Origin of the sequence: Rhizobium sp. 10PS4, assembly GCF_032464805.1 — a bacterium.
Taxonomy (GTDB): Bacteria; Pseudomonadota; Alphaproteobacteria; order Rhizobiales; family Rhizobiaceae; genus Rhizobium; species Rhizobium laguerreae.
The window spans coordinates 286044-334046 of record NZ_JAWDIW010000009.1 but is presented as its reverse complement, the minus strand read 5'-3'; the positions used below and the strand labels follow the sequence as shown (position 1 = coordinate 334046).

The following is a 48003-nucleotide window of genomic DNA, read 5'->3' as shown; positions in this document are numbered from 1 at the left end:
GAGGTCAGCGACTTGTAGATGCATTCGCGTAAATGCGATGAGGCTTTCGATGTGTTGGGCGACAGCTCGGCGCGTTTCCTCGACGTCGCCCCGGTCGATCGCCTCGATGATAACGAGGTGCTCCGTGGAGTCCGGCTTCAGGCGATCTTTCAGGCGGTCGATTTCGAAGAGACGCGTGGTCGCCCGAAGCTCCCGCAGTACCTTTGCCATGACCGCGTTGCCGCAATGATCAATGATCATATTATGGAGATTGTCGTCCGAGAACCAGTGCGCGTCTGTGTGATACGCCGTCGCGCCCAGAAGGTCGTGGATTTCCTGCCGGACGCTGATCAAAAGCCGCCGCGGAATGGCGTTGATCGACAATACCGCCGCTTCAGGTTCGATCAACAACCTCAGTTTCAAGCTTTGAAGATACTCGCCGACATCCACCTGTCGCACGACGTAGTTTCGGCCATCGCCCTTGCGAACAAGCCCTTCGCCTTCTAGCCTCTGCAGCGCTTCGCGCAGCGGCGTCCTCGAAATCCCGAGCGTCGCTGCAAGCCTTGCCTCAACGATGACATGCCCGCCTTTCAGCCGGCGATGCCGGATCATGTCGGACACGGCCTTGTAGGTCAGCGATGCAAGATTGTGCTGCCCTTTCTCCGCAATTTTCCGACCCGGGGCCGCTAAGGCGTCTGTCACCGTTTGCTATTTCCTTGTTCTTCAGGGCGTTGGCCGCTCGGCGAGGCACCGCGCTTTCCTTACGCGATCACTTGTTACATATGATAGCCGATTTGGAAAAGGACTGGAACGAGTGCAGATGGACGATGGCCTGAATGAAGTTGGCGACTCCAGCCTTGCTGACGAAACCTACCGTTCCCTGCTTGCCGATATTCTATCAGCCAGGCTCGCGGGGGGATCGGTCGTCCAGCAACGCCGCCTGGCGACGAAACATGCTGTTTCGCGTTCTCCCATGCGCCACGCGCTGGGACGTCTTGAAGGAGAGGGACTACTTGTCAGAAACGAAAAAGGCGTTCTCTCGGTCAGGGTCATCAGTCTCAAGGACTACCTTGACAGTCTCACCATGAGGATGCTGCTCGAACCAACGGCAGCCGCGCTCGCCAGTCCCCATGTTTCGCGACTTGAACTGGACGCTTTGACAAGGATGCTGGACGAGATCGAGACCGACCCCGAACCTGACCCTGAGGTGGTCTGGGCGTTTGACGATGCGCTTCACAACTATATCGCAAGCGAAAGCCGCAACCCCTTTATGGCAACCACTATCGGGGAGATGCGGCGCTACACAACGATCTTCGAGCGGCAGCTGCCTGTGGTGCGGGCAAAGCCGGGCGTGCGGGAACATCGAGCGATCCTGCTTGCCTTAGCCGCCAACGATGCCGAGGCGGCTCGCCGAGCCATGACCGACCATCTCGAAGTCGTCCGTCAGGGCGTGCTTGCGAACTACTGAATCAATGAGTTGAGAATGCACTTGCATCTACGGTGAACTTTTGTATAAAAGTGGGATCCCACTTGAATGCACGGTCGGGATCCAACGATAAAGAACCGAACTCCAGAGGCTCTCCATGCTCCGTTCACACTTCTCTCGCAGCGTTTTTGCCGCGTCCTTCCTGTCGGTCACAGCGTCTTTTGCCTTCGCTCAATCCTGCGAACCCAAAGTGGCGGCAGGCGAGCTGATCAAGCCCGGCACGCTCGTCATGTCGACCAATCCAACACTTCCTCCGCTCCAGTTCATCGATTCCACGGGCGATCTGAAGGGCATGCGCATCGACCTCGGCAAAGAGATCGCCAAGCGCCTTTGCCTTGAGCCCGAATATGTCCGCATCGAATTCTCCGCGATGGTTCCGGGTCTGCAAGCTGGCCGCTGGGACATGATCAATACGGGCATTTTCTTCACCGAGGAACGTGCCAAGATCATGCAGATGATCCCCTATGAAGATCAGGCCATCAGCATCTCCGTGGCGCCGGATTCGAAGAAAAACGTCGCTGCAAAAGATGATCTGGCCGGCATGACGATCGGTGTCGAAATTGGTGGTTTCGAGGAAACAAAGACACGCCTTCTCGACAAGGAACTGCGTGACGCGGGCAAAGAAGGCCTGACCATCCAGACGTTCGATAATTTCGCCTTGGCCTTCCAGGCTCTGCGGGCGGGCCAGGTCCAGGGTGTCGTGTCGATCGACGCCGTCGCCAAGGAGTACGATTCTCGCGGCGACTTCAAACGGGCAATCAGCGGCCTCTACCCCGCTCCGGTTTCTGTCGCATTCAAAAGCCCGGCTTTGGCTGATGCCGTGTCTGCAACGTTGAAAGACATGAAGGCGGATGGATCTCTGAAGGCGCTCTTTGACAAATACGGCCTGCCGATGGTCGCGGGTGACTATTCGGTCAAAGGCCCCGGCCGCTGAACTGATTTCAAAGATCGTTTAGAGATGAGGCGGGGCGCGACCACGTCGCGCCAGCCCTCTTGCAGAAGGTCGTCTTCATGTCGCTTTGGAACTGGTCTGGCTTCTTCGGTTACCTGTTCAACCCCTTTATACTTGGCGGGGTGTTCACGACCGTCTGGCTCACCGTCGTCTCGTTGGTTGCGGGGCTAATTCTTGGTTTTGCCCTTGCATTGATGCGGCGATCGTCGCGGCGGGTGCCATACTCCCTTGCCAAGGCGTATATCTGGCTTTTTCGTGGCACGCCGCTTCTTGTACAGTTGATTGCGATCTACACGGCGCTTCCGCTGTTCGGCATCAAGTTCACCGTCATAGAGGCGGCGTTGCTCGGATTGGCTCTCAACGAGGCGGCTTATCTCGCGGAGATCATTCGCGCCGGTATCGAAGCCGTACCGGAAGGCCAGACAAGGGCGGCGCGCGCGCTCGGCATGACGGAGCGTCAGATCATGCGCTACATCGTGATGCCGCAAGCCTTCAAAGTTATCGTTCCGCCTCTCGGCAATTCGGTGAACGGTCTATTGAAAACGACCTCCGTCACCTCCGTCATCTCGGTCGAAGAACTCCTTCGCCGGACCCAGGTTCTCATCCAGGAGCGGTTCATGGTGCTCGAACTGTTTGCGGTCGCGGCGATTTATTACCTCCTCCTCACAACACTCTGGGACTTCTTCCAGAGCCTTATCGAAAAGCGTCTCGGTCAAGCCGGATCTCGGCTTTCCATTAACGAGAAGCGCTAGAACCAGGATTTTCAAATGCAGAAGACGTTCCGCGGTGTCTACACCGTGATGATTACTCCGTTGGATCCCAGCGGCGCGGTCGATCTGAAGGGGCTGGCTGCCTTTACCGACTGGCAGGTCAAGGAAGGTATACATGGCCTGATCCCTCTTGGATCGACGGGTGAATTTCTGTCGCTCAGCGAGGAAGAGCGCGATGGTGTGGCGAGGACCGTCATCGAAACCGTCGCGGGACGGGTGCCTGTTCTGATCGGCACGGGAGCGGAAGATACGCGGGAGTCCGTTCGCCTTAGCGTCAAGGCCGAGGCAATGGGAGCTGACGGCGTCATGATTATTCCGCCGTTCTATTCGACCCCAACGGATGACGAACTCGTTCACCACTACAAGAGCGTTGCGTCTGCCGTGGCCATCCCGATTATGGTCTACAACAATCCCGCGACCGCAAATGTCGACCTGACGCCGGAGTTGGTCAAGCGCATCGCCGAAATCGACGGCTGCGACTATATCAAGGAGTCCACCCTCGAAGTGACGCGCGTGCGCGATATCATCCGGCTGGCCGGCGACGATATGACTGTGTTCGGAGGTATTCTCGGGTTCGAGTCTTTCGTTATGGGTGCGCAGGGCTGGGTGGCAGTGGCTTCAAATATTGCGCCAGGACCGATGGCGCGGATCTTCGAACTTGTCGCAAATGAGAAAAAGTTCGATGAGGCAAGAGAGCTTTACCTCAAATGGCTGCCTGTCATTCAGGCGGTCGGGGGCCAGGCCTATGTCGCAGGAACGAAGTCACTGCTGACCCATATGGGATTTGGCGCAGGCCTGCCGCGTCCGCCGCGCCTGCCGTTGCCACCCGCGCAGGACGCCGCCATGAAGAGGCTGGTGGCCGATTTCGGTCTGACGTTCAGCGTCTGAGGAATTCCATGATGCCCGTCGCTTCCATAAACCAGAGTTTGAGGCCCGACGATGCGCGGGTCAGGCTCTCGGTCGACGGTCTGCAGATATTTGCCGAAAAAGGCATGTCTGTTGCCGCCGCCATCGAGGCGACGGGGCGGCATGAATTTTCCCGAGGCATCAAAGGCGACGGCCGTGGCCTCTTCTGCGGAATGGGTGTCTGTCACGACTGTCTCGTGACGATCGACGGAAAAGTCAGCCAGCGGGCCTGCATGACCACTGTCGACAATGACATGCAGGTCCTGCGCCCTGCTGCGCGGCCAGATCTTGCCACTGGTCAGATTGCCGATCTCTGCGGTGTGCCGCAGTCCTTGACGACAAGGACGATGGACGTTCTCATCGTAGGAGCGGGGCCTGCGGGGCTTGCCGCCGCGCAGATCCTTGCCGCGGCCGGCGCCAAGGTGACTGTCATTGATGAACGGCCGTCTGCCGGCGGGCAGTATTTCAAACAACCCTCGACACGGAGCGCCGCCGAGCGATTGAGTGGCGACGAGCAGGCTTTATCCGGCGCAGCGCTTATAGGGCAAGTGCGCGATCACGGCGTGATATTTCTAACCGCTACGGTGGTGTGGGGTGCCGCACGTGACGACGACGGTTCGCTTATTATCGCCTGCTATGGCCCCGGCCATGCGTTTTACTGCAAGCCGAAAATACTCATCATCGCGACGGGGGCCTACGAACGCCCAACGCCGGTGAGGGGTTGGACACTTCCTGGTGCGATGACAACAGGAGCCGCCCAGACGTTGCTGAGGAGCTACGGAACCGTGCCCGGCCGAAGGATCGTTATTGCCGGAAACGGTCCTTTGAATATGCAGGTCGCAAACGAACTTCGAAAGGCAGGAGCCTCCATAGTCGCTTTGCTGGAAGCAGCGCCGCCACCCTGGTCTCGCCCTGCAGCAGCCCTCGGCCTTCTGACAACGGATCCCGCTCTCGCCCGTCACGGATTGCACCAGATATCGTCGCTTGGATCCGCGGGCGTCAAGATAGGCTGGAATAGCGTACTCACCTCGATCGACGGTTCGCAGCGTGTGGAGAGCGTCACGTTCGCCGGACCAGGCGGCGAGACCAGTCTCGATGCTGACACGGTCCTTATCGGCGGCAATTTCACATCCTCCAATGAGCTGTCCCGGCTACTCGGATGCGGCCATGAGGTCACTGACGGCGATCTGCGGGCAATGCGGGATCTCGACGGTCAGACAACGCTTGCCAACGTGCATATTGTCGGTGAAGCGGCGCGTTTCGGCGGCGCGCATGTTGCAATGGCAGAAGGGCAGATCGCCGCCGCCGCGATTGCGCGAAGATTGGGCTTCCTTGTCCAAACCGACGAAAGCGTGGTGAAAAGACTTGCCCGCCATAGACGGTTTCAGAGGGCGCTTTGGCAGGTCTTTGCGCCGAAGGACGATGCAAAGACAAAGACGGCAATTCCGCCAGATGATGCATTGATCTGCCGTTGCGAAGGGGTGACTTACGGTGTCTTGAGGACGCTCAGCGCAAATAGTGCGCAGGACGTTTCGACATTAAAGCGCCTGTCGCGTGCAGGCATGGGGCGGTGTCAGAGCCGCTACTGCAGCAAAGCGATCGCTGACGTCGCGAAGGAACGGCACCTCACCGGCGAGACAAGCGGTTTTCTCGCGCCGCAAATGCCACTTCGCCCTATTCCGCTGGCGGCGCTTGCGGTCGAGAAGCCGGAATGGGGCGGCCACAAGCGCGCACTTTTGCCGGAAAAGCCCCCATTGGCGAGCCCTCAAGCTTTGCCGGTGAAAGAAACGTCCACGCTGGTAATCGGCGCAGGCATTGCAGGCCTTTCGACGGCGCTTTTCCTTGCCCGGGAAGGCGAGGACGTTGTGGTAGTGGAGCGTGCTTTTGCGAACTCGCTGGCATCAGGAGGGAATGCAGGAAGCCTTCATGCCCAGTTGCTTTCCTTCGACCATGGTGCCCGTGCCGAAGGTGGCGGCGGAGCGGCCGCACAAACACTTCCCCTCCAGCGCGATTCAATCGCTCTTTGGGCCGCGCTGCAAAGCGAGCTCGGACAGGATTTCGAGATGAAGGTCACGGGCGGCCTCATGGTGGCCGAAACCGATGACCACATGCGTTTTCTGGCAGAAAAGGTCGGGGTGGAGCGCGCGGCCGGGATCGATTGCCGCTTGATCGGGCAAGAGGAACTGCGCTCCCTGGAGCCTGCCCTGTCTTCTCACTTCGTCGGTGCTGCCTACTGCTCCCAGGAGGGCAAGATCAATCCTCTCGTCGCTACGCAATATATATCGGAGGCGGCACGGCGAGACGGCGCTCAAGTCTTCGAAAATTGCGAGGTCACCGGAATAAGGACCTCGGACGACGGGTTCGAGGTCAAGACATCGAGGGGCATATTACGGGCAAAACGGATCGTCAATGCAGCCGGAGCCTTCGCTTCAAGGATCGGCGCGATGCTCGGTATCGACGTGCCCGTATTCGGTGCTCCGCTGCAGATGGTGGTTACCGAGGCCGCCGCACCTTTGATTTCGTGTCTCGTCGCCCATGCCGACCGCCATTTGACCCTGAAGCAGGCGGCAAACGGGAACTTCATCATCGGCGGCGGCTGGACCGCAGGCCTCGATCCGGTCCATCAACATCCACGCCCGCTCCTGTCGAGCCTTGAGGGGAACCTTTGGGTTGCCCAGCACGTCGTTCCCGCTCTGCGCAAACTTCACGTCATCCGAAGCTGGGCGGCGATGAACATCAACATCGATGGTGCGCCGATCCTTGGCGAACATCCGTCAATGCCCGGGTTCTTCAACGCCGTCACTTCAAACGGCTATACGCTCGGCCCGATCGTCGGCCAGTTAACATCTCGGCTCGTTCTCGGTCGCGAGACCGATAGAGCCTTGCAACCCTTTTCCATCTCGCGTTTCCAGAAAGGCCGGGCATGATTGAGATCGCTGGCGTTACCAAATATTATGGTCAGTTCGCTGTCCTTAAGAACTGCTCGGTGAACGTCGAGCGCGGTGAGGTCGTGGTTGTCTGCGGTCCCTCGGGGTCGGGCAAATCGACGTTGATCAAATGCGTCAACGGGCTCGAGCAGTTTCAGGAAGGTTCGATCCGGGTGCACGGTATCGAAGTCGGCGACCCGAAGACCGACCTGCCGAACCTTCGCACACGGGTAGGCATGGTCTTCCAGAACTTCGAATTGTTTCCGCATCTGACGATCATCGGCAATATCATGCTGGCGCAGAAGATTGTCATCGGCCGCAGCGAAACCGCGGCCCACGCGAAGGCGATGGCGCTTCTTGATCGCGTCGGGCTGACGGACCACGCGCAAAAATATCCAAGCCAACTCTCCGGCGGGCAGCAGCAGCGCGTGGCGATCGCGCGGGCGCTGGCGATGGATCCGCTCGCCATGCTCTTCGACGAGCCGACATCCGCGCTTGATCCGGAAATGATTTCCGAAGTGCTCGACGTCATGACCGGATTGGCAAAGGACGGCATGACGATGATGGTCGTCACCCATGAGATGGGATTTGCCCGCCGAGTGGCGACGCGCGTTATTTTCATCGATCAGGGCGAGATCCTCGAGGATCGTCCGAGCGAGGAGTTTTTCGCGGGCAAACACAATCCGCGGACCGAAGCTTTCCTTGGCAAAATCCTGCAGCACTGAAGGTCAGGCTTGTGAGCAACTAGCGCAGACTATTCGCCCTACGAGGGGATCGAGATCACCGGCTGGCCGATAACGACAATTGTCGCCGGAAAGCCTGTCGTCGAAAACGGCGTCCTGGTGGGTACTAAGGGCCACGGGCAATATCGGAAAGCCGCGGCCAGACAAATCAACAAACAGTCAAATCTAACAAGAGCGACATCATGAAACTGAAAATTACAGCAGGGCCATTCATCTTCGACGCTGTCCTGGAAACTGCCAGAGCGCCCAAAACCTGTGAAGCATTCATCAAGCAGATGCCGTTCGATGGTAAAATCGTGCACGTTCGCTGGTCTGGCGAGGGCGTTTGGATCCCGCTTGGCGACCATGATTTCGGCGTCGGTTATGAGAACCATACAAGCCATCCGGCCCCCGGTCACATCATCCTTTACCCGGGAGGCATTAGCGAAACGGAAATCCTGCTTGCCTACGGAGGCGTCGATTTTTCATCGAAAATGGGCCAACTGGCTGGCAATCATTTCATCACAATCACATCCAATCTCGACCAACTCGCCGAGATAGGGCGCCTCACGCTGTGGGAAGGCGCGCAATCCATTCGATTTGAGGCCGTATCCTAACGCATAACCCCGAAAATCGGAATCGGTTTTCGGAAAATTATGCGCAAATTCAAAGTGCTATAGCGTCCTTTGCGCGTCTGAAAAGGCGCGCGGCGCTCTAGAGCATGATGCCGAAAAGTGTGGGCGGTTTTCGGATGCCATCATGCTCTAACTATTTAATTTAAAACAGGATTCAGATTTTAGGCCGACCCGGCCTAAAATCATCCAGCGCGAGGCGACAGGGCTGACGCCGCCGCGCCAGCAGCGGTTGGCACGTTTCCTGCGTTCTGGTTTTGGAGATTCTCTTCGAGATTTCCAAATGGTGGATGAGGCCCGAAATGTCTTTTGATTTTGACTTCGAACTTGCGAAAAGAGCGGCGCAAGAACTGCCTCCGTCGCAGAAGCAGCCAAAAGCGCGTAAGATGTCTCTTCTACAGAGGCTCATGGCTTCGCCGCCAATTCCTCCTCGTCCGTCTCTCAGTATTCTGCGCACATATAGAGATGGTGATGCGCAATGACGCTGTGATAGCCCTGTCGAACAGGTAAGGCGGTGCTGTGCCGACGGTTCCCGTCGAGGTGGCGTCATGTCTACAGATGCGGTGCGTGCGACACTTGACGAACTGTGTCGCCGGATAGTCCAGCGCGGACGTCCAACGATGAGATCACTCGCTACAAGGCGGTCGGAACGGCGTTGGCTGATCTTGCCGCCGCGACGCGCTTTAGGGAGCGAACCGCCACACTGTCGTCTTCTTGATTTCGCTGTCCTCCAGTGCCCGCGTCACCGGCACCTCATAAACCGCGCAGAATTCCAGCCGCTCTCTCGGCAGGTAACTGCGTCCGGGATCGCCGACCAGCACCCGCTTGCCGTCGGCTGCTAGCTTGGCGAACCAGGGAACGAGCGCGTCGGCAAAAGCGCGGTCGTAGAAGACGTCGCCGGCAAGCACGACATCCGCATCGACGCCCTGCCCGATCAGATCGGCGCCGGTAAATCCGAGCGAAACGCGGTTGGCCTCGGCATTCAGCCGGACTGCTGCTTCCGTCCAGGGATCGATATCGGCGGCCGTGACTTCCCGGGCACCGGCCATCATCGCCGCAATGCCGACAAGGCCGGAACCGCTGGCGAAATCGAGCACGCGCTTGCCGCGCACCGTTTCCGGATGATCGAGAACGTAGCGCGCCAGTCCCTGCCCGCCTGCCCAGGCGAAAGCCCAGAAGGGCGGCGGCAGGCCGATCGCCTCCAGCTCCTCCTCGGTCTTCAGCCAGAGCTCATGCGCCTCGCTCGCCAGATAGAGCGAAACCTCCGGCACATGCGGCGGCGACATCAGGCTGGTATTGGCGCGGATGAAGGCTTGCGGGTCGGTCTTCAACGCGGCGGATTGTCCAATCCGCCCATCCGGCAGACTTCGAGATATTCTTCCTCCGTCACCGGCTGCACCGAAAGCCGCATCGAGGTGACGAGCGCCATCTTGGCGAGCTTCTCGCTCGCCTTGACATCCTTCAGCGTCACCGGCTTCGGGACGTCCATGACGGCGCGGATATCGACGCAATCCCACTTCGGATCGCCCTTGGCGGAAGAATCGGGGTGCGACAGGGCGCAGACTTCGACGATGCCGACGATCTCCAACCCGTCATTGGAATGATAGAAGAAGCCTTTGTCGCCGATCTGCATCGCCCGCATGTTGTTGCGCGCCAGATAGTTGCGGACGCCGGTCCATTCCGTGCCCTTTTCGCCGGCAGCCTTCTGCTGCTCCCAGGACCAGGAGGCAGGTTCGGATTTATAGAGCCAGTGCGCCATGCTCACGCCTCCGGTTTGTTGAAGACCCAGTTGTAGGCCTTGACGTCGACGCTTTCGAATAGTCCGGCCTTGGCATAGGGATCGGCATCGGCAAGCGCACGCGCCGCCTCTTTCGATTCCGCTTCGACGATGATCAGGCTGCCGCAGGGCTTGCCGTCGTCATCGAGAAATGGGCCGGCGATCTTCAGCGTGCCCTCGGCATTCAGCTTGTTGAGATGCTCGATATGTGTCGGACGCGTATCCATGCGCACGTTCAGGTGTCCCGGTTTGTCCTTGCAGAGAAGGGCGAAAAGCATGTCTGTCTCCTATTCGGTGGTGATCGGACGCGTCATCAGCTGCTCTATCGCCTCTGATATATCGAGCCTGCCGTCGATGATGGCGGAAATGGCATCGGTGATCGGCATGCTGACCTTCAACTCCGCCGCAAGCCGCGAGGCGACGGAAGCGGCAAACGCGCCTTCCACCAGCGCACCCTGCAGGGGATCGGTCTTTTCGCCGCGCCCGAGCGCGATGCCGAAGCGCAGGTTTCGCGATTGATGGCTCGTTGCCGTCAGCACCAGATCGCCGAGGCCGGAAAGTCCGCGCACCGTATCCGCCTGCCCACCCTTGGCGACGACGAAACGCGACATTTCGGCAAGCCCGCGCGCAATCAGCGCCGCACGTGCGGAATCGCCGATGCCGCGGCCTTCGACGATGCCGCAGGCGATCGCCAGCACATTCTTCAGCGCGCCGCCGAGCTGCACGCCGATCCGGTCATTGGAAGCGTAGAGCCGGAAGGTCCGCCCGGAAATCGCCAGAGCGAGCCGCTCGGCGATTTCCATGTCGGCTGCAGCAATCGCCATCGCCGTCGGCAGGCCCTTGGCGATATCGGCGGCAAAACCCGGGCCGGAGAGCACGGCGATGGGATGGTCCGGAAGTTCCCGTTCCAGCATGTCGGTCAAAAGATTGCCGGTCGCCCGTTCGATACCCTTGGCACAGGTAACGACGACAGCATCCTTGGAAAGATAAGGTCCGTATTGCCGCGCCGCATCAGCCTGCGCCTGCGACGGCATCGCAAACAGCACGATGGAGGCACCAGTGATCGCATCCGCCTCGGCGGAGAATTCCAGCGTATCGGGCAGGAGAATGCCGGGCAGCACCGCATCATGCAGCCGTTCGGCCTTCAGATCGGCGATCAGGGACGGATCGCGCCCGACGAGTGTCACGGCGCTGCGGCCGGCAAGCGCGATGACGGCGGCAAGCGCCGTGCCGAAAGCCCCCGATCCGACGACGGCGATGTTTTCGCTCATGCCTTGGCCCCTCGTCTTCCGAAGCCGATCAGCGTCTCCGCATTGGAATCGAGCGGCCAGCGCGAACGCGGCTGCACGTCGAGCGGATCCGGCGCAGCGCCGGTCGCCATCCGCTCCAGTCCCGCCCAGGCGATCATCACCGCATTGTCGGTGCAGAGCCTGAGCGGCGGCGCGACGAAACGGAAGGCGTTCTTGTCGCACAACGCCTGCAGCGTGCCGCGCAGTTCGAGATTGGCGGCGACACCGCCGGCAACGACGAGCGCCGGCTTTTCACCGGTCGTCGGAAATTCGGTCTTGAACCGCTGCAGGCCGCGGCCGATACGGTCCTTCAGCGTCCGCGAAACCGCCTTCTGGAACGAGGCGCAGATATCCGCGACGTCCTGATCGCTAAGCGGCGCGATATCCTGCGCCGCCTGCCGCACCGCCGTCTTCAGGCCGGAAAAGGAAAAATCGAGCCTTGCTTCGCCGACCAGCGGCCGCGGAAAGTCGAAGCAATCGGGATTGCCGTCCCGCGCCATCCGCTCCACCGCCGGGCCGCCGGGATAGGGCAGACCGAGCAGCTTTGCCGTCTTGTCGAAGGCTTCGCCCAGCGCATCGTCGATCGTCGTGCCCCAGCGTTCGTACTGTCCGACACCACGCACCAGAATGAGCTGGGTATGGCCGCCGGAGACGAGCAGCATCAGATAGGGAAAGGAAAGCCCGTCCGTCAGCCGCGCCGTCAGCGCATGGCCTTCGAGATGGTTGATCGCATAGAGCGGCTTGCCGGCGGCTCTGGCGATCGCCTTGCCGGTCATCAACCCCACCAGCAGCCCGCCGATCAGCCCCGGCCCCGACGTGGCGGCGATGGCATCGACATCGTTGAGCGACACATTGGCGCGCGTTAGCGCTTCCTCGATCAGCTCGTCCAGCGCTTCGACATGGGCGCGTGCGGCGATCTCGGGCACCACGCCGCCATAGGCGCTATGTTCGTCGAGCTGGGAAAGCACCACGTCCGACAGCACATTGGAATGCCCCTCCTCATCGCGCTCGACGACCGCGGCGGCGGTCTCGTCGCAGCTCGTTTCGATGCCAAGGATGCGCAGAAAGGGAACCATGAAGCCTGTTCGTTCATTGCGATGGGATGGAAACCCGTTTACGAGAACTCCGGTAACAACGGAATAGAACGGATGCAAACAAAACCTTTCCGGATCGGCACGCGGGGCAGCCCGCTGGCGCTTGCCCAGGCGCATGAGGCCCGCGACAGGCTGATGGCGGCGCATCATCTGCCCGAGGACATGTTCGAGATCGTCGTGCTGACGACCAAGGGCGACCGCATCACCGACCGGTCGCTGGCCGAGATCGGCGGCAAGGGCCTGTTCACCGAGGAGCTCGAACAGAAGCTTGCAGCCGGCGAGCTCGATTTCGCCGTGCATTCCGCCAAGGACATGGCGACGAAGCTGCCCGAGGGGCTTTATCTCTCCGCCTACCTGCCGCGCGAGGATATCCGCGACGCCGTCATCGGCCGCACCGCCCGAAAGCTGATCGACCTGCCGCGTGGCGCCACCGTCGGTTCCTCGTCGCTCCGCCGCCAGGCGCTGATCCGCCGCATGCGGCCGGATATCAACGTCGTCACCTTCCGCGGCCTGGTCGAAACCCGCCTGCGCAAGCTCGAACAGGGCGAGGTGGACGCGACCCTGCTGGCGCTTGCCGGCCTGAAGCGTCTCGGCAAGGTCGACGTGCTGACCGACATCCTCGACCCCGACACCTTCCCGCCGGCGCCGGCGCAGGGAGCGATCTGCATCGAAAGCCGCATCGGCGATGCCAGGGTCGACGATCTGCTGGCACCTGTTAACGATGGCCCGACCTTCGACACCGTCTCCTGCGAACGCGCCTTCCTCGCCGCACTCGACGGCTCCTGCCGCACGCCGATCGGCGGTTACGCCGTCTGCGAAGGCGACCTGATCCGGTTCTCCGGCCTCATCATCACTCCCGACGGCCGCAGCCAGCATGCGGTGACGACCGACGGCCACCGCCGCGATGCGGCGGCACTCGGCACCCGCGCCGGCCAGGACGTGCGCGCCAGGGCCGGCAGCGCCTTTTTCGACGACTGGCACTGAAGCGGCCATGCGCGTGCTCGTCACCCGCCCCGCGCATTCGGCGACGAGAACTGCACAACGTCTGCGCGATATGGGCCACGAGCCGCTGCTGCTGCCGCTGCGTCAGCCGCTGCACGACAGCGATGCCGCCGCAGACGCGCTTGCAACCACCAGCGGCGCAATCGCGGTGACCAGCGCCGAAGCCATCAGGGTCCTCTCCGCGCTCGGCGAGCAACTTCACCCGCATCTTGCCCGCCCGCTTTTTGCGGTCGGCGAAACGACGGCCGAAGAAGCGCGCAACCTTGGTTTCCGATCCATCGCCTCATCCCAGGGCAACGGCCGCGATCTCGCCGATCTCGTCGCGGCGGAGAAACCGGTGACGCTGCTCTACCTCGCCGGCACCCCGCGCGCCGAGAATTTTGAAGGAAGATTGCGAGAACTCGGCATCCGTTTTTCCGTCGCCGAATGCTACCGCATGCAGCCCGCCGTCCCCGATCCCGCCGAGATCGACGCGATCTTCGCTAACGGTTACCCGGACGCCATTCTCTTCTATTCCCGGCAGACGGCCGAGGATTTCTTCCAAGTGCCCGCCCTGCCGGAACACTGTGCAGCCCGCCTTCTATGCCTCAGCGAAGCGGTGGCGCAAGCCATTCCGGCGGCTCTGAAAAAAAGCGTCGAGATTTCACCGATGGCGGATGAGAAAAGCCTTTTGTCGCTGCTTTGAAGGCTCTAGCTGCCCAAATTTGATCTAACCTCTTCCCTTAACTGGCATCACTGTCTAGTTTCGTTGCAATGCAGGATAAAGAGGACCTCATGGTATCGGGAAACCCGCCACGCCATTCGAAGAGCGCCGACGAACCGGTCACGATCGACCTCGATGCACAGGAATTCGCCGCTGCAGCCGATACCGAAAAACCGGTAGACAATGAAACCGGCGAGGCCGACAGCACTACCGCCGATGCCGGCCTGGCGCCCGAAACCGAGACTGCGTCGCATGCCGAAGATGAAGAGAAGCCCGTGATGGATGCGCCGGAGGAGGAACCGGCAGCTCCAGAACCTTCCTTCACCCCTCCTCCTGAACAGCCCGCGCCGAAGAGCGCCGGCACCTCCGGCCTGATTGCCGCCGGCATCTTCGGCGGCCTCGTGGCGCTGCTTGGCGCCGGCGCCATCCAGTATGCGGGTTACCTCCCGGGCTCCTCCACGCCGCAGACGACATCGCCGGAGACGGCCGATCTTGCCGGCGAGATCGACGGCCTGAAACAGACCGTTGCCAACCTTGCCGCCAATCCGGTGAGCACAGATGACGGCGAGCTTGCGAAACGTGTCGCTGCGCTGGAAGCGGCTGCCAAGGCCCCCGCGGCCGGCGCGCCGGCCGATTCTGGTAACGTCGAGGCACTCAACCAGAAGATTGCGGAACTGACCGGTCAGGTCGACCAGTTGCGCTCGACGCTTGCCCAGTCTTCCGAGCAGCAGACGACGAACGGCGCCGATATCGCCAAGCGCCTCGAAGAGGCCGAAAAGAAGCTGAACGAGCCGCGCGAGGACGTCGCCGTTGCCCGGGCGATCGCGGCCGCCGCCCTGAAGGCGGCGATCGATCGCGGTGGCCCGTTCCTGGCCGAGCTCGACACCTTCGCCGGCGTTGCCCCCGACGATCCAGCCGTCGCTGACCTCAGAGCCTTTGCCCAAACCGGCGTTCCCTCACGCACCGAGCTGGTGGGCGAGGTTCCCGATGTCGCCACCGCGATCGTCGAAGCCGTCAACCAGCCGGATTCGAACCAGAGCTGGTCGGACCGGCTGATGTCGAGCGCCAAATCGCTGGTGAGCGTTCGTCCCGTCGGCAATATCGAGGGTGAAAGCGTCGAAGCCATCGCCGCCCGCATGGAGGAGAAGGTGAAGAACGGCGACCTGCCCGGCGCTTCCGCCGAATGGAACAGCCTGCCCGCCCTCGGCAAACAGGCGTCCGCCGCCTTCAAGCAGTCGCTCGAAGCGCGCATACGCGTCGAGGAACTGGTCGGCGGGGCGCTGTCGAAGGCGGTCTCAGGCACCGGCAAGGAGGGATGAGACCATGCTGATCCGTCTTGTCGTCTTCGCCCTCTTCGTGCTGCTTCTTGCCTATGGCTTCTCCTGGCTCGCCGATCGTCCCGGTGACCTCTCGCTGATCTGGGAGGGCCAGATCTACCAGACAAAGCTGATCGTCGCCGCCAGCGCAATCATCGCGCTGGTCGCCGCCGTGATGATCGCCTGGTGGTTCGTCCGGCTGGTCTGGACCTCGCCGCATTCGGTGACGCGTTATTTCCGCGCCCGCAAGCGGGACCGTGGGTATCAGGCGCTATCGACCGGCCTGATCGCCGCCGGCGCCGGCAATGCGCTGCTCGCCCGCAAGATGGCCGCCCGCTCGCGCGGCCTGATCCGCGCCGATCAGGAACCGCTGATCAACCTGCTCGAGGCCCAGGCCGCCCTGATCGAAGGTCGCCATGATGAGGCGCGCGCCAAGTTCGAGGCCATGGCCAACGATCCCGAGACACGCGAACTCGGTCTGCGCGGCCTCTATCTGGAAGCCCGCCGTCTCGGCGCCAACGAGGCCGCCCGCCAATATGCCGAAAAGGCCGCCGACAACGCGCCATATCTGCCCTGGGCCGCACAGGCGACGCTCGAATATCGCAGTCAGGCCGGCCGCTGGGATGATGCGATCCGCCTGCTCGAACAGCAAAAGGCCGCCCGCGTCGTCGAAAAGGCCGAAGCCAACCGTCTGCACGCCGTCCTCCTGACAGCGCGCGCCGGCGAGAAGCTGGAAAGCAACCCGACGGGTGCCCGCGACGACGCTCTGCAGGCGTTAAAGCTTGCCGCCGATTTCATTCCGGCAGCCCTCATCGCCGCAAAAGCACTGTTTCGCGAAGGCGGCGTCCGCAAGGCCGCCTCGATCCTCGAACAGGCATGGAAATCGGCACCTCATCCCGAGATCGGCCAAGCCTATGTCAGGGCCCGCAGCGGCGATTCGACACTCGACCGGCTGAAGCGCGCCGAGCGGCTGGAAGGGCAGCGCCCGAACAACGTCGAATCCCTTCTCGTCGTCGCCCAGGCAGCCCTCGACGCGCAGGAATTCGCCAAGGCTCGCGCCAAAGCGGAAGCAGCGGCGCGCATGCAGCCGCGTGAAGCCGCCTATCTGCTGTTGGCCGACATCGAAGAAGCCGAGACCGGAGACCAGGGCCGCGTGCGCCACTGGCTGGCCCAGGCGCTCAAGGCGCCGCGCGATCCGGCCTGGGTGGCAGACGGCTTCGTGTCGGACAAATGGCTGCCGGTATCCCCCGTGACCGGCCGCCTCGACGCCTTCGAATGGAAGGCGCCCTTCGGCCAGATCGAGGGTGCGCTCGAAGACGGTTCGACGCCTGCCTCGATCGAAACGGCTTTGAAGACATTGCCGCCGCTGCGTGACGTCAGGCCGGAAAGCCCGGTCAACGACCATCGCATCATTGAGCTGGAACGCGCCGCGACGATTGCCGAGGCTGTGCGCCCCACGCCGGCACCGGCACCGCCATCGGCAAAACCGAAACCCGCCGAACCGGCCGTGAGCGATAAAGCGCCGGCGCCAAGCGAGGCGAAACCTTTCTTTGGCGGACTGCCGGATGATCCGGGCGTTCGCGACCCCAGGGTGGAACCGGAACCCAAGACACGGCTCCGCCTTTTTTGAAATGGAACGAAAACCGCATGTTCGAACGCTTTCAGGCATTCTTCCAGAAGCTCACCGCCGACAGTCCTAAGAAAGGTTTCGCCCCTGATGATCCGCGCATCACGGTGGCAGCGCTCTGCATGCAGGTGATGGAGGCCGACGGTCAGATCAAAGCCAGCGAGAAGAAGCGGCTGCGCAAACTCCTGAAGGAGCAGTATGCGCTCGACGGCAAGCAGCTCGATGCTCTGATGGCGGCGGGTCTCGAGGCCGAAAGCTCCGCCGTCGACTATTATCGCTTCACCGCCGATCTGAAGCGTCATCTCAATACCGAGCAGCGGCTGGAGCTGATCGGCATCCTCTGGGACATCGTCTATGCCGATGGCGAGCGCAGCGAGATGGAAGACCATGTGATCTGGCGTATCGCCGATCTGCTCGGCGTCTCCTCACGCGAGCGCATCCAGAAGCGGCAGGAGGCTGCCGCCAGGGTGACCGATGTCCAGGTTGCACAAGATGATGCCGACTGAGCAAATCAAGAACCGCGACACGCGCCCGATCCTCATCGTCCTGCATCAGGAGCGGTCGAGCCCCGGCCGTGTCGGCCAATTGCTCGTCGAAAAGGGCTACCGCCTCGATATCCGTCGCCCGGTTCTGGGCCAGCCCCTTCCGACAACACTTGAAGACCATGCCGGCGCCGTCGTCTTCGGCGGACCGATGAGCGCCAATGATCCCGATGACTTCGTCAAGAAGGAGATCGACTGGCTCGACATTCCGCTCCGGGAAAAGCGCCCTTATCTCGGTATCTGCCTCGGCGCGCAGATGCTGGTCCGTCATCTCGGCGGCAAGGTGCAGTCGAATGCCGACGGCTCGACGGAGATCGGCTGGTATCCGCTGCACCCGACCGAGAAGGGCCGCCTGCTGATGCACTGGCCGAAGATGGTCTATCATTTCCATCGCGAGGGCTTCGAACTGCCGCGCGGCGCCGACCTGCTCGCCGAAGGCGATGCCTATCCGAACCAGGCCTTCCGCTACGACGGCAACGCCTGGGGCCTGCAGTTCCATGCCGAACTGACCCGGGTGATGATGCATCGCTGGGTCGTGCATGGCGCCCATCGCTTCATCCTGCCGAACGCCCAGCAGGGCCGCGAACATCTCGAAGGCCGCATGCTGTTCGACGCGCCGCTGAAGGCCTGGCTGACCGAATTCCTCGACATCGTCTTCGAGGGAAAGACGGCAAAGGCGACGTCTTCTATCGCTCTTCGCGCCTAAAGCGCGTCGCGCTTAGAGCATTTCCAGGAAAAGTGCGAAGCGGTTTCCGTCGGGAATTGCGTAAAACAAAAGCCTAGAGCGGTCCTGCGCTTCCGTTAAAAGCTGAACCGCTCGAGAGCCTGTCCTCAAACCGAATGCGAGGATGCGCTGGGCGCGTCGAGCGTATCGATCCGGCGCAGTTTGGGGAAACTCGACGCCCAGATCGCCGCCACGACAAGCGTCCCGACCCCGCCGATGACGACCGCCGGCACCGCGCCGAAGAGCGCCGCCATCGTGCCCGCCCTGAATTCCCCAAGCTCGTTCGAGGCGCCGACAAAGACCATGTTGACCGCATTGACCCGGCCGCGCAGATGATCCGGCGTCCAGAGCGCAATCAGGCTCTCGCGCACATAGACCGACACCATGTCGGCCGCCCCCATCAGCGCCAGCGCCGCGATCGAGACCTCGGTGTTGGTCGAGACGCCGAAGATGATCGTTCCGACGCCGAACAGGGCAACGCCGATGAACATGTAGATGCCGGCGCGATGTTTGAGTGGATAGGCGGCCAGGAAGATCGCCATGACGATGGCGCCAAGTCCGGGTGCGGCGCGCAGCAGTCCGAGCCCCCAGGGACCGAGGGTGAGGATATCGCGTGCGAAGATCGGCATCAGCGCCGTGGCGCCGCCGAGCAGCACTGCAAAGAGATCGAGCGAGATCGCCCCGAGCACCACCTTTTCGGCGCGGATGAAACTGAAGCCGCCGAGGATCATCGCCCAGCTCTTGGTCTCGCCGGTCGTCTTCTGCACCGGTTTTGGGATCATGTAGAGAAGGGCCGCACCGAGCACCGAAAAGACCACCGCCACCGTATACGCAGTCGGCGCACTGACGCCGTAGAGCAGACCGCCGAGCACCGGTCCGGTGATTGCCGCGAGCTGCCAGGACGACGAATTCCAGGCGATCGCATTGGAAAGATCCTGCTCCGGCACGAGATTGGGCGCCAGCGACTGCACCGCCGGCGACATGAAGGCGCGCTCGATGCCGAAGATCAAAAGCACTGCGAAAACAGGCAAGGGAGTGAAGGTCCCCATGACAGTCATAGCCAGCAGCGCCAGCGTGCAGAGCGCGCTTACCAGCGAGCAGAGGGCCGCGATCGCCCGGCGATTGTACCGGTCGGCCACCGAACCGGTGACGAGCATGAGCAGCAGCGACGGCAGGAACTGTACCAGGCCGATCAAACCGAGATAGATCGCGCTGCCCGTCTGGTCGTACATCTGCCAGCCGACCGCGACGCTGACGATCTGCTGCGAGAAGGAAAGCAGGAAGCGCGCGAAGAAGAACCGCGTGTAGGACGAATGCCGGAACGCTGCAAAACGGTCTCCGGTGGGCGAAAACGACATGGATGTTTTCCGAGGAGACGGGCGCCGGAAGAGCTGCAAAGCCGCCCGTTAAACATGATTCACCGTGTGTTTCCACACGGCACTTGCCCGTTTAGTCGCCAATGTCTACATGTCTGTCAACAACGAATTGGAGACGATGATGTTTGCGCTGTTTCAAACCATTGATTTGGCTTTGAATATTTACACCTGGATCCTGATTGCCAGTGCCATTTTTTCCTGGCTCTATGCCTTCAATGTTATCAATTCCAGCAATCAGTTCGTCAATTCGGTCGGCACATTCCTCTATAATGTCACCGAACCGGTGCTGAAGCCGATCCGCCGCCGCCTGCCGAACCTTGGCGGCATCGATATTTCGCCGATCATCCTGCTGCTGATCATCTTCTTCCTGCGCACCTTGCTTTGGACCACGCTGTACCCGCTGGTCGCTTGAGCCGTCCCTGGAGCCTTTTCGATGACCATCTGCGCCTCGCCGTCCGGCTGACGCCGAATGGCGGGCGTGACGTGCTCGACGGCGTTGAGGCCGACGGCGAGGGTGAGGCTTTCCTGAAGGCACGCGTCACCGCCGTGCCCGAGAAAGGCAAGGCCAACAAGGCGCTCATCCTTTTGATCGCAAAATCCCTGCACCTTCCCAAGTCCAGCATCAGCCTCGTCTCGGGTGAGACCGCGCGCAGAAAAATCCTCCGGATCGACGGCGATCCGGAGGATTTGGTAAAAAAGCTCGAGAAATTTTTAGGCTGAACGATCAGCCTTTCTTCTTGGCGCGCTCGACGGCTTCGAGGATGAGTTCGCCTGCTTCCTTTGAGTCGCCCCAGCCGAAGATCTTCACCCACTTGCCGGGCTCCAGATCCTTGTAGTGCTCGAAGAAATGCTCGATCTGCTTCAGCGTGATCTCGGGAAGATCGGTGTGGTTCTTCACCTTCTCATAGCGCAGCGTCAGCTTCGGCGACGGCACGGCAATGATCTTCTCGTCCTTGCCGGAATTGTCTTCCATCTTCAGGACGCCGATCGGGCGCACATTGATGACGCAGCCGGGAACCAGCGGGCGGGTGCTGGCGATCAGGACGTCGATCGGGTCGCCATCTTCCGACAGCGTGTGCGGCACGAAACCATAATTGCCCGGATAGGTCATCGGCGTATAGAGGAAACGATCGACCACCAGCGTGCCGGCTTCCTTGTCCATCTCATACTTGATGGGATGACCGCCGACCGGAACCTCAACGATGACGTTGACGTCCTCAGGTGGATTATGACCGATTGAAATAGCGTCGATGCGCATAGAAAACTCCCGCGAGGTTGAATGTGCTGGCAGCCAGATAATCAGTTTCATGCGGCAACGCAACATGGCACAGCACCAATGCTTGACTGCACCGGCGCACATTCACATCTAATGGGAGATAGCCGAACGCCGACTCCAGCGTCGCGCGTCCTTTCAGACGCCAAAGGACGTCGTGGCACTTTGAATGGCCGTTCAGCTCCAGATGAAGCCGATCTTCTTCAACTGCCTGTGGTCGAAACTTTCCATGCCTTCGCAGAAATCGACGCCGCCATGATTGCGGTAGAAGTGGCTGGCGGTCTCGTTATCCTCGAGGCACCAGACGACCAGCCCGTTGCAGCCGAGCGACTTCAAGAGACGGCGCGCTTCGCCGAACAGCATCCTGCCAAGGCCTATGCCCTGATACTCGGGCCGAAGATAAAGCTCGTAAATCTCGCCTTCCTGCGGCAGAGCGCGGGCACGGTTGAGGCCGAGTGTCGCATAGCCGGCGACTGTGCCGGCAACATCGAGAACCAGCAGCGTCGCCGGTCCGCGCGTTGCCTTGCGCCACCAGCTTTCGCCGCGCCGCTCGATCATCTGCGTCAGTGCGCGATGCGGAATGATGCCTGCATAGGTGTGTTGCCAGGCAAGCCTGTGTGTTTCCGATATGGCTCGGGCATCTTGCGGCTCGGCCCGCCGGACATCGATCGACAACGTCTTCATAACGTTTACTCTGGTCCCGCTAGAGGCAACTAACCATATGCACAGAGGCATTGTGATCGATTGCCCACAGACTTGATATGTGGACGACGATCAAAAGTTAACGCTTTTTTAACGATTGTCACAAGACGGAATCGACGCGGCGCATAATAAAAAACCCCGGCGCGAGGGCCGGGGTTTTGAAGGATTTCTCTCCAGCGCCGCGCCTCTTTTCGAGAGACCCAAAACGCTGCAGCACTTTGAATGGCGCTCAGAGCGCCGCCTTCGTCTTTTCGAAACGCTTGCGATCGTTTGCGTCGAGATACATCTTGCGCAGACGAATATTCTTCGGTGTCACTTCCATCAGCTCGTCATCCTGGATCCAGGAGAGCGCGCGATCAAGCGTCATGCGGATCGGCGGCGTCAGCTTCACGGCTTCGTCCTTGCCGGCGGCGCGAATGTTGGTGAGCTGCTTGCCCTTCAGCACGTTGACTTCAAGGTCGTTGTCGCGCGAATGGATGCCGATGATCATGCCGGCATAGACCTTTTCGCCCGGCTCGATGATCATCGGGCCACGATCTTCCAAGTTGAACATCGCATAGGCGACGGCTTCGCCGGGAGCGTTGGCGAGCAGCACGCCGTTGACGCGGCCACCGATCACACCCTTGTAGGGCTGGTAGTCGTGGAACAGGCGGTTCATGATCGCCGTGCCGCGGGTATCCGTCAGCAGCTCCGACTGGTAGCCGATCAGGCCACGGGTCGGCGCGTAGAAACGCAGGCGAAGACGGTTGCCGCCCGACGGACGCAGCTCGACCATTTCGGCCTTGCGCTCGGACATCTTCTGCACGACGACACCGGAATGCTCTTCGTCGACGTCGACGACGACCTCCTCGATCGGCTCCAGAAGCTGGCCGTTTTCATCCTTGTGCATCACGACGCGCGGACGCGACACGGCAAGCTCGAAGCCTTCGCGACGCATGGTTTCGATGAGAACGGCGAGCTGAAGTTCGCCACGGCCGGACACGTAGAACGAATCCTTGCCTTCGGCTTCTTCGATCTTCAGGGCGACGTTGCCTTCCGCTTCCTTGAAGAGACGGTCGCGGATGACGCGGCTCGTCACCTTGTCGCCTTCGGTGCCGGCCAGCGGGCTATCGTTGACGATGAAGGACATGGTGACGGTCGGCGGATCGATCGGCTGCGCCGGCAACGGTATTGTGATCGAAGGATCGCAGAAGGTGTCGGCGACCGTGCCCTTGGAAAGGCCGGCGATCGCGATAATATCGCCCTGATGCGCTTCGTCGATTGCCGTGCGCTCGATGCCGCGGAAGGCGAGGATCTTGGAAATACGGCCGGTTTCGATCGTCTTGCCGTCGGCGTGGAGAACCTTCACGGCCTGGTTCGGCTTGATGGAACCGGAATTGATACGGCCGGTGATAATGCGGCCGAGGAAGGGGTTGGCTTCGAGGATCGTGCCGATCATCGTGAACGGACCTTCGTGGACGGTCGGCTCCGGAACATGCTTGAGCACCAGGTCGAGAAGCGGCGTAAGACCCTGATCCTTCGGACCTTCCGGATTGACGTTCATCCAGCCGTCGCGGCCGGAACCGTAGAGGATCGGGAAGTCGAGCTGCTCGTCGGTCGCGTCGAGATTGGCGAAAAGATCGAAGACTTCGTTGATGACTTCTTCGTGGCGGCCATCCGGACGGTCGATCTTGTTGATCGCGACGATCGGACGAAGACCGACCTTCAACGCCTTGGAGACAACGAACTTCGTCTGCGGCATCGGGCCTTCAGAGGAGTCGACGAGAACGATCGCGCCATCCACCATCGAGAGAATGCGCTCGACTTCACCGCCAAAGTCGGCGTGGCCGGGGGTGTCGACGATGTTGATGCGGACACCCTTCCATTCCACCGAGGTCGCCTTGGCGAGAATGGTGATGCCGCGTTCCTTTTCGAGATCGTTCGAGTCCATCACGCGTTCAGCGACACGCTGATTTTCGCGGAACGAGCCGGACTGCTTGAGAAGCTCATCCACCAGGGTCGTTTTGCCATGGTCAACGTGCGCGATGATCGCGATATTGCGAAGTGACATATGTGAAATCTCTGAGGCTGGGGCGCACGCTCTAGAGGGCGCGCCTATTAGTTTGGGGCGTCCATACAGTTTTTTTTGCGTTTGCGAAAGGGGGGAACGCGCAAAAGCTGCGGCAAGGCTGTCGCCCCGCCGCATCATAGCGTGTCATCAAATTGTCTTAGGCGTCGCTGCCTGTCAATTCCTCGAAGGTCGAAAGTCCCTTTTTGACAAGCATCGCATCGGGGCTCGGCAGCTTGCCGCGGAAGGCCTTGTAGGCGTCTTCCGGATCGACCGAACCGCCGACGGAATAGATATTGTCCTTGAGCTTGCGCGCCATCTCGCCGTTGAAGGCGTCTCCCGTCTCCTCGAAGGCGGCGAAGGCGTCGGCGTCGAGCACCTCCGACCACATGTAGGAGTAATAGCCGGCCGAATAGCCGCCGGAGAAGATGTGCTGGAAGTGCGGCGTCGCATGGCGCATGACGATCGATTTCGGCATGCCAATCTCGGCCAACACCTCGGCCTGCACCGCCATCGGGTCCTCGACAGTCGTTCTCGTGTGAAACGCCATATCGACCAGCGCCGACGAGGTGAACTCGACGGTATTGAAGCCGGCATTGAAGGTGCGCGCTGCCAGCACCTTGTCGAGTAAGGCCTGCGGCATCGGCTCGCCGGTTTCGACATGCACGGCATAACGCTTCAGTATAGCGGGCACCGTCAGCCAGTGTTCATAGAGCTGCGACGGCAGCTCGACGAAATCGCGCGAAACGCCGGTGCCCGAAATCGTGGGATAGCTGACGTCTGAAAGCATGCCGTGCAGCGCATGGCCGAATTCGTGGAACAGCGTGCGGGCATCGTCGAGCGACAGCAGCGCCGGCTTGCCTTCCGCCGGCTTGGCGAAGTTGCAGACATTATAGATGATCGGCAATTCGCCGTGGCGGCCGTTCTTCAGCTCCAGCTTGTGCTGCGATTGCAGCGAGCTCATCCAGGCGCCTGACCGTTTCGAGCTGCGGGCGAAATAATCGCCGAGGAACAGCGCGACGAGCTTGTCCTCGCGGTCCCTGATTTCGAACACCCTGACGTCAGGGTGATAGGCGGCCACGCCCTTCTTCTCGACGGCCCGGATGCCGAACAGCCGGCCGGCCACGTCGAAGCAGGCTTCGATGATCTTCTCGAGCTGCAGATAAGGCTTGAGCTCGGCCTCGGAGAAATCGAACTTCCGTGCGCGAATCTTTTCGGCATAGTGGCGCCAGTCCCAGGGCATCACCTCGTGGTTCCGGCCTTCCTCGGCAATCAGTGCCGCGATATCGATCTCCTCCTCGCCGGCGCGTTTCACCGCCCGCGCCCAGACAGCCCGCAGCAGGCCGTTCACCGCATCCGCCGTCTTCGCCATCGTGTTGTCGAGCTTCAGCTCAGCGAAATTGCCGTAGCCGAGCAGCGTCGCCACCTGATGGCGGAGCGCCAGCGTTTCCTTGATGACGGCGCGGTTATCCGTCTCCCCTTCATTTTCGCCGCGCGCCACCCACGCCTTGAAAGCCTGCTCGCGCAGGTCGCGGCGCTCCGAGAAGGTGAGGAAGGGCTCGATGATCGAGCGTGACAGCGTCACCGCATATTTGCCCTCCTCGCCGCGTTCGCGCGCTGCTGCCGCCATCGCGTCGCGAAGGAATTCCGGCAGGCCCTCGAGCTCGGCGCTGTCCGAAAGGATCAGTGCCCAGGCCTTTTCGTCGGCCAGCACGTTCTGGCCGAATTGCGTCCCGAGGCCGGCAAGCTTTTCATTGATCGCGGCGAGTTTTTCCTGCTCGGCCTTGTCGAGCTTGGCGCCCGACTTGACGAAGCCTTTCCAGTGGCGTTCCAGCACGCGTGTCTGTTCGAGCGTCAGGCCAAGGCTCTCGCGGCTCTCCCAGAGCGTGTCGATGCGGGCAAAAAGCGCTGCATTCATGCCGATCTTCGAATAGTGGCGCGACATCTTCGGCGAGATCTCCCGCTCCAGCGCCTGGATCACATCATTGGTATGGGCGCCCGCCTTGTTCCAGAACAGCGACGAAACGCGCGACAGCGCGTCGCCGGCAATCTCCAGCGCCACGACCGTATTGTCGAATGTCGGCGCATCGCCGTTTCCGGCGATCTCGTCGATCTCTCTTTCATGCGCGGCAAGTGCGGCTTCGAAGGCGGCGGCGAAATCGCCGTCATCCAGGGCATCGAAACGCGGCAGGCCGTGAAGACCGTCCCAGGTTACCAGCGCCGGATTGAAATCATGTGGAGAAGGCATCGGAGAATTCCCTTTTGGCATGCAGATGGATCGTCAATATAGGAGAGCCGGCATAGAATTGGTATGTTGCCGGGAAGGACCTTTTGCCTCGCCAGCCAAATCCGGCGGGCACCTGCCAATCCGGTGGACAACAATTGATACGTGAAAATTAACCAATCGTTAACGATTGACGCGAATCACGCGCGAGCGCTAGTTTCATAGGTGATCTTCTTGTAAGGGGACATGCGCCATGGAAGTTTTTTCTGTGCGGTCTTCTCAGAGTTTGCTTTTTAAAAACAATCCTAATAACGCAAAAAGTTCGAAGACCTCTGATATTCAAATCGAGACCAGAGCTCCCGCCCCGGCCTCGTTCCAGATCGAAGATGATGTTGGCGAAGGCCCGGATTTCACCGCGGTCAGCCCTGGAGAACTGCGCAATTACGCACGCCAGGGTTTCGACAGTGGCCTGATCGATCAAAACACCTACGCCGCGATCTCCGAACCGCTGCCGATGCATGCGATCGATCCGCTCGGCAACATCGTCGATCTCTCCAGCGTCACCGACGGCACCAGCTTCAATTTCCTCGATTATTACCAGAACCAGCTGCAGATCGCCATGTCGATCGGCGATTCTGACGAGGTCCAGACGCTGAAATCGATCGTCAGCTTCCTGAATGCCTGATCTCATGCATGCCGCCCAAAATGCGCAGCGGTTTTGGGATGACGACAGGCATACATCCAAGACATGCATGATTCAAAGACAGGCGCGCCGCACGCTTCAAGTTTGGCGCGACGCGCTTTAATCAGGCCTTGCGCCAGCCGAGCAGGCCGGGCGTTGCGTGCCAGAGCGCCTGGGCGGCAAATCCCATGAAAAGCACGCCGGAGCAGCGCACGATCAGCCGCTCATGGGCACGATAGAAGCGCCGCACCGTACCGGCGCCGATGATGCCGATCAGGATGATGTCCGCAGTCACGAAACCGACGAACGACACGCCGAGCAGCACCGGCAACGCTTCGAAATCGAGCGCGCCGGCCGAGCCTGCAACGAGTGCGGTGAAGGTGGCGAGCGCCACCGGATAACCCTTCGGATTGGTGACGCCGAAGATCAGACCGCGGCGAAACGGCCGCTCGACCACAACAAGCGCCTGCCCCTCCGCCTTCGGCTTGGCATTGACGGCGCTCCAGCCGATCCAGGCGAGGTAGAAACCGCAGGCAAGGCCGAGCAGATCGAAGACCAAGGTTCCGATCGTCTTTGCGCCGACGATCGCGATCAGCGCCAGCGATGACCAGATGAGATCCCCGACCAGATGCCCCATCATGAAGAGGGCGCCGGCCTTGCGGCCCTGCCCGGCGCCGATGCCGAGCAGCTGCAGGAAGGCAGGTCCTGGAATGAGCACGTAGAAAAGCGCCGCCAGAAAGGCGCCGAAGAGCAAAGACTGCGTCATGGAAATGCTCCGGAGGATGACGACAGCAGACTAAGCGATCACGGCCATCCGTCAAGGGTGGTGCACTGCCACGAAGAGTGGGATTGGGTGGAGGGCCTTGCTCTTTGCCGGTGCCCATGCGTTTCGACGATTGGTGCTAACGCGGCCGGTGCGGTCTTCTTCGCGGATTTTACCCTGCTTGAGCTAGTTATGAGCGACAAGCGCCAGCTCGGCTCACGTCCAGCTAGTGGTCATATTGCCGGCGCGCCTCCTCGATCACATCCCGATTTGAATCTGCCCAGGTCATCAAGGCCATGACTGGGGCGAGAAGCGACCTGCCGATTGCGGTCAGCTCGTAATCCACGCGCGGAGGGATCGTTGGAAAGAGAGTTCGACTGATCAAACCGTCCCGTTCCAATTGACGAAGCGTAATCGTGAGCATCCGCTGCGAGATCCCGTCGATCTGCCGTCGCAATGCATTGAAGCGGACCGGCCCATCCTTCAGGGCCACGAAGATGTAAAGACTCCATTTATCGGCAATGCGATCGAGGATTTCCCGAACGGGACGGCAGTCGGCGTCTTCGCTTGGGGTAGGAAACTCTATGTCACTGAGTGTCATGAATGTGCCTTCTTGCGAACAGTCAAATAGTTATCTTAATAGCGTTGGTCACAATTTGATACTACTCTATTCTCCCAGGAGCCACCAATGACCAACATCCTCCTCGTTACCTCTAGCCCACGCGGTCCTCAGAGCCTTTCCACCCGATTTGCGCGTGACATCGCTGAAAGCCTCAAAGCCCGTTCTGCCGGCACAATTGTCGAACGTGATCTTGGGGCGGCACCTCTGCCGCATATTACAGCAGCCTATATCGACGGCCGCGTTGTGCCGCCCGAGACACGTACACCCGAACAGATCGAAGCCGTCGATCTCGCTCAAAGCCTCGTTGATGAGGTTCAGGCTGCCGAGGTGATTGTCATTGGCTCGGGCATGATCAACTTCGGCCCGCCGACGCAGCTCAAGGCTTGGTTTGACTACATCACCTGGCCTGGCGTCACTTTTCGCTACGACGCAACCGGTCTGATGGGATTGTTGCCCGCCAAGAAAGTCTATCTCGTGACGGCAACTGGCGGCGTCTTTTCGGAAGGCAGGAACGCCCCGTTCGACTTCCAGACCACCTATCTCGCGCATCTTCTCGGTTTTATCGGACTGACGGATATCGAAGTGGTCCGCGTGGAAGGGACACTCGTAAGCCCGGACGCGGCCAAGGCTGCGATCGCCTCCACCGAAGCACAGATCCGGGCTGCACTGGAGCGTGCCGCCTGACCCACAAACCCATCAGTCCGCTACCCGAGAAATCGGCGAATGGCCTGATGCGAGCGGGCATGGCGATGGTAGGTCCGCACCGAGTCAGCTCGCGACAACGCACGCAGAGTGTTGCAGCAATCCGGCCATCCAAAGTGCTCTAAGAATTTGTTGGCGTTTGCCACCTCACTCCACGAAAAAACCCGCCGTCGGATGTGAACTGACGGCGGGCTGACATCCGGTTCGAGGCAAACCGCAAATCACTTCACGAGGTTGCGCTTGGCGAGCGTGCGCAGGCGCAGCGCATTGAGCTTGATGAAGCCGGCCGCATCCTTCTGGTCGTAGGCGCCCTGATCGTCCTCGAAGGTGACGAGCTTGTCGGAATAGAGCGACTTTTCGCTTTCGCGGCCGATGACCATGACATTGCCCTTGTAGAGCTTCAACGTCACTTCGCCTTCGACATGCTCCTGGCTCTTGTCGATCAGCGCCTGCAGCATCTCGCGCTCCGGCGAGAACCAGAAGCCGTAATAGATCAACTCGGCGTAACGCGGCATGATGTCGTCCTTGAGATGGGCGGCACCGCGGTCGAGCGTGATCGATTCGATGGCGCGATGCGCCGTAAGCAGGATGGTGCCGCCGGGTGTCTCGTAGACGCCGCGCGACTTCATGCCGACGAAGCGGTTCTCGACGAGGTCGAGACGGCCGATGCCGTTGTCGCGGCCATAATTGTTGAGCGCAGCCAAGAGCGTCGCCGGGCTCATGCGCACGCCGTTAATCGAAACCGCATCACCCTTTTCGAAGCCGACCTTGATGGTCGTTGCCTTGTCGGGGGCGGCCTCAGGCGAAATGGTGCGCATATGCACATATTCAGGCGCCTCCTGGGAGGGGTCTTCGAGAACCTTGCCTTCGGAAGAGGAATGCAGAAGGTTGGCGTCGACGGAGAACGGCGCCTCGCCCATCTTGTCCTTGGCAACAGGGATCTGGTGCTGTTCGGCAAAGGCCAGCAGATCGGTGCGGCTCTTGAACGCCCAGTCGCGCCACGGCGCGATGATCTTGATGTCGGGGTTCAGGGCATAGGCGGAGAGTTCGAAACGGACCTGGTCGTTGCCCTTGCCGGTCGCGCCGTGGGCGATCGCATCGGCGCCGGTCTTCTTGGCGATATCGATCAGATGCTTGGAAATCAACGGACGGGCGATCGAGGTGCCGAGCAGATAGACGCCCTCGTAGACGGCATTGGCACGGAACATCGGGAAGACGAAATCGCGCACGAATTCCTCGCGCACATCCTCGATATAGATTTCCTTGATGCCGAGCATCTCGGCCTTCTTGCGCGCCGGCTCCAGCTCTTCGCCCTGGCCGAGATCGGCGGTGAAGGTGACGACTTCGGCGCCGAGCTCCGTCTGCAGCCACTTCAGGATGATCGAGGTGTCGAGGCCGCCGGAATAGGCGAGAACGACTTTCTTCACGTCTTTGTATGATGCCATGATGATGAGGTCCGTTGCATAAAAGGCCGGCAAAACCCGGTATCGCGGCACTTTTAGCGAGATTGGCGCGTGACGCAAGGCCAAGCCGGTCGACAGCGGCTGACGAAAGAACAAGCGCTTTCATTGGCGGCCGCGTCGCGCTCGCTTTCCCTCGATAAAAGCATCAAAATCAAAAGGCCGCGGTTTGCCAGATTTCTCACCTTCGATAATGGCTGCCTCGATTGCCGCAAGCTCTGCCTCGCGCTGCAGAAGCCTCAAGCCGGCGTCGATCACCTCGTCTGCGGAGCCATAGGCGCCCTGATCGAGCTGATTGCCGATAAATTCCTCCACGTGGTCATCGATTCTGATGGACACGACCTTCGCCACGCGCGGGCACCTCGCAGGTTTGACTTGCACTGCGAAACTACCATATTCGGCATCGTCCGAACATTGCTCGAGGAGAGGCTGCCCGTGACGAATATTCAAGACATTTTCAAGAAATCGAATGTTGCTGTCATCACCGGCGGCGCCTCCGGCATCGGCCTTGCCGCGGCGAAATATTTCGCCGGACGCGGCATGAGCGTCGCCATTGCCGATCTCGGCGGCGATCGGCTGGCCGACGCCGCCAACGAACTCAAGGCCATTGCCGGCGAGGAAAATGTGATGGCGGTCGAGACCGACGTCGCCAGCAGAGACTCGCTGGAAGCGCTCGAGCGCGCGGTGCTCCAGCGTTTCGGCCGCGTGCACGTGCTGATGAACAATGCCGGCATCGGCCCGGAAACATCGATCTTCAGCCCGCAGGCGAACTGGGACAATATCTTGGCCGTCAACCTGATGGGCGTGATCAACGGCACGCGCACCTTCGGCCCGAAGATGCTGTCGCACGGCGAGCCGGGACTGATCATCAACACCGGCTCCAAACAGGGCATCACCACGCCGCCCGGGAACCCCGCCTACAACATCTCCAAGGCTGGTGTGAAAGTCTTCACCGAAGCATTGCAGCATGAGCTTCGCAACACCGAAAGCGGAAAGATCTCCGCCCACCTTCTGATCCCCGGCTTCGTCTTCACCGGCCTCACCAAGGGCGAGCACGCGGAAAAACCAGCCGCTGCCTGGACCGCCGAGCAGACCGTCGATTTCATGGTCGAAAGCCTCGAACGCGGCGATTTCTATATCCTCTGCCCCGACAATGACGTCGCGCGTCCGGTCGACGAGCGCCGCATGCTCTGGGCAGCCGGCGATATCGTCGAGAACCGCCCGCCGCTGTCGCGCTGGCACAAGGATTATGCCGACAAGTTCAAAGCCTTCCTCGAACAGAAGTAATCGGCGCCGGAGCATGATGCCGAAAAGTGTGCGCGGTTTTCGGATGACATCATGCTCTACTTCTTTGACTTGGATTCGAATTATTTTAGGCCGATCAGGCCTAAGATCATTCGAATCTGGAAGGTTTGACTGGTAATTTTCTGAAAGCTGGGTAAGAGATCCCCAGATCCTTTCCGGCTTTCAGAGTGTGTCATGGATTTCCTGCCCAGCCTGCCGACCCTTCTCGCCTTTGCCGCCGCGACGCTGCTGCTCGCGGCGACCCCAGGGCCCGACATGACGCTGTCGATCAGCCGCGCACTCGCCCAGGGCAAGAAGGCGGCTCTCTTCGTGGTCGTCGGCACCAGCCTCGGCATCGTCGTCCACACCATGCTTGTCGCTTTCGGCATTTCGGCGCTGATCACCGCCTCGCCGACCGCCTTCCTGATCCTGAAGACCGGCGGTGCTGCCTATCTGCTCTGGCTGGCGGTGCAGGCAATCCGTTTCGGCTCGAAGCTCACCGTCGCCAAGGTCGAGGAGCAGAAGGGCACCGCCCTTTCGAACATCTCGTCAGGCTTCTGGGTCAATCTTCTGAACCCCAAGGTCATCATATTCTTCATGACCTTCCTGCCGCAATTCGTCAGCGCCGGCGATCCTGCTGTCACCCACAAGCTGCTTTTCCTCGGCTTCTGCTTCATCCTGATCGGCATGCCGGTCAATGCCAGCGTCGTCTTTGCCGCCGACTGGCTTGCCTCATGGCTGCAGAAAAACAAGAAAGTGCTGCGCGGCATGGACTACACCTTCGCCGGCGTCTTCTCGATCTTCGCCGCAAGGATCCTGCTCACCCAGGCGAGATAGCCGCGGTTGCGCAGCAATCCCGCGGTTGCGCAGCAATCCGCCCGCGGTCGGCATATCGATCCGCCCGCGGTCGGTCGATCGATCCGCCCGCGGTCGGTCGATCGATCCGCCCGCGGTCGTGAAACGATCCGCCGCCAACGACACCAATATTCGCGAGACGCCACGCCGGAGCAGGCAGTGACCGCGAATTTCATCGCCTTCCAAAATTATTCCATGCCTTTCGCGCGATTACTTGTGATCAACATATGATCGTAAGTCGACAATTGTGGCTAGGCCACGCCACCTTCGCTGCCCACATATCCTTTACGGCTCACGAAGAGCTGCCTTGAAAGGATAATTCCATGATTAGGTTCCGCAATATCATAACGGCAGGAGTTGTTGCGCTGACGTTTGCCGCCACCTCCCTGACAGCGACAACACCTGCCTTAGCGCATGGCGGCGAAGGCCATGGCGGTGGCGGCTTCTCGCGTGACGGCGGCCACTTCGGCGGTGGTGCGCATATGGGCGGCGGCAATTTCGCCGATCGCGGCTTCGGAGCGCATCATTTCGGCGGAGCCGGCCATTTTGGCGGACACCGCGACGGCCGTTTCGCCTTCCATGATAGAAATCGTCTGTTCTTCGGCGATGACGACTATGACCCGGAACAGTGCCAGCCGGAATGGTTCAACCAGTACGGCCATCGCGTGCTGGTGGAAGTCTGCTCTTGATGACGGTCCCACAGGCCTCTGAGGAGTCGTGAAACGATCAGCTGCCCGCTAACCGATCAGCAGCGCATCGTCATCCAGCGTCTGGCCGCGCATCTTGCGGAACATTGCGATCAGATCCTCGACCTGCAACGTCTTGCGGCTGTCGCCGGCGACATCGAGCACGATCTCTCCGCCATGCAGCATCACCGTTCGGTGGCCATAGTCGAGCGCCTGGCGCATTGAATGCGTCACCATCAGCGTCGTCAGCTTGCGCTCGGAAACGATCTTCTGGGTCAGGCCCATGATGAATTCCGCCATGCCAGGGTCAAGCGCCGCCGTATGTTCGTCGAGCAGCAGCACCTCCGAGCCCGCCAGCGTCGCCATGACGAGCGAGACGGCTTGGCGCTGTCCTCCGGAGAGCAGGTCCATGCGGTCCTTCATGCGGTTCTCCAGCCCGAGATTGAGCTCCGCGATCCTCTCACGAAAATGGTCGCGCCGTTTTGCGCCAAGCGCCGAAACAAGTCCGCGCCGTTCGCCACGCCGTGCCGCAAGCGCCAGGTTCTCCTCGATCGACAAGGCACCGCAGCTTCCGGTCAGCGGGTCCTGGAAGACACGGGCGACGAGCCCGGCCCGCGCCCCGGTCGTCTTGCGCGTGACGTCGGCATTGCCGATCAGCACCTGTCCTTCGCTGGCCAGCACATCGCCGGCGAGCACGCCGAGCAGCGTCGATTTGCCGGCGCCGTTCGAGCCGATGACGGTAACGAAAGAGCCTTCCTCGATCGTCAGGCTGACACCCGAGAGCGCCTGCTTCTGCAGCGGCGTGCCGCGCCCGAAGACGACCTTGATGTTCTTGAGGTTGATCACGACGCGGCACCTCCGCGCAAACGGGGAAGGATGAGCGCCACGGTCACCAGCACGGCCGTGACGAAATTGAGGTCGGACGCCTGCAGGCCGATGACGTCGCTCGAAAGCGCCAGCTGGATGGCGATGCGATAGAGGATCGAGCCGAGCACGCATCCAACAAGCGCGATCAGCAGACCGCGCCGCCCGAGCAGCGTCTCGCCGATGATGACGGCAGCCAGACCGACGACTATCGTGCCGACGCCCGAGGTAACATCGGCAAAGCCGTTCGTCTGGGCAAACAGCGCGCCGCCGAGCGCCACCAGCGCGTTGGAGATCGCCATGCCGAGATAGATCTGCCGGCTGGTATCGACACCCTGCGCCCGCGCCATCCTTGCATTGGCGCCGGTCGCCCGCATTGCCAGCCCCGCATCGCTTTCCAGGAAACGCCAGACCAGGATGAGCGCGATGACGACCAGAACGCCGACGAAGAGCGGCCGCACGTAGAAATCGCGAAGGCCATGGCCGAAGAACGGGCTGATCATCGTGTCGGCATTGATGAGGGCGACATTGGGTTTGCCCATTACGCGCAGATTGACGGAAAACAGTGCAATCATCGTCAGGATCGAGGCAAGCAGATTGAGGATCTTGAAGCGCACGTTGAGCAGCGCCGTCACCATGCCCGCAGCGGCACCCGCCGCCATGGCGATCAGCGCCGCAAGCCAGGCATTGACGCCGGCAATGATCAGCACGGCCGTCACCGCCGCGCCAAGCGGAAAGGAGCCGTCGACCGTCAGGTCGGGAAAGTCGAGAACTCGAAAGGCGAGATAGACGCCGAGAGCGACGAAAGAATAAACCAGGCCGAGCTCGACGGCCCCCCAGAATGCGATTTGGCTCAAGGCTTTCAGCCCCTTTTTGTGTCCGTTCCGCCTGTCGCGAAACGGAGCCTTTTAATACAAACAACCGCTCCCGTGCAAACGAGAGCGGCTGAATACGATGAAGGCGTTACAGCATGTCGCGCAAAAGTGTGCAGCGGTTTTGCGCCAAAGACATGCGGAAACAAAGATCTAAAGCGCGGCAAGCGAATCTGAAAGATCGCGACGCGCTTTAGAAATACCGGCCGACTATTCGATGACTTTGTTGGCGCGGGAAAGCACGCTCTGCGGCAGCGTGACACCCATTTTCTCGGCGGCCGCCTTGTTGACGACGAGGTCGCTGCCGGCGGCAGTCTTGACCGCGATGTCGCCCGGGTTCTCGCCCTTTAGCACACGCACGACGATGTCGCCGGTCTGCTTGCCGACATCATAATAGTTGAAGCCGAGGGCGGCGATCGAACCGCGCGAAACCGAATCCGTATCGGCGGTAAAGAGCGGCAGCTTGCTCTCCTCGGCAACCGCGACAGCGCCTTCAAGCGCGGAGATGATGGTGTTGTCGGTTGGAATGTAGATCACATCGGCGCGGCCGACGAGCGCACGCGCCGCACCCTGGACCTCGGCCGACTTGGTGGCAGCCGATTCGACCACCTTCAGGCCAGCCTTTTCGGCTTCAGCCTTCAACACGGCGAGCAGCGAAACGGAATTCGCTTCGCCGGAATTGTAGAGATAGCCGATGGTTTTCACATCGGGCAGGATTTCCTTGATCAGCGCAAGGTGCTCGGCGACCGGCGACATATCGGAGAGGCCGGTGACGTTACCGCCGGGCTTGTCCATGTTCTTGACGAGCTGGGCGCCGAGCGGATCGGACACGGCCGTGAAGACGACAGGAATGTCACGCGTCGAGGAAACGACGGCCTGGGCCGAGGGCGTCGAGATCGGCACGATGACATTGGGCTCGTCACCGGCGAACTGGCGGGCGATCTGGGCCGCCGTCGCCGGATTGCCCTGCGCCGATTCGAACACGAATTTCAGGTTCTCGCCTTCCTTGTAGCCCGCAGCCGTCAGCGCATCGAGAACGCCCTTGCGTGCTGCATCCAGCGCCGGATGTTCGACGATCGCCGTCACGGCGACGGTGACGTCATCAGCCTTCGCGGGCAGGGAAAGGGCCAAACTGGCAGCAAGAGCGAGTAAAATCGGGCGCATGGGGATCCTCCTGAATGATTTTGGGGGCACTTTTAGGAAAAGCGCCCCCTGAAATCAATCGCGGAGAATTGTAGCGAGGATCAAACTTGCTGATCAGTCGTCGGCGCCGTGATTGGCGATCATCATCGCCTCGAAGGCCAGGCGTTCGGTCTTGCGCATGCGTTCCGATTCCGACTTCAGCTGGCCGCAGGCGGCAAGGATGTCGCGGCCGCGCGGCGTACGGATCGGCGAGGCATAACCTGCCGAATTGATGAAATCGGCGAACTTCTCGATCTGCTCCCAGTCGGAACACTGATAATTGGTGCCGGGCCAGGGATTGAACGGAATGAGGTTGATCTTCGCCGGCACGCCCTTCAGGAGCTTGATCAGCCCCTTGGCATCTTCCAGGCTGTCGTTGACATCCTTCAGCATCACATATTCGAAGGTGATGCGCCGCGCGTTCGAAAGGCCAGGATAAGTCCGGCAGGCTTCGATCAGTTCCTTCAGCGGGTACTTCTTGTTGATCGGCACCAGAATGTCGCGCAGATCGTCGCGCACCGCATGCAGCGAAATCGCCAGCATGACGCCGATTTCCTCGCCGGTCCGGAAGATCTCCGGCACGACGCCGGAGGTGGAAAGCGTCACGCGGCGCCTGGACAGCGACAGGCCGTCACCATCCGTGGCGATCAGCAATGCCTGCTTGACGGCATCAAAGTTATAAAGCGGCTCGCCCATGCCCATCATGACGATGTTGCTGACCTTACGGCCCTCGGCAGGCATGATCGTACCCTGCGGCGCTTCACGGTCCGGGAAATCCCCAAGCCGGTCGCGAGCAAGCAGCAGCTGCGAAAGAATTTCCTCCGCCGTCAGGTTGCGCACCAGACGCTGTGTCCCGGTATGACAGAAGGAACAGGTGAGCGTGCAGCCGACCTGGCTGGAAATACAGAGCGTCCCGCGGCCCTCTTCCGGAATGTAGACGGCCTCGATCTCGACGGGACGCCCGGCGCCGCGGGCGGGAAAGCGCAGCAGCCATTTGCGCGTGCCGTCGTTGGAAACCTGCTCCTCGACGATCTCGGGACGTTCGATGGTGAAATGCTGCTTCAGCATCTCCCGCATGTCCTTGGCGACATTCGTCATATGGTCGAAGTCGGAGACGCCGCGCACATAGATCCAGTTCCAGAGCTGCGAGACGCGCATCTTGATCTGCTTCTCGGCCACACCCTTTTCCCGCAGTGCCGCCCCCATTTCCTCGCGCGACAGGCCGATCAACGACGGCTTCTCGAGGCTGGCGGACGTGTGCGCCTGCGGCTTGGTGACAACGATCGCATCCATGACGGACATAGGCATTCATCCCGATTTCAAACATGTGGCTGTTCCTCGCAACCCCGCGGACTTCAGCGGTAAGCCGGAAGACCTGCGGGCGCATGACAGCACATCGGCAGAAGTTGAATGGCGGAACGGCGACTGAAATCGCGATCTGTCCGCTGTTGGCGCCGGCTTTAGCATCATTTTGCCCGCGCGTCACCATAGATGGAAACGGCATGGGCCGGCGCAAGGCCGGCCCATGAAATTCTTCGGTCTAAAGGACCGCTTACTTGCAGGTTTCGATCTGCTTCAGCGCAGCCGAGATTCCCGAGAGCGAATAGCTGTAGGAGGTGCCGGTGCCCTTGCGCGAAACGGCATTCACGGTCATCGAATGACCGGTCTTCATCGCCGCGACGAGGGCCGGCTCCTGGGCCGCATTCTCGACCCAGCCGGCCTTGTCCTTGGTGAACATCACAAAGGTCTTGTTGTCGATGACGACGTTGATCTTCGAATTTTCCTTGACCGTGTAGCCCATCATCGCCTGCGGCTCGTAGGAGATGTTCTGGCCCGGACGCTGGGAGACGATGAAGAAATTGTCGCCATGGTCGACGCTTGCCGGCTGCTTTGCCGTCGGAACGGACAGCACGTAGCAGACGGTGCTGTTGCCCGACTTGTAGGAGTAGGCGCCCCATGCCTGGAACTGCTGGATGCGGTTCGGCGCGGCCTGCTGCGCTGTCGCAACTCCGGCCATAACAAGGGTGAGTGCGAGAGCGGGTACGATACTTTTTACAAACATGGATTCCTGCCGGTTCTTGCGATTCAAGGCCCGAAGCGATCATAGCGGGCGCCGCATAATCACGATCTGCTTTATTTTGACTTAATTCAGGTTACCAAATGGTCAACAATAGCTGCGATTTGTATCTGCCTGTGTCATTTCAGCTCGGGTGTCAATTTTCGTCCCTTTGACGGTATCGGCCGCGACACCGTGCCCCAATGGCACTGGCCGTCCGTTCGGCTGAATTTAAGACACAAAGATTCAGGCAAGAGTTTGACCTTTCCCAAATCCGTTGTACCTCAGTAAGACTTGGAAATCCGGGACGAAATTATTGTCGCAGGGGGCTGGTGAGGGGATATGGATGCCGAGGAAAGACAGCGTTTCGCTGCCCTCGCGAAGGCCGTCGCGGACGATCGCGACCAGCAGGCCTTTTCCATCCTGTTCGACTATTTCGCACCCCGCCTGAAGGCCTGGCTGATGCGCCAGAGGATGACATCAGGCGAGGCCGAAGAACTGGTCCAGGAGATCATGATCGTGCTTTGGCACAAGGCAGAGCTCTACGATGCCACGCGATCTTCCCTCTCGACCTGGCTTTTCCGCATTGCCCGCAACCGCCGCATCGACATGCAGCGCCGCGCCAACACCCGCATCTTCGATGAGACTGATCCGGCTCTGCAGCCGCCGGCCGATATCGGCGCGGAAGAAATCATCGCCAATGACGATCGCGACGCCAAGATACGCGCCGCCGTCGGCCAATTGCCGGAGGAACAGCGCGACATGCTGCGCGCCGCCTTCTTCCTTGGTCAATCGCATTCGGAGATCGCCGAAGCGACCGGTCTCCCGCTCGGCACGATAAAATCGCGTATCCGGCTTGCCTTCGGCAAGCTTCGCAAGGTGCTGGAACGCGAAATCGCCTGATGCAATGTTGCCCAAAAGGAAGCAGCGCTTTGGGGATGACGACACGCATGAAACAAGCTGTCGCATCCCGGTTGGACGGGCACGCGTTAAATCGTCTTCATCGCTTCTTCCGGTCGATCGGCGAGAACGCGGTCGGCTGCTTCGTAGTGGCCCGGCCGGATGTGACCGCGCACCATGGCGAAGGCCGCCGAAAGCACGGCGATGTCGTCGGAAAAGCCGATGACGGCAAAAATATCCGGGATCATATCGACCGGCATGACGAAATAGGCGAGTGCTGCAAGCAACACGCCGCGCACCTTCGTCGGCGTCTTCGGATCGAGCGCGCAATAGAAACCGGCGACCACATCGCGCGAGAACGGGATCTGCCGCACCGCCCGCCGAAACGTCGGCCAGAATTTCTGCCTGACGGTTTTCTCGCGCCGACTTTGGGTATCCTCGTCGCCCGGCAACAGGATTTCCCCGAATTTGACCTCGTCCATCCCTGCATCCCTTTCGTCCAAGCGAACATATGGTGACGGCGCCCAGTCTTTCAATCGGCCCCTTTCAATCGGCCCAGCTTTCAAACAACACGGCGCGCCGCAGCCTTCTCCATGGCTTTGGCGAGCTTGAAATCCAACTCCGTCAGTCCGCCGGCATCATGCGTGTTCAGCGTCACATCCACCTTGGAATAGACATTGAACCATTCGGGATGATGGTTGAGCTTCTCGGCCGCAAGCGCTGCCTCGGTCATGAAGCCGAAAGCCTCGACGAAATTTGCGAACTTGAACGTCTTCGATATCGAAGAGCCCGCATCATTGAGCGCCCAGCCCGAAAGCTCGGTCAGCTCAGCCTCAACCGCCGTCCGTTCCAGTCTTTCCATTTTCATGCCATGCTCCTCTTCTCTGTCGACAGGTTACCGATGAACCGCATCAGCATCCTCTTCGTTTGCATGGGCAATATATGCCGTTCTCCACTCGCGGAGGGAATTTTTGGCCATCTCGTGGCCGAGGCAGGCTTGACCCGCGATTATGCGATCGATTCCGCCGGCACCGGCGGCTGGCATGAAGGCGAGCCGCCCGACCGGCGTTCGATCGCCACCGCGAAAAGCCACGGCATCGACATATCGGGACAGCGCGCCCGGCGCATTCAGCCGAGAGATTTCAGGGATTTCGATCTGATTCTCGCCATGGACCGCCACAATCTGGCGGTGCTCGAAAAGAGCGCGCCGCATGGGGCGAATATCCACCTTTTCGGTGATATCGCGCTGGGAACGGGAGAGTATATCCCCGATCCCTATTATGGCGGCCCTGAAGGTTTCGAGCTGGTCTACACCAGGCTCTTGACCGGCTGCTGCAGGCTGCTCGAAACGCTGGGCGCCGAGCGCACCTCGTGCAGCGGGAACACTTCCTCGGTGAGGTAAGGCCCGCCGCCAACTGATTCGCGCGACGAAAGCAGCACGAAGCGCGGTGCGGTGAAGGTTGCGGTGTGGAAGTTGCCGCGTCCCGCCAGATATTGCACGACATCGTCGAGCCGCGAGGATTTGAGCCGCGCCAGCGTTACATGCGGCATGAATTTGCGGGGATCCGGCGGCAGGCCGATGCGCTGGCAGATGCGCTCTATCTCGCCCTGCAGGGCATACATCTCAGGCGATTGCGAGACGCCGGCCCAGACCGAATGCGGTTTCTTCGAGCCGAACGAACCGATGCCTTCAAGCCGGAACTGGAATTCCGGCCGGTCGATGCGGTCGAGGCGTTCAACGATTTCATCGGCCGTCCGGCCATCGACATCACCGATGAAGCGCAGAGTGATGTGGTAATTTTCCACATCGATCCATCGTGCTCCGGGGAGGCCACCGCGCAGCAATGAAAGACTCATCGCCGCATTGCGCGGAATTTCGAGGGCGGTAAACAGTCTCGGCATCACGAGCACTCCCCGAATCTTTTGCAGGTGCTCACACGGAATCATGCAATCAACAACCGCGCAAGCCCCTAATTCTTCACAGAAGAAATCGCTTCGACGAAATTTGTGACAGTAGGCTCCATCTTTTCGACCATGACGTCGACCCCTCTCGCATTCGGATGCATGCCGTCGTCGAGCTTCAACCCCGCCTCCAGCGCAACGCCGTCGAGGAAGAAGGCATAGAGTGGAAGCCCATGTTTTTCCGAGAGTTTCTGATAGATTGGGTTGAATCGTCCGGCATAATCCGCCCCCATGTTCGGCGGCGCCATCATGCCGGCGAGCAGTACGGCAATGCCGCGTTCCTTCAGCCGGATAATCATCTGGTCGAGATTCTTCTCGCTCTCCTCCGGCGGAATACCGCGCAACGCATCATTGGCGCCAAGCTCCAGAATGACCCCATCGGTGCCGTCGGGTACCGACCAGTCGATGCGCGCAAGACCCCCTGTCGTCGTGTCTCCGGAAACCCCGGCATTGGCGATAGTGACGTCGAGGCCCTTCGCCTTCAGGGCCGCCTGCAGCTTTTCGGGAAAGCCGTCGCCGGGCGGCAGCTGATAGCCCGCCATCAAACTGTCCCCAAAACCGACGAGATTGATCGTCCGGGCATTGGCTGCAGTGGCAAAGATCAGCGAGACGGCGATGACGGTGAATTGAAGGGCGGCAACTTTAAATCTCATCGTGTCTTCCCTAGATTGGCGAAGTGCTGTCATGCGGCCATTCGATTACGAACTTTATATAGGGCGATTCCTGTTGGCAAAAACCATTATCGAGTTGAAGAGCGCCGATCTGACCCTTGGCAGCGCAGCCGCTTCCGTCCATGTGCTGAAGGGCATTGATCTCGATATCGCGGCCGGCGAATCCGTCGGCATCGTAGGCCCTTCCGGTTCCGGCAAATCCACCCTGCTGATGGTGCTTGCCGGGCTGGAGAAACTCGACAGCGGTGAGATCAACATCAACGATACGCCGCTCCATAGCCTCAGCGAGGACCAGGTCGCCGATTTCCGCGGCCGCAACATCGGCATCGTCTTCCAATCCTTCCACCTGATCGCCAACATGACGGCGCTGGAAAACGTCGCCGTGCCGCTCGAGCTCGCCAATGTCGGCAACGCCTTCGAGATCGCCCATCGCGAGCTGAAATCGGTCGGCCTCGGCGAACGGCTGAACCACTATCCCGGCCAGCTTTCCGGCGGCGAACAGCAGCGCGTGGCGATCGCCAGGGCGCTCGCCCCCTCGCCCGCCCTGCTGATCGCCGACGAGCCGACGGGCAATCTCGACACCGAGACCGGCCGCCAGATCGCCGATCTTCTGTTCTCCAAGCAGGCGGAGCGTGGCACGACCCTGCTTCTCGTCACCCATGACGTCTCGCTTGCAAACCGCTGCTCGCGCCAGATTCGCGTCCGCTCCGGCCGGATCGAAGGCGACAGCGCTGCCCGCCGCAGCGAAGCGGCGATCGCATGAGGATCATCACGCCACGTGTCTCGCTGGCTTTTCGCTTGGCGCTGCGCGAGCTGCGCGGCGGCATCCGCGGCTTCTACATCTTCCTTGCCTGCATTGCGCTCGGCACCGGCGCGATTGCCGCCGTCAATTCCGTTTCGCAGTCGATCACCGACACGATTGCCTCGCAGGGGCAGGGACTGCTGGCCGGCGACGTCCGCTTCGAACTCAACAACCGGGAAGCCACGCCTCGGGAAATAGGTTTCCTCGAAGGCCTCGGGACCGTTTCGGTGTCGACAGGCCTGCGCTCGATGGCCCGCAAGCCTGACGGTTCCGATCAGGCGCTGGTCGAGGTCAAGGCCGTCGACGACGCCTACCCGCTCTACGGCAAGTTCGTGGCCGAGCCGGACTATCCGCTTGCGAGACTGCTTTCGGGCCAAGGCGGCACCTATGGCGCGGTCGCAGCGCCCCTCCTTCTCGATCGGCTTGGGCTTGCGGTCGGCGACGAATTGCTGCTCGGCAACGTCAAGCTCAGCATAACCGGTACGGTGAAAACCGAGCCGGATGCGCTGTCGGAAGGTTTTGGCTTTGCGCCGCGTCTGCTCGTCAGCCGCCAGGCGCTCCAAGCCTCCGGGCTGATCCAGACTGGGAGCCTGGTCGAGCATGCCTACAAGATCCGGCTGGACGACAAGGGCGCGATGTCGGGCATCCAGGCGCGCGCCTCCAAGGAGTTCCCCTCCGCCGGCTGGGCGATCCGCACAAGCGACCGCGCCGCGCCCTCGCTCACCGAAAACATCACCCGCTTCTCGCAGTTCCTGACGCTGGTCGGCCTCACGGCGCTGATCGTCGGTGGCGTCGGTGTCGCCAATGCCGTGCGCGCCTTCCTCGATTCCAAACGCACCACCATCGCCACCTTCAAATGTCTCGGCGCGCCGGCGCAGGTCGTCGTTCTGATCTATCTCTTCCAGATCGCCATCATCGCTCTCGGCGGCATCCTGATCGGCCTCGTCATCGGCGCCCTGTCGCCGGTGCTTGCCGCGCAGTTCCTGGCGCAATTCCTGCCGGTCTCGACGGCGCCGGCCCTCTATCCCGGCGCGCTGCTGCTCGCCACGCTCTTCGGCATTCTGACGACGCTCGCCTTCGCCATCCTGCCGCTCGGCCATGCCCGCGAAGTGCCGGCGACGGCACTCTTCCGCGAGCAGGGCTTCGAAGCCCGCCGCCTGCCCTCCTGGCCCTACATCCTGCTTGCCGCCCTGTTCATGGCCGGCCTTGCCGGGCTTGCCATTCTCACCGCCTATGACCGCTTTATCGCCGTCGTCTTCGTCGGGGCGATCGTCTTCGCCTTCGTCGTCCTGCGCCTGGTCGCCGCGCTGATTGCCTGGCTCGCGCGCCGCAGCCCACGCGTCAATTCGCCGGCGCTGCGGCTTGCGATCGGCAACATCCATCGTCCCGGCGCACTGACGCCCTCAGTCGTGCTCTCGCTCGGCCTTGGCCTGGCATTGCTGGTGACGCTGACCCTGATCGACGGGAACCTGCGCCAGCAGCTGACCGGCCGCATGAACGAGGGTGCGCCGAACTTCTTCTTCGTCGATATCCAGAGCGTCGAGGTCGGCGCCTTCCGCGATCTCGTCCAAGGCCAGGCACCGAAGGGCAAACTCGTCGAAGTGCCGATGCTGCGCGGCCGGATCATCGCCTTCAACGGCGAGGACGTCACCAAGATGAACGTGCCGGCGGCCGGCCGCTGGGTGCTGAACGGCGATCGCGGCATCACCTATGCCGAAACCCTGCCGGAGAACGCCGCCCTCACCGAAGGCAAATGGTGGGACAAGGATTACAGCGGCGAGCCGCTCGTCTCCTTCTCCTCGGAAGAGGCGCATGAACTCGGCCTCAAGCTCGGCGATAAGGTGACCGTCAACGTGCTCGGCCGCAACATCACGGCGAAGATCGCCAATCTGCGCCGCGTCGAGTGGGAATCACTGTCGATCAATTTCGTCATGGTTTTCTCGCCGAATACCTTCCGCGGCGCCCCGCATGCGTGGCTGGCGACGCTGACCGATCCCTCCTCGACACCGGCCGAAGATGCGGCGATCCTGAAATCGGTCACCAACACCTATCCGACGATCACCAGTGTGCGCGTCAAGGACGCGATCGATATCGTCAACCAGCTGGTCGCACAGCTGGCGACCGCAATCCGCGCTGCGGCCTCGGTCGCCCTGATCGCCTCGATCCTCGTCCTTGCCGGCGCGCTTGCCGCCGGAAACCGGGCGCGCACCCACGACGCGGTGGTGCTGAAGATGCTCGGTGCCACGCGCGCCATGCTGATCCGCGCCTTCAGCTACGAATATCTGATCCTCGGCCTCGCGACTGCGATCTTCGCGCTGATCGCCGGCAGCGCCGCCGCTTGGTTCATCGTCGCCCGCATCATGCGTCTGCCCTCGGCCTTTCTGCCCGACGTGGCGGGACTGACGCTGGTGACCGCGCTCGTCCTGACCGTCGGCATCGGCCTCATCGGCACCTGGCGCATCCTCGGACAGAAGGCAGCCCCCGTCTTGCGCGAGCTTTGACCGGGCAACGGCACCCAAACCCTTCACCTTACGGCGATTTAACCGACCGAGCCTATGCAAGCCTCTTGTTTGCAAAGGGCGAAAGCCTCATATTATCCGCAGGCATGCTGGAGCTCCGCAGCGGCGCCCGGGTCGAAAACCCCGACACCGTATTTCCCTCGGAGCTTGTAAGAGGAAACTATGGCTGATCTTCGTAACTATCAAAGCCGCGCTCAGACCGGCGAGATGATTGATCAAGGCCTGCGCGCTTATATGCTCAAGGTCTACAATCTGATGGCGCTGGGTCTGGCGATCACCGGCGTGGCCGCATATCTGTCGTTCCAATTCGCCTTCGCCAATGGTGAGCTGACCGCTTTCGGTCAGGCGATCTATGTGAGCCCACTGAAGTGGGTGGTCATTCTGGCGCCGCTGGCTCTGGTGTTCTTCCTGAGCTTCCGGATCCATAGCATGACGGTGGCCGCCGCGCAGACGACCTTTGCGGTCTACGCCGCGCTCGTCGGCCTGTCGCTCTCGTCGATCTTCCTGATCTACACGGGCCAGAGCGTCGTTCAGACCTTCTTCGTCACCGCCGCCTCCTTCGGCGCGCTGTCGCTTTACGGCTACACGACGAAGCGTGACCTGTCGGCGATGGGCTCGTTCCTGATGATGGGTCTTTTCGGCCTGATCATCGCTTCGCTGGTCAACATCTTCCTGGCGTCGTCCGCCGTACAGTTCGCGATCTCGGTACTCGGCGTGCTGATCTTCGCAGGCCTCACCGCCTACGATACGCAGCGGATCAAGGAATTGTACCTGGAAGCCGATGACGTCGCCGTCGCCGGCCGCAAGGCGATCATGGGTGCGCTGACGCTCTATCTCGACTTCATCAACCTCTTCATGTTCCTGCTGCAGTTCATGGGCAACCGTAAATAAGCAGGACCGAGTGAGATCGAAAAGGCGGCTTCGGCCGCCTTTTTTGTTGCGCAGGCTTTCACGGGATGGTTTTAGAAAGCCCTTGCCGCCCTTATGGATATGCTGCTGAAATGTCCTTCCTCCTGCGCGATGCTTCGAATGCCGATATCCCCGCCATTGCCGATATCTATCGCGAATCGGTCCTGAACGGCGTCGCGAGCTATGAGATCGTCCCGCCCTCCGAGGCCGAGATGGCAGTGCGTTTTTCGGCGATCGTCGGCCAGCAATATCCCTATATTGCAGCCATCGGCACGGACGGGACGCTTCTCGGCTACGCCTACGCCTCGGCGTTTCGCGCGCGTCCCGCCTATCGCTGGCTGGTCGAGGACTCGATTTATCTGGCGCCTGAGGCCCGCGGCCGGGGCATCGGCAAGGCGCTGCTCGCCGAACTGATCATCCGCTGCACCACCCTCGGCTTTCGGCAGATGGCTGCCGTCATCGGCGGCGCCAGCCCCGCATCGATCGCGCTCCATCGCGCGGCCGGCTTCGCGGAGGTCGGCCTGATGAAGGGCACCGGCTATAAACACGGCCGCTGGCTGGATACGATGTTCATGCAGCGCGCGCTCGGCGAAGGCATGAGCACCGATCCGGACCCGTCCGTCTATCCCGGCACGCTGTTTAACGGCTGATATGGCTTAATGCATGTCGCCCAAAAGTGTGCAACGGTTTTGGGATAACGACATGCATAAATCAAAGACTTAAAGCGCGACGCGCTTTAATTGTCGACGAGCTTCAGGGCCTTGTCGAAGACCTTCAGCACTTGGTTCAGCTCGTGACCGCGCTTCAGGATCGTGCCGTTGACGCTGATTACGGAATAGGCGCCCTGCTTGGCGGCAAGCTTCGGGTTTTTCTCGATGCGGAAGAGCGGCATTTCGCCGGAACGCTTGAAAACGGAAAAGACGGCCCTGTCCTTCAGGTGATCGATGGCGTAGTCGCGCCATTCACCATCACCGACCATCCGGCCGTAGATCCAGAGGATCGCGTCCAGTTCGCGCCGGTGGAAGGTCACCGGAAGCGGGTCCTTGCTTTGTTTGTATTCCCTGAGATCGACGACGACTGAGGAACTATTGTCGACGGAGCGGCTCTCGCCGTGTCGCAAATCCGGCTGATCTGTCATCAGTCTCCCGAGGCCTCCGCTTGTGACAGGAGGGTGACAGTTTGCCCGAGCCGCCGCAAATTGCAAGAGTGCCAGCCGTCACATTCAGCCGCACGACAACACCGCACGTCTCTCGCGCAAGGACGCTGTAGCACTTTGAGTCAGTGCATCATGCCTTCCGAAAGTTGCGTTCGATTTCGGAAAGCATGATGCGCTGGACAGGTCAACGCTTTCTCTGCAGCGCCGCATTTCAGTCAAAACAGCGCCTCATTTGCAGGAGATTTATGAATTCCGGTTTGGCGCCAGCGCGCCAAAGGGCCCGGCGGAGCGTATCGACCTTAACCCCAGCCCCGAATACGCTCGGCCGGGCCGCCCGGAACTTCGTCCGTAACCGGACGAAGTGTCAGATATTTTTACCAGCCATCACTACGGTCGCGCCAAGGATCGCAGCCGGATCGCCGTCTGCGGTCGCCGATTGCAGCAGGATGGCGCAGCCCTCGAGCTGCGGCCGCTGCAGGACGCTGGCAGGCAGCGTCAGGCTGGTTGCCTTGCCGTCCCACATGCCGACGGTTTCGACATTGGTGACGCTGTGCAGATAAGAAATCTTCTTGCCGCTGTTCTCGCCTTTTTCGACGTCGATCGTCTTTTCCTTATCGAAATAGACCATCACGACATTGGCTTTGCCCTGTCCCGCGCCGATCTTGATCTCCAGCTCGTCGCCGCGCATCGCGGCGCTGATTGGAACGGTCAGCCCATTGCCCTCGCTGCTATAGGTATCGATCTTGCTGTTGATGCCATTCAGATCGGCGCCGGCCAAATGGTCGCGTCCGTTGACGATGGCTTGCGGCGTGTAGACGTTGCTGCGGCCCATCGTCTTGGCATAACCATACTGCCGCTCGGTATTTTCCTTGGAGCTCAACGTATCGGCCCAGCCGAGATAGTTCCAGTAATCGACATGATAGGCGAGCGCGATGACATCGCCCTGGTTCACCAGCTTGCGAAAAGCGGCATCAGCGGGAGGACAG

52 protein-coding genes and 2 pseudogenes (1 of these 54 cut by a window edge) are annotated in these 48003 nt (G+C 60.9%); 28 read left to right on the top strand and 26 right to left on the bottom strand.

The window, feature by feature from the left end:
* On the bottom strand, nucleotides 1–681 hold a 681-nt coding region (locus RWJ89_RS19430), incomplete at its 3' end, for a GntR family transcriptional regulator (RefSeq protein WP_168283363.1).
* Between the two features lie 112 nt (nucleotides 682–793).
* On the opposite strand from RWJ89_RS19430, the gene RWJ89_RS19425 reads away from it, so the two are divergent.
* From RWJ89_RS19425 to RWJ89_RS19385, 9 genes and pseudogenes are all read left to right on the top strand, one after another.
* Nucleotides 794–1447, top strand: a complete 654-nt coding sequence (locus RWJ89_RS19425) for a GntR family transcriptional regulator (protein ID WP_221946057.1) — start codon at nucleotides 794–796, stop codon at nucleotides 1445–1447.
* Nucleotides 1448–1562: 115 nt separating this feature from the next.
* Complete coding sequence (locus tag RWJ89_RS19420; protein ID WP_168268462.1) at nucleotides 1563–2399, top strand: ABC transporter substrate-binding protein; 837 nt, start codon at nucleotides 1563–1565, stop codon at nucleotides 2397–2399.
* Nucleotides 2400–2476: 77 nt separating this feature from the next.
* On the top strand, nucleotides 2477–3169 hold the full coding sequence (locus tag RWJ89_RS19415) for an amino acid ABC transporter permease (RefSeq protein WP_316031269.1): 693 nt from the start codon (nucleotides 2477–2479) through the stop codon (nucleotides 3167–3169).
* Between the two features lie 15 nt (nucleotides 3170–3184).
* Entirely contained in the window at nucleotides 3185–4075 is an 891-nt protein-coding gene (dapA, locus tag RWJ89_RS19410) for a 4-hydroxy-tetrahydrodipicolinate synthase (RefSeq protein ID WP_168283361.1), read from the top strand.
* Nucleotides 4076–4086: 11 nt separating this feature from the next.
* Entirely contained in the window at nucleotides 4087–7020 is a 2934-nt protein-coding gene (locus RWJ89_RS19405; RefSeq protein ID WP_376775269.1) for an FAD-dependent oxidoreductase, read from the top strand.
* On the top strand, nucleotides 7017–7745 hold the full coding sequence (locus tag RWJ89_RS19400) for an amino acid ABC transporter ATP-binding protein (protein ID WP_168283360.1): 729 nt from the start codon (nucleotides 7017–7019) through the stop codon (nucleotides 7743–7745). Before RWJ89_RS19405 ends, RWJ89_RS19400 begins: the two co-directional genes overlap by 4 nt.
* Before the next feature lie 24 nt (nucleotides 7746–7769).
* Nucleotides 7770–7949 (top strand): annotated as a pseudogene (locus RWJ89_RS19395) (hypothetical protein); the annotation flags it as partial.
* The gene (locus tag RWJ89_RS19390; protein ID WP_018072093.1) at nucleotides 7946–8359 is read left to right on the top strand and encodes a DUF3830 family protein; all 414 of its coding nucleotides are present in this window, start codon (nucleotides 7946–7948) and stop codon (nucleotides 8357–8359) included. The pseudogene RWJ89_RS19395 and the gene RWJ89_RS19390, both read left to right, overlap by 4 nt.
* Before the next feature lie 551 nt (nucleotides 8360–8910).
* A pseudogene (locus RWJ89_RS19385) lies at nucleotides 8911–9092 on the top strand (ornithine cyclodeaminase family protein); the annotation flags it as partial.
* Here the strand turns inward: RWJ89_RS19385 and RWJ89_RS19380 are convergent.
* Genes RWJ89_RS19380 through tsaD form a run of 5 tightly spaced genes read right to left on the bottom strand, consistent with a single transcriptional unit; the run spans nucleotide 9058 to nucleotide 12516 of the window.
* The gene (locus tag RWJ89_RS19380; RefSeq protein WP_168283359.1) at nucleotides 9058–9705 is read right to left on the bottom strand and encodes a class I SAM-dependent methyltransferase; all 648 of its coding nucleotides are present in this window, start codon (nucleotides 9703–9705) and stop codon (nucleotides 9058–9060) included. The pseudogene RWJ89_RS19385 and the gene RWJ89_RS19380 sit on opposite strands and share 35 nt — an antisense overlap.
* Entirely contained in the window at nucleotides 9702–10133 is a 432-nt protein-coding gene (locus RWJ89_RS19375; protein ID WP_003543603.1) for an EVE domain-containing protein, read from the bottom strand. The genes RWJ89_RS19380 and RWJ89_RS19375 overlap by 4 nt, the downstream gene beginning before the upstream one ends.
* A 2-nt stretch (nucleotides 10134–10135) precedes the next feature.
* Nucleotides 10136–10429 carry a YciI-like protein gene (locus RWJ89_RS19370; protein ID WP_003543605.1) on the bottom strand — a complete coding sequence of 98 codons (294 nt, stop codon included), beginning with the start codon at nucleotides 10427–10429 and terminating at the stop codon, nucleotides 10136–10138.
* Nucleotides 10430–10438: 9 nt separating this feature from the next.
* Nucleotides 10439–11422, bottom strand: coding sequence for an NAD(P)H-dependent glycerol-3-phosphate dehydrogenase (locus tag RWJ89_RS19365; RefSeq protein WP_168283358.1), 984 nt, complete (start codon nucleotides 11420–11422; stop codon nucleotides 10439–10441).
* Nucleotides 11419–12516: a tRNA (adenosine(37)-N6)-threonylcarbamoyltransferase complex transferase subunit TsaD gene (gene tsaD, locus RWJ89_RS19360; protein WP_168283357.1), complete on the bottom strand. Its 1098-nt coding sequence runs from the start codon at nucleotides 12514–12516 to the stop codon at nucleotides 11419–11421. The genes RWJ89_RS19365 and tsaD overlap by 4 nt, the downstream gene beginning before the upstream one ends.
* Before the next feature lie 72 nt (nucleotides 12517–12588).
* On the opposite strand from tsaD, the gene hemC reads away from it, so the two are divergent.
* From hemC to RWJ89_RS19330, 6 genes are all read left to right on the top strand, one after another.
* Nucleotides 12589–13518 (top strand): hydroxymethylbilane synthase, encoded by a 930-nt coding sequence (hemC, locus tag RWJ89_RS19355; RefSeq protein ID WP_316031268.1) that lies wholly within the window; start codon nucleotides 12589–12591, stop codon nucleotides 13516–13518.
* Between the two features lie 7 nt (nucleotides 13519–13525).
* On the top strand, nucleotides 13526–14221 hold the full coding sequence (locus tag RWJ89_RS19350; RefSeq protein ID WP_168255928.1) for a uroporphyrinogen-III synthase: 696 nt from the start codon (nucleotides 13526–13528) through the stop codon (nucleotides 14219–14221).
* A 68-nt stretch (nucleotides 14222–14289) separates the two neighbouring features.
* Nucleotides 14290–15558, top strand: a complete 1269-nt coding sequence (locus tag RWJ89_RS19345) for a COG4223 family protein (RefSeq protein WP_206116762.1) — start codon at nucleotides 14290–14292, stop codon at nucleotides 15556–15558.
* A 4-nt stretch (nucleotides 15559–15562) separates the two neighbouring features.
* On the top strand, nucleotides 15563–17185 hold the full coding sequence (locus tag RWJ89_RS19340) for a heme biosynthesis protein HemY (RefSeq protein WP_131661288.1): 1623 nt from the start codon (nucleotides 15563–15565) through the stop codon (nucleotides 17183–17185).
* 17 nt (nucleotides 17186–17202) lie between these two features.
* On the top strand, nucleotides 17203–17688 hold the full coding sequence (locus RWJ89_RS19335) for a TerB family tellurite resistance protein (RefSeq protein WP_077977854.1): 486 nt from the start codon (nucleotides 17203–17205) through the stop codon (nucleotides 17686–17688).
* On the top strand, nucleotides 17657–18430 hold the full coding sequence (locus RWJ89_RS19330; RefSeq protein ID WP_131661289.1) for a glutamine amidotransferase: 774 nt from the start codon (nucleotides 17657–17659) through the stop codon (nucleotides 18428–18430). The genes RWJ89_RS19335 and RWJ89_RS19330 overlap by 32 nt, the downstream gene beginning before the upstream one ends.
* Before the next feature lie 125 nt (nucleotides 18431–18555).
* Here the strand turns inward: RWJ89_RS19330 and RWJ89_RS19325 are convergent, their stop codons facing one another.
* Complete coding sequence (locus RWJ89_RS19325) at nucleotides 18556–19806, bottom strand: MFS transporter (protein WP_131661290.1); 1251 nt, start codon at nucleotides 19804–19806, stop codon at nucleotides 18556–18558.
* A gap of 139 nt (nucleotides 19807–19945) precedes the next feature.
* Between RWJ89_RS19325 and RWJ89_RS19320 the strand changes: the two genes are divergently transcribed.
* Both RWJ89_RS19320 and RWJ89_RS19315 read left to right on the top strand, forming a co-directional pair.
* Entirely contained in the window at nucleotides 19946–20236 is a 291-nt protein-coding gene (locus RWJ89_RS19320; protein WP_025396317.1) for a YggT family protein, read from the top strand.
* Nucleotides 20233–20544 (top strand): DUF167 domain-containing protein, encoded by a 312-nt coding sequence (locus tag RWJ89_RS19315; RefSeq protein WP_131661291.1) that lies wholly within the window; start codon nucleotides 20233–20235, stop codon nucleotides 20542–20544. The genes RWJ89_RS19320 and RWJ89_RS19315 overlap by 4 nt, the downstream gene beginning before the upstream one ends.
* Before the next feature lie 4 nt (nucleotides 20545–20548).
* Here the strand turns inward: RWJ89_RS19315 and ppa are convergent, their stop codons facing one another.
* The 4 genes from ppa to RWJ89_RS19295 all read right to left on the bottom strand — a co-directional run bounded on the left by ppa (nucleotide 20549) and on the right by RWJ89_RS19295 (nucleotide 26094).
* Nucleotides 20549–21082 carry an inorganic diphosphatase gene (gene ppa, locus RWJ89_RS19310; RefSeq protein ID WP_025396319.1) on the bottom strand — a complete coding sequence of 178 codons (534 nt, stop codon included), beginning with the start codon at nucleotides 21080–21082 and terminating at the stop codon, nucleotides 20549–20551.
* A 192-nt stretch (nucleotides 21083–21274) separates the two neighbouring features.
* Nucleotides 21275–21781 carry a GNAT family N-acetyltransferase gene (locus RWJ89_RS19305; RefSeq protein WP_003543622.1) on the bottom strand — a complete coding sequence of 169 codons (507 nt, stop codon included), beginning with the start codon at nucleotides 21779–21781 and terminating at the stop codon, nucleotides 21275–21277.
* 247 nt (nucleotides 21782–22028) lie between these two features.
* Nucleotides 22029–23849: a translational GTPase TypA gene (gene typA / locus RWJ89_RS19300; protein WP_027666911.1), complete on the bottom strand. Its 1821-nt coding sequence runs from the start codon at nucleotides 23847–23849 to the stop codon at nucleotides 22029–22031.
* 157 nt (nucleotides 23850–24006) lie between these two features.
* Entirely contained in the window at nucleotides 24007–26094 is a 2088-nt protein-coding gene (locus RWJ89_RS19295) for a M3 family metallopeptidase (RefSeq protein ID WP_316031267.1), read from the bottom strand.
* A 229-nt stretch (nucleotides 26095–26323) separates the two neighbouring features.
* On the opposite strand from RWJ89_RS19295, the gene RWJ89_RS19290 reads away from it, so the two are divergent.
* Nucleotides 26324–26755 carry a hypothetical protein gene (locus tag RWJ89_RS19290; RefSeq protein WP_131663181.1) on the top strand — a complete coding sequence of 144 codons (432 nt, stop codon included), beginning with the start codon at nucleotides 26324–26326 and terminating at the stop codon, nucleotides 26753–26755.
* 121 nt (nucleotides 26756–26876) lie between these two features.
* Here RWJ89_RS19290 and RWJ89_RS19285 read toward each other — a convergent pair whose 3' ends face one another.
* Nucleotides 26877–27518, bottom strand: a complete 642-nt coding sequence (locus RWJ89_RS19285; protein WP_131663180.1) for a LysE family translocator — start codon at nucleotides 27516–27518, stop codon at nucleotides 26877–26879.
* Between the two features lie 223 nt (nucleotides 27519–27741).
* Nucleotides 27742–28116, bottom strand: coding sequence for a winged helix-turn-helix transcriptional regulator (locus RWJ89_RS19280; RefSeq protein WP_131663179.1), 375 nt, complete (start codon nucleotides 28114–28116; stop codon nucleotides 27742–27744).
* A gap of 87 nt (nucleotides 28117–28203) precedes the next feature.
* Between RWJ89_RS19280 and RWJ89_RS19275 the strand changes: the two genes are divergently transcribed.
* Nucleotides 28204–28821: an FMN-dependent NADH-azoreductase gene (locus tag RWJ89_RS19275; RefSeq protein WP_316031266.1), complete on the top strand. Its 618-nt coding sequence runs from the start codon at nucleotides 28204–28206 to the stop codon at nucleotides 28819–28821.
* Nucleotides 28822–29060: 239 nt separating this feature from the next.
* Here RWJ89_RS19275 and RWJ89_RS19270 read toward each other — a convergent pair whose 3' ends face one another.
* Together RWJ89_RS19270 and RWJ89_RS19265 are read right to left on the bottom strand one after the other, a co-directional pair.
* Nucleotides 29061–30284 carry an argininosuccinate synthase gene (locus RWJ89_RS19270; protein ID WP_131661294.1) on the bottom strand — a complete coding sequence of 408 codons (1224 nt, stop codon included), beginning with the start codon at nucleotides 30282–30284 and terminating at the stop codon, nucleotides 29061–29063.
* Between the two features lie 120 nt (nucleotides 30285–30404).
* Entirely contained in the window at nucleotides 30405–30650 is a 246-nt protein-coding gene (locus RWJ89_RS19265) for a type II toxin-antitoxin system ParD family antitoxin (protein WP_316031265.1), read from the bottom strand.
* Between the two features lie 84 nt (nucleotides 30651–30734).
* On the opposite strand from RWJ89_RS19265, the gene RWJ89_RS19260 reads away from it, so the two are divergent.
* The 3 genes from RWJ89_RS19260 to RWJ89_RS19250 all read left to right on the top strand — a co-directional run bounded on the left by RWJ89_RS19260 (nucleotide 30735) and on the right by RWJ89_RS19250 (nucleotide 33127).
* Complete coding sequence (locus tag RWJ89_RS19260) at nucleotides 30735–31586, top strand: SDR family NAD(P)-dependent oxidoreductase (RefSeq protein WP_316031264.1); 852 nt, start codon at nucleotides 30735–30737, stop codon at nucleotides 31584–31586.
* Nucleotides 31587–31778: 192 nt separating this feature from the next.
* Nucleotides 31779–32420, top strand: a complete 642-nt coding sequence (locus tag RWJ89_RS19255) for a LysE family translocator (RefSeq protein WP_222038233.1) — start codon at nucleotides 31779–31781, stop codon at nucleotides 32418–32420.
* Between the two features lie 341 nt (nucleotides 32421–32761).
* On the top strand, nucleotides 32762–33127 hold the full coding sequence (locus RWJ89_RS19250; RefSeq protein ID WP_316031263.1) for a hypothetical protein: 366 nt from the start codon (nucleotides 32762–32764) through the stop codon (nucleotides 33125–33127).
* Nucleotides 33128–33175: 48 nt separating this feature from the next.
* On the opposite strand, the gene RWJ89_RS19245 is transcribed toward RWJ89_RS19250, so the two are convergent.
* The 5 genes from RWJ89_RS19245 to RWJ89_RS19225 all read right to left on the bottom strand — a co-directional run bounded on the left by RWJ89_RS19245 (nucleotide 33176) and on the right by RWJ89_RS19225 (nucleotide 38104).
* Entirely contained in the window at nucleotides 33176–33970 is a 795-nt protein-coding gene (locus RWJ89_RS19245; protein ID WP_316031262.1) for an ABC transporter ATP-binding protein, read from the bottom strand.
* Entirely contained in the window at nucleotides 33967–34845 is an 879-nt protein-coding gene (locus RWJ89_RS19240) for an ABC transporter permease (RefSeq protein WP_017989717.1), read from the bottom strand. Before RWJ89_RS19240 ends, RWJ89_RS19245 begins: the two co-directional genes overlap by 4 nt.
* 225 nt (nucleotides 34846–35070) lie before the next feature.
* A complete protein-coding gene (locus tag RWJ89_RS19235) occupies nucleotides 35071–36024 on the bottom strand; it encodes an ABC transporter substrate-binding protein (RefSeq protein WP_131663174.1) in 954 nt (317 codons plus the stop codon).
* A 93-nt stretch (nucleotides 36025–36117) separates the two neighbouring features.
* On the bottom strand, nucleotides 36118–37344 hold the full coding sequence (rlmN, locus tag RWJ89_RS19230; protein ID WP_131663173.1) for a 23S rRNA (adenine(2503)-C(2))-methyltransferase RlmN: 1227 nt from the start codon (nucleotides 37342–37344) through the stop codon (nucleotides 36118–36120).
* 250 nt (nucleotides 37345–37594) lie between these two features.
* Nucleotides 37595–38104 (bottom strand): invasion associated locus B family protein, encoded by a 510-nt coding sequence (locus tag RWJ89_RS19225; RefSeq protein ID WP_131619994.1) that lies wholly within the window; start codon nucleotides 38102–38104, stop codon nucleotides 37595–37597.
* Nucleotides 38105–38440: 336 nt separating this feature from the next.
* On the opposite strand from RWJ89_RS19225, the gene RWJ89_RS19220 reads away from it, so the two are divergent.
* The gene (locus RWJ89_RS19220) at nucleotides 38441–39001 is read left to right on the top strand and encodes a sigma-70 family RNA polymerase sigma factor (RefSeq protein WP_077977870.1); all 561 of its coding nucleotides are present in this window, start codon (nucleotides 38441–38443) and stop codon (nucleotides 38999–39001) included.
* Nucleotides 39002–39087: 86 nt separating this feature from the next.
* Here RWJ89_RS19220 and RWJ89_RS19215 read toward each other — a convergent pair whose 3' ends face one another.
* Nucleotides 39088–39480, bottom strand: a complete 393-nt coding sequence (locus RWJ89_RS19215) for a YkvA family protein (RefSeq protein ID WP_077977871.1) — start codon at nucleotides 39478–39480, stop codon at nucleotides 39088–39090.
* Between the two features lie 80 nt (nucleotides 39481–39560).
* Complete coding sequence (locus tag RWJ89_RS19210) at nucleotides 39561–39866, bottom strand: 4a-hydroxytetrahydrobiopterin dehydratase (RefSeq protein ID WP_072640297.1); 306 nt, start codon at nucleotides 39864–39866, stop codon at nucleotides 39561–39563.
* A 33-nt stretch (nucleotides 39867–39899) separates the two neighbouring features.
* Here RWJ89_RS19210 and RWJ89_RS19205 point away from each other — a divergent pair, with 33 nt between their 5' ends.
* Nucleotides 39900–40400: a low molecular weight protein-tyrosine-phosphatase gene (locus RWJ89_RS19205; protein ID WP_316031261.1), complete on the top strand. Its 501-nt coding sequence runs from the start codon at nucleotides 39900–39902 to the stop codon at nucleotides 40398–40400.
* Here RWJ89_RS19205 and thpR read toward each other — a convergent pair.
* Both thpR and RWJ89_RS19195 read right to left on the bottom strand, forming a co-directional pair.
* Nucleotides 40307–40900, bottom strand: a complete 594-nt coding sequence (gene thpR / locus RWJ89_RS19200) for an RNA 2',3'-cyclic phosphodiesterase (protein WP_026158922.1) — start codon at nucleotides 40898–40900, stop codon at nucleotides 40307–40309. The genes RWJ89_RS19205 and thpR overlap by 94 nt on opposite strands.
* Nucleotides 40901–40968: 68 nt before the next feature.
* Nucleotides 40969–41613 carry an arylesterase gene (locus RWJ89_RS19195; RefSeq protein ID WP_168283335.1) on the bottom strand — a complete coding sequence of 215 codons (645 nt, stop codon included), beginning with the start codon at nucleotides 41611–41613 and terminating at the stop codon, nucleotides 40969–40971.
* Nucleotides 41614–41686: 73 nt separating this feature from the next.
* Between RWJ89_RS19195 and RWJ89_RS19190 the strand changes: the two genes are divergently transcribed.
* The 4 genes from RWJ89_RS19190 (at nucleotide 41687) to RWJ89_RS19175 (ending at nucleotide 46511) form a co-directional block, all read left to right on the top strand.
* Entirely contained in the window at nucleotides 41687–42394 is a 708-nt protein-coding gene (locus tag RWJ89_RS19190; protein WP_026265496.1) for an ABC transporter ATP-binding protein, read from the top strand.
* On the top strand, nucleotides 42391–44934 hold the full coding sequence (locus tag RWJ89_RS19185; RefSeq protein WP_316031260.1) for an ABC transporter permease: 2544 nt from the start codon (nucleotides 42391–42393) through the stop codon (nucleotides 44932–44934). The genes RWJ89_RS19190 and RWJ89_RS19185 overlap by 4 nt, the downstream gene beginning before the upstream one ends.
* 180 nt (nucleotides 44935–45114) lie before the next feature.
* Nucleotides 45115–45843 (top strand): Bax inhibitor-1/YccA family protein, encoded by a 729-nt coding sequence (locus RWJ89_RS19180; RefSeq protein WP_077977876.1) that lies wholly within the window; start codon nucleotides 45115–45117, stop codon nucleotides 45841–45843.
* 110 nt (nucleotides 45844–45953) lie between these two features.
* Nucleotides 45954–46511, top strand: a complete 558-nt coding sequence (locus RWJ89_RS19175; RefSeq protein ID WP_222009775.1) for a GNAT family N-acetyltransferase — start codon at nucleotides 45954–45956, stop codon at nucleotides 46509–46511.
* Nucleotides 46512–46597: 86 nt separating this feature from the next.
* Here the strand turns inward: RWJ89_RS19175 and RWJ89_RS19170 are convergent, their stop codons facing one another.
* Together RWJ89_RS19170 and RWJ89_RS19165 are read right to left on the bottom strand one after the other, a co-directional pair.
* Nucleotides 46598–46999 carry a DUF2794 domain-containing protein gene (locus tag RWJ89_RS19170; protein ID WP_131663168.1) on the bottom strand — a complete coding sequence of 134 codons (402 nt, stop codon included), beginning with the start codon at nucleotides 46997–46999 and terminating at the stop codon, nucleotides 46598–46600.
* Between the two features lie 382 nt (nucleotides 47000–47381).
* Nucleotides 47382–48003 carry the 3' portion of a DUF1223 domain-containing protein gene (locus RWJ89_RS19165; protein ID WP_168346069.1) on the bottom strand. It continues 119 nt past the right edge of the window, so only the last 622 of its 741 coding nucleotides appear in the window; the start codon falls outside the window, past its right edge — the gene reads right to left on this strand; it ends in the stop codon at nucleotides 47382–47384.

Excerpts from the sequence above, each read along its gene's own strand:
- RWJ89_RS19185 (WP_316031260.1), top strand. The coding sequence starts at position 42,391 with ATGAGGATCATCACGCCACGTGTCTCGCTGGCTTTTCGCTTGGCGCTG.
- RWJ89_RS19365 (WP_168283358.1), bottom strand. The coding sequence starts at position 11,422 with ATGAGCGAAAACATCGCCGTCGTCGGATCGGGGGCTTTCGGCACGGCG.
- RWJ89_RS19400 (WP_168283360.1), top strand. The coding sequence starts at position 7,017 with ATGATTGAGATCGCTGGCGTTACCAAATATTATGGTCAGTTCGCTGTC.
- RWJ89_RS19320 (WP_025396317.1), top strand. The coding sequence starts at position 19,946 with ATGTTTGCGCTGTTTCAAACCATTGATTTGGCTTTGAATATTTACACC.
- rlmN (WP_131663173.1), bottom strand. The coding sequence starts at position 37,344 with ATGTCCGTCATGGATGCGATCGTTGTCACCAAGCCGCAGGCGCACACG.
- RWJ89_RS19175 (WP_222009775.1), top strand. The coding sequence starts at position 45,954 with ATGTCCTTCCTCCTGCGCGATGCTTCGAATGCCGATATCCCCGCCATT.
- RWJ89_RS19290 (WP_131663181.1), top strand. The coding sequence starts at position 26,324 with ATGGAAGTTTTTTCTGTGCGGTCTTCTCAGAGTTTGCTTTTTAAAAAC.
- RWJ89_RS19210 (WP_072640297.1), bottom strand. The coding sequence starts at position 39,866 with ATGAAAATGGAAAGACTGGAACGGACGGCGGTTGAGGCTGAGCTGACC.
- RWJ89_RS19305 (WP_003543622.1), bottom strand. The coding sequence starts at position 21,781 with ATGAAGACGTTGTCGATCGATGTCCGGCGGGCCGAGCCGCAAGATGCC.
- dapA (WP_168283361.1), top strand. The coding sequence starts at position 3,185 with ATGCAGAAGACGTTCCGCGGTGTCTACACCGTGATGATTACTCCGTTG.
- RWJ89_RS19285 (WP_131663180.1), bottom strand. The coding sequence starts at position 27,518 with ATGACGCAGTCTTTGCTCTTCGGCGCCTTTCTGGCGGCGCTTTTCTAC.
- RWJ89_RS19205 (WP_316031261.1), top strand. The coding sequence starts at position 39,900 with ATGAACCGCATCAGCATCCTCTTCGTTTGCATGGGCAATATATGCCGT.
- RWJ89_RS19295 (WP_316031267.1), bottom strand. The coding sequence starts at position 26,094 with ATGCCTTCTCCACATGATTTCAATCCGGCGCTGGTAACCTGGGACGGT.
- RWJ89_RS19170 (WP_131663168.1), bottom strand. The coding sequence starts at position 46,999 with ATGACAGATCAGCCGGATTTGCGACACGGCGAGAGCCGCTCCGTCGAC.
- RWJ89_RS19415 (WP_316031269.1), top strand. The coding sequence starts at position 2,477 with ATGTCGCTTTGGAACTGGTCTGGCTTCTTCGGTTACCTGTTCAACCCC.
- RWJ89_RS19330 (WP_131661289.1), top strand. The coding sequence starts at position 17,657 with ATGTCCAGGTTGCACAAGATGATGCCGACTGAGCAAATCAAGAACCGC.
- RWJ89_RS19255 (WP_222038233.1), top strand. The coding sequence starts at position 31,779 with ATGGATTTCCTGCCCAGCCTGCCGACCCTTCTCGCCTTTGCCGCCGCG.
- ppa (WP_025396319.1), bottom strand. The coding sequence starts at position 21,082 with ATGCGCATCGACGCTATTTCAATCGGTCATAATCCACCTGAGGACGTC.
- RWJ89_RS19280 (WP_131663179.1), bottom strand. The coding sequence starts at position 28,116 with ATGACACTCAGTGACATAGAGTTTCCTACCCCAAGCGAAGACGCCGAC.
- RWJ89_RS19370 (WP_003543605.1), bottom strand. The coding sequence starts at position 10,429 with ATGCTTTTCGCCCTTCTCTGCAAGGACAAACCGGGACACCTGAACGTG.
- RWJ89_RS19350 (WP_168255928.1), top strand. The coding sequence starts at position 13,526 with ATGCGCGTGCTCGTCACCCGCCCCGCGCATTCGGCGACGAGAACTGCA.
- RWJ89_RS19275 (WP_316031266.1), top strand. The coding sequence starts at position 28,204 with ATGACCAACATCCTCCTCGTTACCTCTAGCCCACGCGGTCCTCAGAGC.
- RWJ89_RS19405 (WP_376775269.1), top strand. The coding sequence starts at position 4,087 with ATGCCCGTCGCTTCCATAAACCAGAGTTTGAGGCCCGACGATGCGCGG.
- RWJ89_RS19345 (WP_206116762.1), top strand. The coding sequence starts at position 14,290 with ATGCAGGATAAAGAGGACCTCATGGTATCGGGAAACCCGCCACGCCAT.
- RWJ89_RS19340 (WP_131661288.1), top strand. The coding sequence starts at position 15,563 with ATGCTGATCCGTCTTGTCGTCTTCGCCCTCTTCGTGCTGCTTCTTGCC.
- RWJ89_RS19225 (WP_131619994.1), bottom strand. The coding sequence starts at position 38,104 with ATGTTTGTAAAAAGTATCGTACCCGCTCTCGCACTCACCCTTGTTATG.
- RWJ89_RS19250 (WP_316031263.1), top strand. The coding sequence starts at position 32,762 with ATGATTAGGTTCCGCAATATCATAACGGCAGGAGTTGTTGCGCTGACG.
- RWJ89_RS19235 (WP_131663174.1), bottom strand. The coding sequence starts at position 36,024 with ATGCGCCCGATTTTACTCGCTCTTGCTGCCAGTTTGGCCCTTTCCCTG.
- RWJ89_RS19195 (WP_168283335.1), bottom strand. The coding sequence starts at position 41,613 with ATGAGATTTAAAGTTGCCGCCCTTCAATTCACCGTCATCGCCGTCTCG.
- RWJ89_RS19325 (WP_131661290.1), bottom strand. The coding sequence starts at position 19,806 with ATGTCGTTTTCGCCCACCGGAGACCGTTTTGCAGCGTTCCGGCATTCG.
- RWJ89_RS19270 (WP_131661294.1), bottom strand. The coding sequence starts at position 30,284 with ATGGCATCATACAAAGACGTGAAGAAAGTCGTTCTCGCCTATTCCGGC.
- RWJ89_RS19390 (WP_018072093.1), top strand. The coding sequence starts at position 7,946 with ATGAAACTGAAAATTACAGCAGGGCCATTCATCTTCGACGCTGTCCTG.
- thpR (WP_026158922.1), bottom strand. The coding sequence starts at position 40,900 with ATGCCGAGACTGTTTACCGCCCTCGAAATTCCGCGCAATGCGGCGATG.
- tsaD (WP_168283357.1), bottom strand. The coding sequence starts at position 12,516 with ATGGTTCCCTTTCTGCGCATCCTTGGCATCGAAACGAGCTGCGACGAG.
- hemC (WP_316031268.1), top strand. The coding sequence starts at position 12,589 with ATGCAAACAAAACCTTTCCGGATCGGCACGCGGGGCAGCCCGCTGGCG.
- RWJ89_RS19335 (WP_077977854.1), top strand. The coding sequence starts at position 17,203 with ATGTTCGAACGCTTTCAGGCATTCTTCCAGAAGCTCACCGCCGACAGT.
- RWJ89_RS19375 (WP_003543603.1), bottom strand. The coding sequence starts at position 10,133 with ATGGCGCACTGGCTCTATAAATCCGAACCTGCCTCCTGGTCCTGGGAG.
- typA (WP_027666911.1), bottom strand. The coding sequence starts at position 23,849 with ATGTCACTTCGCAATATCGCGATCATCGCGCACGTTGACCATGGCAAA.
- RWJ89_RS19180 (WP_077977876.1), top strand. The coding sequence starts at position 45,115 with ATGGCTGATCTTCGTAACTATCAAAGCCGCGCTCAGACCGGCGAGATG.
- RWJ89_RS19215 (WP_077977871.1), bottom strand. The coding sequence starts at position 39,480 with ATGGACGAGGTCAAATTCGGGGAAATCCTGTTGCCGGGCGACGAGGAT.
- RWJ89_RS19220 (WP_077977870.1), top strand. The coding sequence starts at position 38,441 with ATGGATGCCGAGGAAAGACAGCGTTTCGCTGCCCTCGCGAAGGCCGTC.
- RWJ89_RS19420 (WP_168268462.1), top strand. The coding sequence starts at position 1,563 with ATGCTCCGTTCACACTTCTCTCGCAGCGTTTTTGCCGCGTCCTTCCTG.